Origin of the sequence: Pedobacter quisquiliarum, from assembly GCF_014642175.1 — a bacterium.
Taxonomy (GTDB): Bacteria; Bacteroidota; Bacteroidia; order Sphingobacteriales; family Sphingobacteriaceae; genus Pedobacter; species Pedobacter quisquiliarum.
In genome coordinates this window covers 115343-173013 of the sequence record NZ_BMIL01000003.1, presented here as the reverse complement: position 1 = coordinate 173013, position 57671 = coordinate 115343, and the positions used below count along the sequence as shown (strand labels likewise).

60 protein-coding genes (2 of these 60 running past the window's edge) are annotated in these 57671 nt (G+C 43.5%); 26 read left to right on the top strand and 34 right to left on the bottom strand.

The window, feature by feature from the left end:
- Positions 1–669: the beginning of a GH92 family glycosyl hydrolase gene (locus IEW69_RS05595; RefSeq protein ID WP_229663526.1), read on the bottom strand. It extends 1542 nt beyond the left edge of the window; only the first 669 of its 2211 coding nucleotides appear in the window; it begins with the start codon at positions 667–669; the stop codon falls past the left edge of the window.
- A gap of 87 nt (positions 670–756) precedes the next feature.
- On the opposite strand from IEW69_RS05595, the gene IEW69_RS05590 reads away from it, so the two are divergent.
- From IEW69_RS05590 to IEW69_RS05530, 13 genes are all read left to right on the top strand, one after another.
- Positions 757–1632 (top strand): lysophospholipid acyltransferase family protein, encoded by an 876-nt coding sequence (locus tag IEW69_RS05590; RefSeq protein WP_188625848.1) that lies wholly within the window; start codon positions 757–759, stop codon positions 1630–1632.
- 95 nt (positions 1633–1727) lie between these two features.
- Positions 1728–2486 (top strand): ROK family protein, encoded by a 759-nt coding sequence (locus tag IEW69_RS05585; protein ID WP_188625847.1) that lies wholly within the window; start codon positions 1728–1730, stop codon positions 2484–2486.
- A gap of 53 nt (positions 2487–2539) precedes the next feature.
- Positions 2540–3949 carry an NADP-dependent phosphogluconate dehydrogenase gene (gnd, locus tag IEW69_RS05580; protein WP_188625846.1) on the top strand — a complete coding sequence of 470 codons (1410 nt, stop codon included), beginning with the start codon at positions 2540–2542 and terminating at the stop codon, positions 3947–3949.
- Positions 3950–3958: 9 nt separating this feature from the next.
- Positions 3959–5470: a glucose-6-phosphate dehydrogenase gene (gene zwf, locus IEW69_RS05575; RefSeq protein ID WP_188625845.1), complete on the top strand. Its 1512-nt coding sequence runs from the start codon at positions 3959–3961 to the stop codon at positions 5468–5470.
- Positions 5471–6196 carry a 6-phosphogluconolactonase gene (gene pgl, locus IEW69_RS05570; RefSeq protein ID WP_188625844.1) on the top strand — a complete coding sequence of 242 codons (726 nt, stop codon included), beginning with the start codon at positions 5471–5473 and terminating at the stop codon, positions 6194–6196. It abuts the gene before it with no gap.
- A gap of 10 nt (positions 6197–6206) precedes the next feature.
- On the top strand, positions 6207–7331 hold the full coding sequence (locus tag IEW69_RS05565; RefSeq protein WP_188625843.1) for an NAD(P)/FAD-dependent oxidoreductase: 1125 nt from the start codon (positions 6207–6209) through the stop codon (positions 7329–7331).
- 4 nt (positions 7332–7335) lie between these two features.
- Positions 7336–8043 (top strand): methyltransferase domain-containing protein, encoded by a 708-nt coding sequence (locus IEW69_RS05560; RefSeq protein WP_229663525.1) that lies wholly within the window; start codon positions 7336–7338, stop codon positions 8041–8043.
- Between the two features lie 13 nt (positions 8044–8056).
- Positions 8057–9112, top strand: coding sequence for a type III polyketide synthase (locus IEW69_RS05555; protein WP_188625842.1), 1056 nt, complete (start codon positions 8057–8059; stop codon positions 9110–9112).
- Complete coding sequence (locus IEW69_RS05550; protein WP_188625841.1) at positions 9106–9900, top strand: SDR family oxidoreductase; 795 nt, start codon at positions 9106–9108, stop codon at positions 9898–9900. The genes IEW69_RS05555 and IEW69_RS05550 overlap by 7 nt, the downstream gene beginning before the upstream one ends.
- Positions 9901–9902: 2 nt before the next feature.
- The gene (locus IEW69_RS05545) at positions 9903–10349 is read left to right on the top strand and encodes a 3-hydroxyacyl-ACP dehydratase FabZ family protein (RefSeq protein WP_188625840.1); all 447 of its coding nucleotides are present in this window, start codon (positions 9903–9905) and stop codon (positions 10347–10349) included.
- Positions 10342–11622: a beta-ketoacyl-[acyl-carrier-protein] synthase family protein gene (locus tag IEW69_RS05540; RefSeq protein ID WP_188625839.1), complete on the top strand. Its 1281-nt coding sequence runs from the start codon at positions 10342–10344 to the stop codon at positions 11620–11622. The genes IEW69_RS05545 and IEW69_RS05540 overlap by 8 nt, the downstream gene beginning before the upstream one ends.
- Entirely contained in the window at positions 11609–11866 is a 258-nt protein-coding gene (locus IEW69_RS05535; RefSeq protein ID WP_229663524.1) for a phosphopantetheine-binding protein, read from the top strand. Before IEW69_RS05540 ends, IEW69_RS05535 begins: the two co-directional genes overlap by 14 nt.
- Positions 11863–12330: a 4'-phosphopantetheinyl transferase family protein gene (locus tag IEW69_RS05530; protein WP_188625838.1), complete on the top strand. Its 468-nt coding sequence runs from the start codon at positions 11863–11865 to the stop codon at positions 12328–12330. Before IEW69_RS05535 ends, IEW69_RS05530 begins: the two co-directional genes overlap by 4 nt.
- On the opposite strand, the gene IEW69_RS05525 is transcribed toward IEW69_RS05530, so the two are convergent.
- The 3 genes from IEW69_RS05525 to IEW69_RS05515 all read right to left on the bottom strand — a co-directional run bounded on the left by IEW69_RS05525 (position 12320) and on the right by IEW69_RS05515 (position 15935).
- The gene (locus tag IEW69_RS05525) at positions 12320–13207 is read right to left on the bottom strand and encodes a Ppx/GppA phosphatase family protein (protein ID WP_188625837.1); all 888 of its coding nucleotides are present in this window, start codon (positions 13205–13207) and stop codon (positions 12320–12322) included. The genes IEW69_RS05530 and IEW69_RS05525 overlap by 11 nt on opposite strands.
- A 2-nt stretch (positions 13208–13209) precedes the next feature.
- Complete coding sequence (ppk1, locus tag IEW69_RS05520) at positions 13210–15267, bottom strand: polyphosphate kinase 1 (RefSeq protein WP_188625836.1); 2058 nt, start codon at positions 15265–15267, stop codon at positions 13210–13212.
- Positions 15268–15362: 95 nt separating this feature from the next.
- Positions 15363–15935: a hypothetical protein gene (locus IEW69_RS05515; protein WP_188625835.1), complete on the bottom strand. Its 573-nt coding sequence runs from the start codon at positions 15933–15935 to the stop codon at positions 15363–15365.
- A 148-nt stretch (positions 15936–16083) separates the two neighbouring features.
- Here IEW69_RS05515 and IEW69_RS05510 point away from each other — a divergent pair, with 148 nt between their 5' ends.
- Both IEW69_RS05510 and IEW69_RS05505 read left to right on the top strand, forming a co-directional pair.
- The gene (locus IEW69_RS05510) at positions 16084–16575 is read left to right on the top strand and encodes a YajQ family cyclic di-GMP-binding protein (protein ID WP_188625834.1); all 492 of its coding nucleotides are present in this window, start codon (positions 16084–16086) and stop codon (positions 16573–16575) included.
- A 17-nt stretch (positions 16576–16592) separates the two neighbouring features.
- On the top strand, positions 16593–17051 hold the full coding sequence (locus IEW69_RS05505) for a GNAT family N-acetyltransferase (protein ID WP_188625833.1): 459 nt from the start codon (positions 16593–16595) through the stop codon (positions 17049–17051).
- On the opposite strand, the gene IEW69_RS05500 is transcribed toward IEW69_RS05505, so the two are convergent.
- On the bottom strand, positions 17048–18358 hold the full coding sequence (locus IEW69_RS05500) for a nicotinamide mononucleotide adenylyltransferase (RefSeq protein WP_188625832.1): 1311 nt from the start codon (positions 18356–18358) through the stop codon (positions 17048–17050). The two genes, IEW69_RS05505 and IEW69_RS05500, sit on opposite strands and share 4 nt — an antisense overlap.
- A 62-nt stretch (positions 18359–18420) precedes the next feature.
- Here IEW69_RS05500 and IEW69_RS05495 point away from each other — a divergent pair, with 62 nt between their 5' ends.
- From IEW69_RS05495 to IEW69_RS05485, 3 genes are read left to right on the top strand one after another with little or no spacing between them, the layout of a single operon-like run.
- A complete protein-coding gene (locus tag IEW69_RS05495) occupies positions 18421–20127 on the top strand; it encodes an ABC transporter ATP-binding protein (protein ID WP_188625831.1) in 1707 nt (568 codons plus the stop codon).
- 56 nt (positions 20128–20183) lie between these two features.
- Positions 20184–22316 (top strand): ribonuclease R, encoded by a 2133-nt coding sequence (gene rnr / locus IEW69_RS05490; protein WP_188625830.1) that lies wholly within the window; start codon positions 20184–20186, stop codon positions 22314–22316.
- Positions 22317–22346: 30 nt separating this feature from the next.
- Positions 22347–23312, top strand: coding sequence for a polyprenyl synthetase family protein (locus tag IEW69_RS05485; protein ID WP_188625829.1), 966 nt, complete (start codon positions 22347–22349; stop codon positions 23310–23312).
- Between the two features lie 64 nt (positions 23313–23376).
- Here IEW69_RS05485 and rpmA read toward each other — a convergent pair whose 3' ends face one another.
- The 4 genes from rpmA to IEW69_RS05465 form a co-directional block, all read right to left on the bottom strand.
- Positions 23377–23679: a 50S ribosomal protein L27 gene (gene rpmA / locus IEW69_RS05480; RefSeq protein ID WP_188625828.1), complete on the bottom strand. Its 303-nt coding sequence runs from the start codon at positions 23677–23679 to the stop codon at positions 23377–23379.
- 54 nt (positions 23680–23733) lie between these two features.
- Positions 23734–24045 carry a 50S ribosomal protein L21 gene (gene rplU, locus IEW69_RS05475; protein WP_188625827.1) on the bottom strand — a complete coding sequence of 104 codons (312 nt, stop codon included), beginning with the start codon at positions 24043–24045 and terminating at the stop codon, positions 23734–23736.
- Positions 24046–24124: 79 nt separating this feature from the next.
- Positions 24125–24637: a hypothetical protein gene (locus IEW69_RS05470; protein ID WP_188625826.1), complete on the bottom strand. Its 513-nt coding sequence runs from the start codon at positions 24635–24637 to the stop codon at positions 24125–24127.
- A 17-nt stretch (positions 24638–24654) separates the two neighbouring features.
- Entirely contained in the window at positions 24655–26004 is a 1350-nt protein-coding gene (locus IEW69_RS05465; RefSeq protein WP_229663523.1) for a dicarboxylate/amino acid:cation symporter, read from the bottom strand.
- 177 nt (positions 26005–26181) lie between these two features.
- Here IEW69_RS05465 and IEW69_RS05460 point away from each other — a divergent pair, with 177 nt between their 5' ends.
- Both IEW69_RS05460 and IEW69_RS05455 read left to right on the top strand, forming a co-directional pair.
- Positions 26182–26679, top strand: a complete 498-nt coding sequence (locus IEW69_RS05460) for an RNA polymerase sigma factor (protein ID WP_188625824.1) — start codon at positions 26182–26184, stop codon at positions 26677–26679.
- Entirely contained in the window at positions 26666–27259 is a 594-nt protein-coding gene (locus IEW69_RS05455; protein ID WP_188625823.1) for a hypothetical protein, read from the top strand. The genes IEW69_RS05460 and IEW69_RS05455 overlap by 14 nt, the downstream gene beginning before the upstream one ends.
- Here IEW69_RS05455 and IEW69_RS05450 read toward each other — a convergent pair.
- The 16 genes from IEW69_RS05450 to IEW69_RS05375 all read right to left on the bottom strand — a co-directional run bounded on the left by IEW69_RS05450 (position 27256) and on the right by IEW69_RS05375 (position 42990).
- A complete protein-coding gene (locus IEW69_RS05450; protein WP_188625822.1) occupies positions 27256–27885 on the bottom strand; it encodes a hypothetical protein in 630 nt (209 codons plus the stop codon). The two genes, IEW69_RS05455 and IEW69_RS05450, sit on opposite strands and share 4 nt — an antisense overlap.
- 49 nt (positions 27886–27934) lie before the next feature.
- The gene (trxB, locus tag IEW69_RS05445) at positions 27935–28897 is read right to left on the bottom strand and encodes a thioredoxin-disulfide reductase (protein WP_188625821.1); all 963 of its coding nucleotides are present in this window, start codon (positions 28895–28897) and stop codon (positions 27935–27937) included.
- A 90-nt stretch (positions 28898–28987) separates the two neighbouring features.
- The gene (locus IEW69_RS05440; protein WP_188625820.1) at positions 28988–29614 is read right to left on the bottom strand and encodes a toxin-antitoxin system YwqK family antitoxin; all 627 of its coding nucleotides are present in this window, start codon (positions 29612–29614) and stop codon (positions 28988–28990) included.
- 18 nt (positions 29615–29632) lie between these two features.
- Positions 29633–31261, bottom strand: coding sequence for an acyl-CoA carboxylase subunit beta (locus IEW69_RS05435; protein ID WP_188625819.1), 1629 nt, complete (start codon positions 31259–31261; stop codon positions 29633–29635).
- Positions 31262–31351: 90 nt separating this feature from the next.
- On the bottom strand, positions 31352–32341 hold the full coding sequence (mgrA, locus tag IEW69_RS05430) for an L-glyceraldehyde 3-phosphate reductase (protein WP_188625818.1): 990 nt from the start codon (positions 32339–32341) through the stop codon (positions 31352–31354).
- Between the two features lies 1 nt (position 32342).
- A complete protein-coding gene (locus IEW69_RS05425) occupies positions 32343–33992 on the bottom strand; it encodes a beta-N-acetylhexosaminidase (protein WP_188625817.1) in 1650 nt (549 codons plus the stop codon).
- A gap of 20 nt (positions 33993–34012) precedes the next feature.
- Entirely contained in the window at positions 34013–35146 is a 1134-nt protein-coding gene (locus IEW69_RS05420; protein WP_188625816.1) for a glutathionylspermidine synthase family protein, read from the bottom strand.
- Positions 35146–35484: a hypothetical protein gene (locus IEW69_RS05415; protein ID WP_188625815.1), complete on the bottom strand. Its 339-nt coding sequence runs from the start codon at positions 35482–35484 to the stop codon at positions 35146–35148. The genes IEW69_RS05420 and IEW69_RS05415 overlap by 1 nt, the downstream gene beginning before the upstream one ends.
- A gap of 1 nt (position 35485) precedes the next feature.
- The gene (locus tag IEW69_RS05410; protein ID WP_188625814.1) at positions 35486–35809 is read right to left on the bottom strand and encodes a hypothetical protein; all 324 of its coding nucleotides are present in this window, start codon (positions 35807–35809) and stop codon (positions 35486–35488) included.
- 64 nt (positions 35810–35873) lie between these two features.
- The gene (gene msrA / locus IEW69_RS05405; RefSeq protein ID WP_188625813.1) at positions 35874–36842 is read right to left on the bottom strand and encodes a peptide-methionine (S)-S-oxide reductase MsrA; all 969 of its coding nucleotides are present in this window, start codon (positions 36840–36842) and stop codon (positions 35874–35876) included.
- An 11-nt stretch (positions 36843–36853) separates the two neighbouring features.
- Complete coding sequence (locus IEW69_RS05400) at positions 36854–37624, bottom strand: DUF1269 domain-containing protein (RefSeq protein WP_188625812.1); 771 nt, start codon at positions 37622–37624, stop codon at positions 36854–36856.
- A gap of 78 nt (positions 37625–37702) precedes the next feature.
- Complete coding sequence (locus IEW69_RS05395) at positions 37703–38287, bottom strand: LOG family protein (RefSeq protein WP_188625811.1); 585 nt, start codon at positions 38285–38287, stop codon at positions 37703–37705.
- Positions 38288–38438: 151 nt separating this feature from the next.
- The gene (gene guaB, locus IEW69_RS05390) at positions 38439–39908 is read right to left on the bottom strand and encodes an IMP dehydrogenase (protein ID WP_188625810.1); all 1470 of its coding nucleotides are present in this window, start codon (positions 39906–39908) and stop codon (positions 38439–38441) included.
- 106 nt (positions 39909–40014) lie between these two features.
- Positions 40015–40470, bottom strand: coding sequence for a GNAT family N-acetyltransferase (locus IEW69_RS05385; protein ID WP_188625809.1), 456 nt, complete (start codon positions 40468–40470; stop codon positions 40015–40017).
- Between the two features lie 5 nt (positions 40471–40475).
- Positions 40476–41753 (bottom strand): M16 family metallopeptidase, encoded by a 1278-nt coding sequence (locus IEW69_RS05380; protein ID WP_188625808.1) that lies wholly within the window; start codon positions 41751–41753, stop codon positions 40476–40478.
- Positions 41746–42990 carry a M16 family metallopeptidase gene (locus IEW69_RS05375; RefSeq protein WP_188625807.1) on the bottom strand — a complete coding sequence of 415 codons (1245 nt, stop codon included), beginning with the start codon at positions 42988–42990 and terminating at the stop codon, positions 41746–41748. The genes IEW69_RS05380 and IEW69_RS05375 overlap by 8 nt, the downstream gene beginning before the upstream one ends.
- Before the next feature lie 99 nt (positions 42991–43089).
- Here IEW69_RS05375 and mqnC point away from each other — a divergent pair, with 99 nt between their 5' ends.
- The gene (mqnC, locus tag IEW69_RS05370) at positions 43090–44214 is read left to right on the top strand and encodes a cyclic dehypoxanthinyl futalosine synthase (RefSeq protein ID WP_188625806.1); all 1125 of its coding nucleotides are present in this window, start codon (positions 43090–43092) and stop codon (positions 44212–44214) included.
- Positions 44215–44297: 83 nt separating this feature from the next.
- Here mqnC and IEW69_RS05365 read toward each other — a convergent pair whose 3' ends face one another.
- A complete protein-coding gene (locus tag IEW69_RS05365) occupies positions 44298–45140 on the bottom strand; it encodes a ferritin-like domain-containing protein (protein WP_188625805.1) in 843 nt (280 codons plus the stop codon).
- Positions 45141–45151: 11 nt separating this feature from the next.
- Positions 45152–45883 (bottom strand): ferritin-like domain-containing protein, encoded by a 732-nt coding sequence (locus tag IEW69_RS05360; protein WP_188625804.1) that lies wholly within the window; start codon positions 45881–45883, stop codon positions 45152–45154.
- 141 nt (positions 45884–46024) lie between these two features.
- On the opposite strand from IEW69_RS05360, the gene IEW69_RS05355 reads away from it, so the two are divergent.
- The 4 genes from IEW69_RS05355 to IEW69_RS05340 all read left to right on the top strand — a co-directional run bounded on the left by IEW69_RS05355 (position 46025) and on the right by IEW69_RS05340 (position 51505).
- A complete protein-coding gene (locus IEW69_RS05355) occupies positions 46025–46798 on the top strand; it encodes a LytR/AlgR family response regulator transcription factor (protein WP_188625803.1) in 774 nt (257 codons plus the stop codon).
- 10 nt (positions 46799–46808) lie between these two features.
- Positions 46809–49739 carry a sensor histidine kinase gene (locus IEW69_RS05350; RefSeq protein ID WP_229663522.1) on the top strand — a complete coding sequence of 977 codons (2931 nt, stop codon included), beginning with the start codon at positions 46809–46811 and terminating at the stop codon, positions 49737–49739.
- Positions 49740–50120: 381 nt separating this feature from the next.
- Positions 50121–50315 carry a hypothetical protein gene (locus IEW69_RS05345; RefSeq protein ID WP_188626063.1) on the top strand — a complete coding sequence of 65 codons (195 nt, stop codon included), beginning with the start codon at positions 50121–50123 and terminating at the stop codon, positions 50313–50315.
- A gap of 71 nt (positions 50316–50386) precedes the next feature.
- Positions 50387–51505 (top strand): GNAT family N-acetyltransferase, encoded by a 1119-nt coding sequence (locus IEW69_RS05340; protein WP_188625802.1) that lies wholly within the window; start codon positions 50387–50389, stop codon positions 51503–51505.
- Here IEW69_RS05340 and IEW69_RS05335 read toward each other — a convergent pair.
- From IEW69_RS05335 to mce, 7 genes are all read right to left on the bottom strand, one after another.
- Complete coding sequence (locus IEW69_RS05335; protein WP_188625801.1) at positions 51502–51834, bottom strand: helix-turn-helix domain-containing protein; 333 nt, start codon at positions 51832–51834, stop codon at positions 51502–51504. The genes IEW69_RS05340 and IEW69_RS05335 overlap by 4 nt on opposite strands.
- A 29-nt stretch (positions 51835–51863) precedes the next feature.
- Positions 51864–53216, bottom strand: a complete 1353-nt coding sequence (locus tag IEW69_RS05330; protein ID WP_188625800.1) for a UDP-N-acetylmuramate--L-alanine ligase — start codon at positions 53214–53216, stop codon at positions 51864–51866.
- Positions 53217–53221: 5 nt separating this feature from the next.
- Positions 53222–54064 (bottom strand): 50S ribosomal protein L11 methyltransferase, encoded by an 843-nt coding sequence (prmA, locus tag IEW69_RS05325; RefSeq protein ID WP_188625799.1) that lies wholly within the window; start codon positions 54062–54064, stop codon positions 53222–53224.
- Positions 54064–54825 carry a triose-phosphate isomerase gene (gene tpiA / locus IEW69_RS05320; protein WP_188625798.1) on the bottom strand — a complete coding sequence of 254 codons (762 nt, stop codon included), beginning with the start codon at positions 54823–54825 and terminating at the stop codon, positions 54064–54066. Before tpiA ends, prmA begins: the two co-directional genes overlap by 1 nt.
- 49 nt (positions 54826–54874) lie before the next feature.
- Entirely contained in the window at positions 54875–56050 is a 1176-nt protein-coding gene (locus tag IEW69_RS05315) for a putative sugar nucleotidyl transferase (protein WP_188625797.1), read from the bottom strand.
- 71 nt (positions 56051–56121) lie between these two features.
- Positions 56122–56370 (bottom strand): type B 50S ribosomal protein L31, encoded by a 249-nt coding sequence (locus IEW69_RS05310; protein WP_188625796.1) that lies wholly within the window; start codon positions 56368–56370, stop codon positions 56122–56124.
- A gap of 100 nt (positions 56371–56470) precedes the next feature.
- Positions 56471–56869: a methylmalonyl-CoA epimerase gene (gene mce / locus IEW69_RS05305; RefSeq protein ID WP_188625795.1), complete on the bottom strand. Its 399-nt coding sequence runs from the start codon at positions 56867–56869 to the stop codon at positions 56471–56473.
- Between the two features lie 115 nt (positions 56870–56984).
- Here mce and IEW69_RS05300 point away from each other — a divergent pair, with 115 nt between their 5' ends.
- Positions 56985–57671: the 5' portion of an IscS subfamily cysteine desulfurase gene (locus IEW69_RS05300; protein WP_188625794.1), read on the top strand. It continues 525 nt past the right edge of the window; the window shows 687 of its 1212 coding nt (coding positions 1–687); its start codon is at positions 56985–56987; its stop codon lies off the right edge, out of view.

Here is a 57671-nt window from a genome sequence, read left to right as displayed (position 1 = left end):
TGATGCAACGAATTTTTCAAAGGGCTTCGAGAAGATCGCTGTAAAATAGATGCGCTGATCTCTTGCCCAGCCTCTTGAGAAACGATACCCCGCAATAGTGGTATCATTGATTTGCTTGATGTAAGTATCTGTGGCAAGATCCCAACCTATACCTTTACGCAGGTTTATTTTGATCTTAGCGGAAGTTGATGCGGGAAAAGTATAGCGGTGAAAGCCTACCCTTTCCGAAGCTGTCAGTTCTGCATGTATGTTACTCGGCGACATACGGACACCGTAGTACCCAGGCTTAACAACTTCCTTATCATGGGTATATAGCGCAAGCTTGTCGTCAACTGCCGGTAAAACAGAGATGTCGCCAAGGTCGCCGATGCCCGTACCGCTCAGGTGCGTATGAGAAAAGCCAACGATGGTAGAATCGGAATAATGGTAGCCAGAGCACCAATCCCAACCTTCCGAGCGGTTTGTTGGTCCAAGTTGTACGGCGCCAAAAGGGACGCTTGCGCCGAGGAATACGTGGCCGTGACCTCCGGTACCGATATATGGATCTACAAACTGGGTGAAGTTCCCGGGAACGGCTGGATTTGACGTTTTCTTAATTTGTGCGTTGGCATTGCTTGCAAGGCACAGGCCGAGCCCAAGAAGGCAAGGCATAATGTTCAAAAATTTCATTGGTTAATGGTTGAGCGGGCTAAATAAAGAATTTTATAGGAGAAAACCGGTATCAAAGCCTATTTTAGCGCCATAATCAACGACGGAATGGTAAAAAGAATGTTGTCGAAAACGGGTATATTTTTCTTAAACAGCTTGTCGTTGTTGCCTTTAAGTTTACTGTATCTTGTGGCTGACTTCGTTTACCTGCTCCTGTACCATGTTGTAAGGTATCGGCGAAAGGTGGTTTATGAGAATTTGCACAATGCATTTCCGGAGAAAGATGCAGAAGATATTCGCATCATCGCAAAGAAGTACTATAGACACCTCTCGAGCTTGATGGTAGAGATTATCAAGATGGCAACCATCTCCCCTGAGGAGTTAAAAGCAAGGTTTAAGTTTAAGAACCTTCATCTGATGAACAATTACCATGAGCAAGGCCGTAGTACCTTAATCTGTTCTGCGCATTATGGTAACTGGGAATGGGGTACGCTGGCCTTGGGTCTGAACACTACGGCAGTTGTTTACCCGATCTATAAACCGGTATCCAATGAAGCATTTGGCGAATGGTTTAAACAAATCCGGAGTCGTTTTGGCAATCAGTTAATCCCTATGCGGCAAACCCTGCGTGCCTTAAACGCCAGCAAAGATGTACCTACTATCTTTTGCTTTGGCAATGACCAGACTCCTTTGAAGGAGGAGTCTACCTACTGGCTGAACTTTCTGCATCAACCAACAGCCATCTTACTTGGCCTCGAAAAAATTGCCGTAAGAACAAACCGTCCTGTCTTCTATATGCGGGTCAGAATTCTGAAGCGTGGTTACTATGAAGTGGAATGCGTGCCCTTGTGTATGGAGCCCGCAGCTTCGAAGCCCTTTGAAATTACCAACCTACACGTGAACTATCTTGAACAAATTATTATAGATGAACCAGCCTACTGGTTATGGAGCCACAGACGCTGGAAACATAAACCTGAAGATTAGATTGATTTTACAAACATTACTATTTTGCATTTGTTCTTTAGCTATTAATTAAATACCCTTATAACTGAACTTTTTAAGTGTTTAAAACACCCAATATGTCAAGCAGCCAACAAAAGAATACCATAGAGAAAATTTTATCAATAGACATCGGGGGAAGCAGTATCAAGGCTTGCATGTTGAATATAGATGGGCAGGTGCTATCGGAATATACAAAACTTCCAACCCCGGAAGAATCAACACCTGAGGCTGTTTTAGAGGTAATAAAAATGCTCGCTGCAACCATGGGCCAATTTGATGCTATTTCTGTAGGGTTCCCTGGCTACGTACGGTTTGGTATCGTAGAAACCGCACCTAATCTGGCTAAGAAAAGCTGGAAGCACATCCCCTTTGCGCAATTAATAAGTGACACGTTTCAAAAACCAGTTCGCCTGATCAACGATGCAGATCAGCAGGGCTTGGGCGTGGTTGATGGCGAAGGCTTTGAAATCGTGATTACATTAGGTACTGGCATGGGTACCGCCCTGCTTTATGATGGACAGTTACTTCCGCACCTGGAGCTGGCGCATTTTCCCGTTTCAAAAGATAAAGATTACGATGATTATGTTGGAGACCGCGCTTTTGATAAGATTGGCAAAAAAGAGTGGAATGAGCGTGTACAACGCGTAATCGATATTTACAAGACTGTTTTCAACTATGATCGACTATATATCGGCGGTGGAAATGCTAAAGAATTAGATTTTGATCTGGATGATAATATCCGTCTGGTAAATAATCGGGTTGGCATAAAAGGAGGTGCAAAGCTTTGGGCTTCTGAAGATCAGTACCAGATACGCACCATATACCCAACAGCATAGATGTTAGATAGCGTTTGCGTTACAAAGCAGACATTTCATATAAAATAATTCAAATGAAAAAATACACCTTAGGAATGATCGGTCTGGGCACAATGGGCCGAAACTTATTGCTAAACATGGCCGATCATGGCTTTGACGTTACTGGTTATGACAAGGATCCGAAGATGCTTGCTAAATTAGAGGAAGACGGTAAAGAAAAGAACCTGAAAGGCCACGCCTCCCTGGAAGAATTTGTCCAAAGCCTTGAGTTGCCACGACGCATTGTTTTACTCGTACCAGCTGGCCCCATTGTAGATAGTGTGATCGCTGAATTGCAGCCACTTTTGGAAGCCGGTGACATGATCATCGATAGCGGGAACTCACATTTTACCGATACCAGCCGCCGAGCGGAAGATCTATCCAAAACGAATATCCACTTCTTTGGAATGGGTATATCTGGTGGTGAAGAAGGTGCACGTTTTGGACCGAGTATGATGCCGGGGGGTGATAAAGAGGCTTATAGTGCCATGAAGGAAATTCTTGAAGCTGTTTCCGCTAAAGTAAATGGCGAGCCCTGTGTAACTTACATTGGCCCGGGTGCCGCCGGACACTTTGTGAAAATGGTTCACAATGGTATTGAATACGCTATGATGCAGCTCCTTGCAGAGGGCTACGATATCATGAAAAATAGCCTCGGTTATAATAATGAGCAGATTGAGGAAACTTTCAAATCCTGGAATGCCGGTCGCATGAAATCTTTCTTGATGGAAGTAACCGCAGATGTATTCAAATTCAAAGATGAGAAAACCGGCAAGTTGCTGATCGACCTCATCAAGGATGAAGCTAAATCTAAAGGGACTGGGAAGTGGACCTCCCAGGTTTCTATGGACCTGTATTTACCAATTCCAACCATCAACGAAGCGGTAAGCACACGTGACCTGTCGAAGTTAAAAAAGCTCCGCGTTGCGTTGGCCAAGGCATTTGAAAAGCCTGAAGCTAAAATTGAAAATCCTGAGCAGTTTATAGTTGATCTTGAAAATGCAATGTACTTTGCTATGATTGTCTCTTATGCGCAGGGTCTCCATTTACTTACGCAAGCTTCTGAAAGTTACAAGTATGAACTGAAGCTGGATGAAATTGCGAAAATCTGGCGTGGCGGCTGCATCATCCGTGCAGAACTTCTGCAGGATATCTATGCAGCATATCAGGCAAAGCCAGAACTGGAACATTTATTTGAGGACAAAAATATTCAACAGAAAATAGCTGGTACCCTTAGTGGTATCCGCAACGTTTGCAGTACAGCAATTAACCATGGTATTGGCATACCTGCTTTTGCTTCTGCCCTGACTTACTTTGACTCCCTACGTACAGCGAACTTACCAAGCAACCTTACACAAGCGCAAAGAGATTTCTTTGGTGCACATACATTTGAGCGTACCGATGAAGAGGGAATTTTTCACGCAAACTGGAATGCCGAAAATTGATCAACCAATATGAAGACATCTATTAATGTAAAACCGACCATTGTTGTAATATTCGGTGGTACCGGTGATTTAAATATGCGAAAGCTCGCACCCGCGCTCTACAATCTGTATAGTGACCATTTCATGCCACAAGAATTTGCAATCATAGGCACCTCAAGGAAGAAACTTGAGGATGTCAAGTTTCGTGAAATGTTAAAAGAAGGTGTGAACAGCTTTTCCAGAAATGGCCAGGTTGAAGATGCAAAGTGGGATGTTTTCGCCGAACACGTTCGCTACACCCCTGTAGACGTATCAGCTCCGGAAACCTTTGCTGGTCTAAAAGAACTTATTGAACAATATAAAACAGATTTTGGCGAGCAGACACAGGTCCTTTATTACCTTGCTGTGGCACCAGATCTTTTCCCTCTGATTGCGGAATGCATTTCACGCTATGACCTGGCAGGTAATGAAGAAACCTGTAGAATTGTAATTGAGAAGCCATTCGGTAGGGACCTGGAAAGTGCCAGAGCACTAAATAAGCTGCTTACGGGGATTTTTACCGAGAAGCAGATTTACCGTATCGACCACTATCTAGGTAAAGAAACCGTGCAGAACATCATGGCTTTCCGCTTCGCGAACTCCTTGCTGGAGCCGCTTTGGAATAGAACATACATAGACCACGTTCAAATTTCGGTAACGGAACAACTTGGCGTAGGTGATCGCGGCGGTTATTACGATGGTGCGGGCGCTTTGCGCGACATGATTCAAAATCACATCCTGCAACTGCTCTGCCTGATTGGTATGGAAACACCGGTGAATTTTGATGCTGATGAAATTCGGAATAAGAAAGTAGATGTTTTAAAAGCTATGCGTCCATTTAATGCCGAAGCAATTCGTTTTGCAACTGTTCGCGGGCAATATACCAAGGGTTGGGTTGAAGGTAAAGAAGTACCTGGGTATCGCCATGAAAAAGATGTTGACCCAGAGTCTAACACCGAAACCTTTGCAGCCTTGAAATTCTTCGTAGACAACTGGCGCTGGCAGGGCATCCCCTTCTATGTGAGAACTGGTAAACGTCTATTTCAAACTTCTTCGGTGATATCGATTCAGTTTAAGGATGTTCCACACCATATCTTCCCTTCTGGCGTGTCGGAACATTGGCAGCAGAATAGATTAATCATCAGTATCCAACCAGAAATGAGCATTAGATTACAGGTTCAGGCAAAACGTCCGGGACTTGATATGGTGCTGAATCCTGTGGACATGGTTTTCGATTACAAAGGAACCTACAATACTTCCACACCAGAAGCATATGAAACTTTGTTGTTGGATGTAATGACTGGTGACCAGACGCAATTCATGCGTGCAGATCAGGTGGAAAGCGCCTGGGAGTTGTTAATGCCAGTAATTAATGCATGGGAAAACAAGAAGTCGCTAAGCTTCCCGAATTATACGGCAGATTCTTGGGGACCTGAGGATGCCGAGGCACTCATTGCTCGGGACGGTTTCCATTGGTTTACACTACCCCTAAATAAAGACTAAATGAATTTACTTATATATCATGGCAAAGATGAACTGCTGGAAGATTTAGCAACCTTCATTTTGAAAGTGGGCAATGAAGCCATTGCTGAAAACGGACGTTTCAACTTTGTACTTACCGGTGGCAGTTCACCGAAGACCTTATATCAGCAATTGGCCACCAAATACAAGGATGATCTGGATTGGCAGCAGGTGTATTTCTTTTTTGGAGATGAGCGTAATGTGAGTGCTACCGACAAGGACTACAATGGTCTGATGGCTGCAGAAAGTCTACTAAGGCCATTAAACATCCAGGAAGATCACATTTTCTATGTCAATACCAGCCTCAGTCCCGTTGAAGCAGCATCAGCTTACCAGAATGAAATAAACATGCATTTCAATGGTGGACTGCCAGCTTTTGACTTCATTTTATTGGGTATGGGTGATGATGCGCATACTGCTTCGCTCTTCCCGGAGACGGAGATCCTCGAAAGTTCTGAAGTTGGTGTAGAAGCCGTGTTCGTAGAAAAGTTAAATACGTACCGTATTAGCATGACTGCAGGCTTGATCAATCATGCAAAGAACATCGCATTTCTGGTTTTTGGTAAATCAAAAGCGGATGCTGTTAAGCAGGTTATTGAGTCTGAAGAAGAAGATACGACGCACTACCCAGCCCAGCTGATTAAGCCCTACAATGGTCATGTAACCTGGTTTCTGGACCAGGAAGCGGCCGCGAACTTAAATACCTGATCTAAGTTAAATGGAGCTCCGTACTGAGGTTTTAATCATTGGCGGGGGCCTTGCTGGACTATGCAGCGCGATCCATTTATCAAGAGCAGGTAAGCAGGTGGTTCTAATTGAAAAGAACACCTATCCGCAGCATAAAGTGTGCGGTGAATACATATCAAATGAAGTACTGCCCTATCTGCAATATCTTGACGCAGATCCGGCAGTACTTTCTCCAAGTCAAATTTCCAGGGTTCAAATCAGTAACATTAGCGGGAAGTCCTTTGAGGCTGAACTGCCACTGGGTGGCTTCGGCATCAGCAGGTACCGTCTTGATGAATATCTCTACCACCAGGCAATTCAAGCAGGATGTGTTGTTATTCATGACAAGGTTCAATCCCTGCAGTATATCCATGATCATTTTGAAGTTCAAACTTTAGAAAAGACTTTTCTGGCAAAGGTGGTGCTTGGTGCATACGGCAAACGAGCGCCGCTGGACCAGGGATTGCAAAGACCATTTATAAAGGTTAAATCGCCATGGCTGGCGGTCAAGGCGCATTATAGGGGTTCGCACCCCACCAATTTAGTTGCCTTACACAATTTTCCTGGTGGCTACTGTGGCGTATCTAAGGTTGAAGACGACGTCATAAACCTATGCTATCTGGTCAACTACGAATCTTTCAAACCGTATAGAAACATTAGTGAGCACCGTGAACAAGTGCTTTGCAGCAACCCGCACTTGAAACACATTCTCGAAGATAGTGACATGCTGTTTGAAGAGCCAATGAGCATCAGCCAGGTGTCTTTCGCACGTAAGGAAAAGGTACATGATCATGTCCTGATGATTGGTGATACTGCAGGCTTAATTCATCCGCTGTGTGGAAATGGTATGAGTATGGCCATTCATGCTGCCGGTATATGTGCCAACTTGGTCATCAAGTACCTGGAAGGGCATATTGGTTCCAGAAAACTTCTTGAGCAATCGTATGTTGAGCAGTGGAACAAACATTTCAAAGTCCGCATGGAAACGGGAAAGCTATTATCAGGCATTTTGTTAAAACCGACGCGTGCGGAATTCGTTATGAATGTACTGGTTAAATTTCCGGGGTTATTTCAGCCCATTGCCAGACGCACACATGGCGGCCCCTTATTACTTTAGAAACATGGTAGATACGACGTATAGAAGCAATGCACCAGAGATTATGGACGATTTTACCATGGAGGGTGAGATCCTGCGAGATGCATTGGACAAGATTGCCAGCATTAACAAACTTCTGGGCGGCAATAAAGTAACGTTGGATGGTGTTCGCAGCTTGTTAAAGGGTGTGGATAAAACTCGAACCATCAGTATTCTTGACGTGGGCTGTGGAAATGGCGACATGCTAAGGGCACTCGCGCAGTATGGAACAGCACATGGACTTGCGTTCTCGCTGCATGGCATAGATGCCAATGCTTTTACCATTAAACATGCTGAGGCGCTTTCCGCCGGATATGGAAATATCAGCTATCACTGTAAGGACATCTTTAAGGACGAGCTACCCTTAGCAAAGTTCGACATCATTCTGTGTACCCTTACGCTCCATCATTTCAAGGATCAGGAAGTACTTAGTCTGCTAAGCTCGTTCCATGCCCAATCTACATTGGGGATTGTAATCAATGATTTACATCGAAGCAAGCTCGCCTATTATCTCTTCACTGCGCTCTGTTATGCTTTCGGCTTAAATTATATGTCTAGAGAAGATGGGCTGGTCTCGATTCTGCGAGGGTTTAAAAGGGAAGATCTCGAGCAATATACCAGACAATTAAAATTCAGGAATGTCACCATTAAATGGAGATGGGCATTCCGATACCAATGGGTTATAAATTCTTAATGAGTGCTTCTTTATGAGCGTAAAAATTAAAGCTGTCAGCAAAGCGATACCAGCATATTCACGAACTACGGCAGAAATCATTCCCTTTCTGGACATCTGGCTAGATGGTCAGGAGGAGCGTTTTGTGCGTAAAGTGAAAAAGATTTTTGAGAATGCTGCAGTTGACAAAAGGTACTCGATTATGGCACCGGAGCATGTTTTCACAAGGACTTCGTTTGAAGAAAAGAACCGCATTTACATGCGGGAGAGTGTGAAGCTTGGGGCATCGTGTTTAAAAGATGCGCTGAAGAAAGCAGACTGGGCGCCGGAGGATTTGGATTTCCTGATTACGGTGAGTTGCACTGGCATCATGATTCCATCATTAGACGCATACCTGATTAACCTTTTGGAATTACGGCAGGATGTTGTGCGCTTACCGGTGACGGAAATGGGCTGTGCAGCGGGCGTATCCGGAATCATCTATGCGAAGAACTTCCTTAAGGCTAACCCTGGCAAACGTGCTGCCGTGATTGCAGTGGAAGCACCATCCGCAACATTTCAGCTCGACGATTTTTCCATGACGAACATTGTTAGCGCAGCAATCTTTGGAGATGGAGCAGCCTGCGTGTTGCTCTCGTCACACGATGAAGATCAGGGGCCTGAAGTAATTGCTGAAGACATGTATCACTTCTTTGATGCGGAGACCATGATGGGCTTTGACCTAACGAATGGTGGTTTGAAAATGGTGCTTGATGTTGCCGTACCCGATACAATTGAAAGCCACTTCCCTTCGATCATTCATCCTTTCCTCGCAAAGCAGGGCGTAGAAATTGGGCAGATTGAGCATTTGATCTTCCATCCGGGTGGAAAGAAGATTGTACAGCTTGTAGAGGGATTATTTGGTACCATGGGGAAAAATATAGATGATACAAAAGAAATTTTACGGATGTTTGGCAATATGTCAAGTGCCACGGTACTGTATGTTTTAGAGCGCTTCATGGAACCTGGGCGCGCTAAAGCGGGTGATCTGGGGCTTATGTTGAGCTTTGGACCTGGCTTCTCTGCACAAAGAATACTACTTAAATGGTAAAGGAATTTGAAGACACTGGTTATTGGACGCTTGTCTTAGGTGGCAGCAGCGGTTTGGGCTTGGCTTCTGCATTGAAGCTGGCTCGGCACGGCATGAACATTTGTGTTGTACATCGGAGTACCCGGGCAGAGCTCCCGGAGATAGAAGACGCCTTTGCTCAGATTCGCGCCCTAGGTGTCTCATTTCTCAGTTTTAATATTGATGTAACAAGGCCAGAAAGTTGTGCTACCGTAATCGACGCCCTTAAACAACAATTGAATTCAACCGGACGCATCAGATGCTTACTTCATAGTATTGCCAAAGGAAACCTCAAGCCGATGGTTGACGCCGATGCAAACCTGATGTCTCAGGACTTCTCGTTAACGATTGAGAACATGGCGACCAGCCTGGCGGCCTGGACACAAGCATTACACCGCGCTGGTGTATTTGCTGATGATGCCCGAATTCTCTCCTTTACCAGCGAAGGATCTTCCAGAGCGTGGAAGCATTATGCTGCCGTTTCTGCTGCAAAAGCAGCACTGGAGGCTATTACCAGGAGTATTGCTGTCGAGTATGCGCCATATGGTATTCGGGCAAACTGCATTCAGGCCGGGATTACAGATACAAGCTCTTTCCGGAAGATTCCTGGAAGTGATACGCTTGAAGCATTTACCTTAACAAGAAACCCTAATCATAGAATGACAACTCCCCAGGATGTGGCTAACGTCGTGTACCTGCTTTGTAAAGATGAAGCAGCCTGGATCAATGGCGTTGTACTACCTGTAGACGGTGGAGAACAAATAAGTTAATTATGAATAAAGAAGAAATTTTAAACCTGCTACCCTATTCTGCACCTTTTCACTTTGTTGACACGCTTGACCATGTTGATGAAAACGGCGCAAAGGGAAGCTTTACATTTAGTCCTGAACTGGACTTTTACAAAGGACACTTCAAGGATCATCCGGTAACACCCGGGGTTATTCTGACAGAAACAATGGCGCAAATTGGTTTGGTTTGCCTTGGTTTATACCTCTTGGCTAGCTCGGCGGAGCCTGCGAATGGGCACGTGATGCTTACCTCAACAGCAATCGACTTCATGAAACCTGTTTTCCCGGGGGAGCAGGTTTTTGTAAGCTCCGAAAAGATCTACTTCAGATTTAAGAAGTTGCATTGTAATGTCCAGATGACCAACCAGGCTGGAGAGGTGGTGTGTAAAGGTACATTGTCGGGTATGGTGACAAAAAAGCTTAATGGCTAGCAGGGTCGTCATAACGGGCATGGGGGTTGTAGCGCCAAACGGCGTGGGTCTATCCGATTTTCGTACGGCTGTAAGGGCGGGGAAATCGGGGATTCGCTTTGATCCTCAGTTGGAAAAGCTACAGTTTTCCTGCCACATTGCGGGAAAGCCGCAGCTGGATGAGGATCTGATTGCCCGTTATTTCAGTGCACTGGAGCTCCGCAATTTCAATAGCAGTGGCATTTTGTATGGCGTTATTGCCGGGATGGATGCCTGGCTAGATGCTGGATTAACCCCAAATACCACTGAAGAGCCATATTGGGACTACGGGATGATCTTCGGGGCAGGCACCTCTGGTATTGATCGGTTCCGGGAAGCTATTTACAAAATTGATGAGCAACAGACCCGCCGGCTGGGAAGTACTGTTGTTGTGCAAACAATGAACAGTGGCGTAAGTGCCTATCTTTCCGGAAAGCTGGGTCTGGGCAATCAAGTATATAGCAATTCCTCTGCATGCTGCACGGGCACGGAAAGCTTGCTGATGTGTTATGAACGCGTTAAATCCGGACAGGCAAGCATTATGCTTTCTGGTGCTACCAGTGACAGTGGTCCATACATCTGGGGTGGCTTTGATGCCATGAAAGTGTGTACTTTCAAAAACAACGACACGCCGGAGCAAGGCTCCCGACCTATGAGTGCGTCCGCGAGTGGATTTGTTCCAGCAAGTGGTGCAGGTGCATTCGTGGTAGAGTCGCTGGAACATGCGCAGGCACGAGGCGCAAGGATTTATGCGGAGATACTTGGCGGGCACAGTAATTCCGGCGGACAACGTGGTGCCGGTTCTATGACGGCACCCAACCCCGCTGCTGTACAACGTTGTATCACTTCCGCATTAGACAATGCCCAGCTTGGCGCAGCCGATGTTGACGTCATCAATGGACACCTTACCGCCACGGCCATGGATGGACTGGAGATTAGAAACTGGAGCAAAGCCCTGGGTCGATCTGGTAAAAACTTTCCATACATCAATTCGTTAAAGGGAATGGTTGGCCACTGCCTCAGTGCAGCAGGAAGCATCGAATGCGTAGCTGCTGTACTGGAACTCAGCGAAGGTTTTATCTTTCCAAATATTAACTGCGAGGATCTGCACCCGGAAGTATTGGAATGTATTGATCTGGACTGCGTCCCTCAGGAATTGATAGAACGGGAATTCAAGACTTTGATAAAAGCCAGCTTCGGCTTTGGTGATGTAAACGCATGTATCGTTTTTAAGAAATATCATGATGGACAATGAAGAACTTATAAGCCGCTTAAAACCTATTGTGGCTGTATATGCACAGGACAAGGTAGCCTTGGAAAGTATGAATCCTGAAACAGATTTTATTAAGGATTTAAAGATAAATTCTGCGAATCTGGTAGATGTGATTCTGGACGTAGAGGAAGCTTTTGACATCGAAATAGACAATCAGTCTATGGAGAAAATGCTTACTGTTCAAGCTTCAATCGACATCATTAAGCACAAAATAGGCCTGAAATGATAGGCAATGACGTTGTAGATCTTCAGCAAGCATTGTTGGACAGCAATTGGATGCGCCGCGGCTTTATAAACAAATTGTTTACTGCTCCGGAACAGCAATACATTCGATTGGCCAATAGATCTGCAGATATGGTCTGGCTGCTCTGGAGCATGAAAGAAGCTGCCTATAAGATTTACAACAAACATTCGGGCGTTCGAACCTTTGCCCCATTAAAGCTTAGCTGTTCAATCACCGGGTTGAGTGCTGATGCTTGCCAGGGTCAGGTACGTGTTGAAGCAGAATGTTATGCCACGATGACTACGATTTACCCAGGTGACTACATCCACAGTATTGCGGCAGGCTCCGCTGCGGCGCTGCCCCAGGTGCGGGTACAGGTGTTACCTAATCTGCCGAAAATAGATTATAAAGCAATGCAACCTACTTGTGTGAGTCATCATGGGCGGTACCTTGCCCTTATATTTTAGGCAGGTTTTCTTCCATCAATAAGTTTATGATTCCATCTACCATTCCAACCCTAGGTACATAGATCTGTTTAATGCCTGTCCATTTCATTAGGGTGAGATATATTTCAGAAGCAGGGATAATTACGTCGGCACGGTCTGCATTTAACTTAAATACACTGATCCGTTCTTTCATTGAATAACTATTCAAATCGTTATACAGGTGTTTCAGCTTCGTAAAAGACAATGGGTGCCCATCTTTTTCGTCAGACATCCTAAAGAGCTTGTTGATGTTCCCACCTGTTCCGATCGCAGCGAGGTTCTTGTAGTTTTTGGTATGAACCTTCACCCATTCCTTCATTTCCTCCCAGGTTTCAGGTTTGTCCTGGTTATCCAGAATCCGGATGGTACCAATATTGAAAGATTTTGATGCGACCATTTTCCTATTGATGAAAACGGTAAGCTCGGTACTTCCACCACCTACATCGATGTACAGGTAGCCCCTGTTTTCATCCAGCGTTTCCTCGATGTGATTCGCAGCAATGATGCTCGCTTCGCGATGTCCTTCGATAATTTCCAGGTTAATGTTCGCTTTACGTTTGATAAGTTTTACAATTTCCTTTCCGTTTTGTGCTTCGCGCATTGCTGAAGTTGCACAAGCGATATAGTGGGTAACCTGGTACACGTCCATTAGATTCTTAAAGGCAGTCATGGTTTTCACCACATCATCGATCTTCCTTTCAGAGATTTCCTGGTTTAAAAAAGCGTCATCACCCAATCGCAATGGTACACGAATAAGGGTGTTTTTCTTAAATTCATAACGTTGGTTTCCAAGGGTAATGTCGGCAATAAGCAAACGCACCGCATTGGAGCCAATATCTATAGCAGCGTATCTCAACATGATTATTGATGCTTGTTTTTCAAGTAATTGTATGTTTGCACCTGTGCTCTAACCTTAATGGCAGAGCGGTTTTTATGGTACTTATTGTTATTTAGTTTCGTGATGTCACGCGCCTTTACATTATCCTGAAGCTGGAAGTCGATGATGTCACGAATTTCTTTCCTGACGTCTCTATCGAGCACCGGAAATCCAACTTCTACCCGGTGCTCAAAGTTACGGGTCATTAAGTCTGCCGAGGACAGATACATTTCCTCATTACCCTGGTTACCATAAATGAAAACTCTGGCATGCTCCAGAAATTTATCTACGATACTGATAACCGAGATGTTCTCGCTGTAGCCTTTTACACCCGGAATCAGGCAACATATACCACGAACAATCATCTTTATCTTCACCCCAGCGTTACTGGCTTCATAGAGTTTTTCTACAATGCCTTCGTCGGCAAGACTGTTGACCTTAAAAATCAGGTAAGCAGGTTTTCCGGTTTTAGCGATGCGTATTTCCCGATCTATGAGCTGGTAGAATTTGGATCTGCTTTCCAGGGGTGAAACGATCAGGTGTTTGAAGCCCTTGGCAATGGTTTTCTTGTTTAAAGCTGTAAATAGTTTAAGCAAGTCCTTCGTGATTTCCTTCTTGGAGGTGAATATGCTGTGGTCACAGTAAATTCTTGCCGTTTTCTCGTTGAAGTTCCCTGTGGCCAGGTTGGCGTAATACACAGGCCTCCCCTTTTCCATTCTTTTAATCAGGCATATCTTGGAGTGCACTTTATAGTCGGTAAGCCCGTAATTAACGTTCACGCCTTCTTCAAGCAACCTCCCGGACCAGAAAATATTTGCCTGTTCATCAAAACGTGCTTTCAACTCAACCAGGCAATGCACTTTCTTCCCGTTCTTAGCCGCATTTATCAGGGCATTAATCACCTTGGAGTTTTCCGCCAGGCGATATAGGGTGATGTGAATCTCCGTTACTTTAGGGTCTATTGCCGCCTCTCGAAGGAACAGAATAATGTAGTCATACGACTGATATGGGAGATTTATCAGATAATCCCGCTCCGCCAGCTTGTTGATGATGCTTTCGGTAGGATGAAGCCCCTTAACCTTCAAGGGCGTTGCTGAAGGATATTCTAAAGCACTTGGCCCTACATTAGGGAATTTTATAAAGTCGCCAAAACGATGATACCGGTTTCCAGGTATGAGACCTTCAGCATCCAATTTCATCTTTGACACCAGAATTGATAACATGTCGAAAGGCATTGCGGTATCATATAGCAAGCGGATCAACTTGCCCTTCTTTCGTTTATCCAGGCTCGCTTTTAGCTCATCAATAAATTTATCGCTAACGCGTTTATCAATGTCTAGTTCTGCGTCTCTCGTAACCTGGATGGTATAGGCTTCCAGCTCATTGTAGCTGAAGATGTAGAAGATATCATTCAGACAGTACTTTATAATGTCTTCAACCAGAATAATGAACTTCAGGTCGTTTGTTTCTGGAAGCACCAAGAACCTGGGCAGGATGCTGGGGATTTGAATCAGCGCAAACTTCTCTGTCACCTTTGGGCCGGTCTTGATCATGCGCACAAAGAAGTATAAAGACCGGTCCTTAAGTTCAGGAAATGGTTGATCAAGATCAATAATGATGGGCACCAGGTTAGAAAGGATTTTCTCCTGAAAGTGATTTCTTACAAAATTGCCTCTGGAAACGTTTAACTGGGAATCGTTGAGTATGAAGATCCTGTTTTTTGCTAATCCATTTATAAGGGTCTCCTGAAATAGTTCCTCAAATTTACGCTCTTGCTTAACAACAATGTTTTTGATCTCATTGAGTACCTTCTTTGGATTGAAGCCTAAAAGCGCTTTGGCTCGCTCATTAAGATTGGATAATCGCGACATGGTCGCTACCCGGACGCGATAGAACTCTTCAAGATTGGAAGAAAATATGGATAGGAATTTTATTCGTTCAATCAGTGGTACAGTTTCATCGGCTGCCTCTTGTAATACACGTTCATTAAAATATAACCAACTAATTTCCCTATTTAAAAAAGGAACTTTCCTTTTATTCATATCACGCTTTTAAATCACTCAAGTATACCCTAGATAACAAAACTCCCTATTCTAATGTTAAAACAATATTAACTTTATGTTAGGTGGCGTAGTCGTTAGTTGATATGCTTTTTGTCGTCTGCTGCAGGTTTAGCCTTCTTTGGAGCCGACCTGGTACTTTTCACCGGTTTGACAACTGGTTCAGGCGTATGCTCCTCTTTGGTTGATTCTACATCTTCAGGTTGCTCAATAAAAGGATCTACGTTCACCTTTACGCTGGTTACTGTTGCTTTCGGCTTAGCAGCCACTTTCTTCAACACGGATTCAGCCCTTTTCGGGGTACCGGCTGCTTTGCTTTTACGCTTAGCTGCCGTGTCTATGGTGGGTGTTGGTTCAGGACTTACCGACGGCAATGCTTCAGCACTGGCTTCATCAGGCTTACTAATGGAGGCCTTCTTTGCCTGCTTTTTTGCCCCTTTCACCTCTTCTTGCTTACCAGACTTCACACGCTTTGATATCTTCTTGGCAACAAACTTACTCACGAGAATAAGGTCTTCACCAATCTGCTCTGCATCATGCCCCAAGCTTTTTACGGCTTCAAACAACTTTGCTGCGAGGCTTTGTTCTAACGCTTTCTTTTCTGTCTTCTTGGCTACTTTCCTGGAATTATCTTGTTTTTTTGCTTTCATAATGATGAAGGAATGTTTGGGGATCTTGGGTTTGAGACTGTATTAAATTAAACTGGTGCATTTAATACTCAAGTTATTTTTCGTTGCTTTGTAATACAACAAAGAATTTTACTAAATCTAATATTATTTTCATTTAAAAGCTATAATCATGCCCAGTTTCGATATTGTAAGTAAAGTAGACGGCCAGACTTTTGATAACGCAATGAACAATGCGAAAAAGGAAATCTTGAATCGTTATGACTTCAGTGCTTCAAAGAGTACCATTGACCACGATAAAAAAACGAATGTGATTACCATCGTAACCGAAGATGATATGAAGCTTAAGGCCATTCAGGACACGATCATATCTAAAATGATCAAACAGAATCTTGATGCTGCAAGTCTTGACTTTGGTAAAGAACAATATGCATCAGGAAATATGATCCGTAAGGAGATCACCATTAAGGAAGGTTTAGACAAGGAAATTGCAAAGAAGATTGTTGCTAAAATTAAGAGCAGTGGTCTTAAAGTTCAAGGCTCTATTATGGATGATCAGGTTCGCGTGCAAGGCAAGAATATTGATGACCTGCAGGCCGTTATTGCGTTATGCAGGCAGGAAGATTTCGGTCAGCCCCTACAATTCATTAACATGCGAAACTAACCAGCAGATTAAAGGACATGGAGATCGCAGAAGACGGATTTATATTTTCAGATGATGTCAATAAACTTGACGCACTGGCGATTCATGATTACCTATCAAATGGGTCGTATTGGGCAGCCGGAATTCCACTGGACACCGTAAAACGCGCTATGGAACATTCCCTATGTTTCGGAATTCACAAAGACACCGTGCAAGTTGGCTTTGCACGGTGGATTACTGATCGGGCAACTTTCGGTTACCTCGCGGATGTCTACGTACTACCTGAATACCAAGGCAAAGGCCTTATGAGAAAGCTCATGTCGCTGATGTTATTTCACAAAGACCTTCAAGGTTTAAGGCGGTACATGTTATCCACCAGCGATGCACATGGCCTTTATGAAAAATTCGGCTTTAAAGCCATAGACAAACCTGAAAACTTCATGGCTGTCGTTAATCGTGACATTTACAATATTGATCCGAATAGCAGCGCGACCTAGGCCGTGCGTACATCCTCATCACTGTAATCTTTAATATCGGTTATGTAGCCATTGATGATCAGGAAGTCAAATAAGGGTTTTGCATCTGGCGTAACCGGCATATTCGCACTGGTGATTACTTTGCTGGTCTTCTTTTCAAGGAACGGGTAAGCAAAGAGCTTCACATTTTTGCTAAACATGTCACTCACATAACTCAATAACATACTCGTATAGTTCTCGCCGAAATTATTGGAGTTGAATACAAATTTCAGGTTATTGATGTTTGTTGAGATACCTACGCTCTTAGGCTTGCAACGGTCAAGATATTTCGCAAGTTTGTTGTGTCTGGCAAAGTTCGACACTATGACCATATTTCCAGTTTTGCACATCTCCTCAGCCCGCGCGGCAATGGCCTGCAGGTCGATCTCGGTGTTAGCAGCCTCTGGCGTTAACACATTGGATAACAGCACCTCAATTAACACACTCAGGTTTTCCTCACATACATTTTCGGTACGTTTAAACTGGTCCACAGCCTTATTTAACATGCTGAAGTTTGGTAGCGACTTTTGCGCATATTTGGTGCGCAGGATCATAATGTCTTTTTTATAAAGAAGATCTTTAGGAAGTACTGGACTTCCAGCGGCGTCAAAAATAGCGGCGCTTGAAAAATCCTTTACAATCAGGTAGAGATTCAGAAGCATATTATTGATGCCCTTGAAAGCAGGTCCCTTAACCGAAATCAGGTCGATTTCTACAGATCCTATAGTAAGGTTATCTGCAAGAGATTCGATCATGGTTTTAGGATCCTGATTGTAGAAGTAAGCTGCGTAAACCAGATTAACACCAATGATCCCAAGTACATTTTGCTGCAATGCAGCATCGGTGTCAAGCAAACGGACGTGGAAAAATATTTCGTTTGCCTCACCACCAGGTTGAGACTGGAATTGAATACCTACCCAGCCATGCGGATCATTCGACTTGTTATAATTTAAGGTGGTAACGGTATTGGCGAATGCGAAGAAGGTTCTTGAATCGTATTTTGCACCCAGCAAGCGCTGTTGCAACAATCCAAATTCATACTGCAGCATTTTTCTCAAGCGCGACTGGCTTACATACCTGCCTGAGGTTTCTGCGCCATAAATGGCGTCACTGAATGTCATGTCGTATGCCGACATGGTTTTAGCTACAGTTCCGGAAGCGGCACCTGCGGTAAAAAAATTTCTTGCAACTTCTTGTCCGGCTCCGATTTCTGCAAATGTTCCGTAAATATTAGGATTTAAATTAATCTTTAAGGCTTTGCGTTTAGTATCCAGAATCTCTCTCTCCATGGCACAAAATTAACAGAAACTAACGAATTAGTGACCATTATATTTTCTATATTGGGAAACTGATGGTAAACGTAGAGAATCTAAACGTACAGTTTCTGAATCAGGAAGATAGATCCCTGGTCAGCGCTGTTAAGAACGTAAATTTAAAAATCAGAAAGGGCAAAGTCCTCGGTATTGTTGGGGAATCGGGCTCTGGAAAGTCGGTAACCTCCTTTTCTATCATGCGACTGTTGGATGAATCTATAGCCAAAATCACTGGTAAGATTGCCTTTAATGGGGTTAACCTGCTGGATCTATCGTCCAATGAGATGAGTGAATACCGGGGCAACAAAATCTCCATGATTTTTCAGGAACCTATGACCTCGCTAAATCCGGTATTTACCTGCGGTAATCAGGTCCAAGAGGCTATTTTACTTCACCAGAAAACCACTAAGGAACAGGCTAAAGCGCGTACTATTGCCCTATTCCGCGAGGTGCAGCTCCCCAGACCGGAGCATATTTACGATAGCTACCCACATCAGCTATCAGGAGGTCAGAAACAAAGGGTCATGATCGCAATGGCCTTAAGCTGTAACCCAGATCTGCTGATTGCAGATGAACCGACCACCGCACTGGACGTGACCGTTCAAAAGATGATTTTGGAATTGCTGCTTCGAATTAAAGAAGAGCGGCAAATGGCAATGATTTTTATTTCCCACGACCTTGCGGTAATACATGACATTGCAGATGACGTGGCCGTCATGTACAAGGGCGACATTCTAGAACAAGGCACCGCGGCAATCATTTTTAGTAACCCACAACATCCATATACAAAAGGTCTGCTTGCATGCAGGCCAAATCCGGAAAAGGTTGCGAAGAAGTTGCCGATTGTTGCAGATTTCTTGAATACTGATAAGGCAACGGACCCATTTAAACTGGAGCAGTATTCTCATGCTGAGATCAGGTCCAGAAGAACACACTTATATAGCCAGAAGCCAATTCTAGAAGTCAAGAACTTAAATACATGGTTTCCGGTGAAGCATGGTATGTTTGGCAAAACCAAAGAATATGTCAAAGCTGTGCGTGACATTTCGTTCGATGTCTATCCGGGTGAAACTTTAGGACTTGTAGGGGAATCTGGATGTGGCAAAACGACGCTCGGCCGGAGCATCTTAAGGCTCGTCGAACCCACATCGGGACAGCTGCTGTTCGAAAATAGAGATTTGCGATCGCTTAATAAAGCGGCGCTGCGGAGCGCAAGAAGGGATATCCAGATCATATTTCAGGATCCCTACTCTGCTCTAAACCCCAAAGTGACAGTTGGTCAGGCCATATTAGAGCCGCTCGAGGTACATCAACTACATGGCAGCTACAATGCCCGGAAGCGTATTGTTCTAGAACTGCTAGAGCGGGTAGATCTAAAGCCTGAGCACTTTAACCGTTATCCACACGAATTTTCAGGCGGGCAGCGTCAGCGCATTGTTATTGCACGGGCGCTTGCATTGCAACCTAAATTCATCATTTGTGATGAATCTGTATCTGCCCTGGATGTGTCTGTGCAAGCGCAGGTACTAAATCTTTTGAAGGAGCTGCAGCAGGATTTCGGCCTTAGCTATATCTTTATCTCACACGATCTTGCTGTGGTAAAACACATTTCCGACAGAATGATTGTTATGAATAAAGGAAAGATTGAAGAAGCGGGATTTCCAGAAGAAATATACCATAACCCAAAAGCACTATACACCCGCAACCTTATCGCCGCTATACCCGGCACAAGGTCAAATTTGTAGTGTTTGGACATGTAAATCATAACAAAGTGTTACCTTCGGGTAATACACACACTACTATGGCAAAAAAGAAATCACACCAGTTAAAACAAGTTTTAACTCAACTGATTAGCGATGTTTTTACCAAAAACAAGAATGAAGCCCTGAACTACAAACAGGTTTCTGCTAAACTGAACTTAGTTGATATCGAATCGAAAGAAACAATCCTCGAAATATTAGAAGAACACGCCCTCAAAGGAATTTTTGAGGAACCTCAAAAGGGTAAATTCCGACTTAAGGAATTGAAGACATTTATCATCGGCAAGGTAGATATGACCGCCGATGGTGCAGCATTTATAATTCCTGACGACGATCTGGAAAAGGATGTTTTTGTCTCCGCCAGAAAGCTCCATACGGCGCTGCATGGTGACAAGGTGAAAGTTTACATCTACGCTAAAAAAAGCGGTCGTAAGAACGAAGGTGAAGTTGTTGAAATCATAGAACGCTACAAGACCGATTTCATCGGGGTCATCAAGATCTCAGAACGTTTTGCATTTGTCATGGTTGACGATCGTAAAATGCTCCACGACATCTTTGTGCCCCTTACCGATCTTAATGAGGCCAAAAACGGACAGAAGGTTCAGGTGGCCATTACAGACTGGCCGGAAGGTGCGAAGAACCCGATCGGTAAAATCACCAATATTCTTGGTGAACAAGGTGAGAACGATACCGAAATGAATTCAATCCTTGCGCAATTCGGATTTCCACTCAGCTTCCCGGAAGAGGTGGAGAATGAGGCAAATGCAATCCCCGAGACCGTAACTGAAGCGGAGATCAAAGGGCGCAAAGATTTCAGAGACACCGTTACATTTACAATCGACCCTGCGGATGCTAAAGATTTCGATGATGCGATATCATTTAAAAAGCTTGACAATGGCAACTTTGAGGTCGGAATACACATTGCCGACGTTTCTCACTATGTAACGCCAGGATCCGCATTAGATAAAGAGGCTTATTCCAGAGCAACATCGGTATACCTGGTTGATCGGGTGATCCCCATGCTTCCGGAACGCCTGAGCAACGGCGTTTGCTCGCTCCGTCCGAATGAAGACAAACTTTGTTTTGGAGCCGTGTTTGAATTGGACAATGAAGCCAACGTGGTAGCAGAGTGGTTTGGAAGAACCGTAATCCATTCAAACAGACGCTTTAGCTACGAAGAGGCACAGGAGGTTCTTGAAAACAAGGCTGGCGATTATGCCGAGGAGCTTTTGAAGCTGAATGAACTTGCCTACATCCTTCGCGATAGAAAGTTTAAAAATGGTGCAATAAGCTTTGAAAGTACCGAAGTTAAATTCCAGCTTGATGAGAAAGGCAAGCCTGTTGGCGTTTACGTTAAAGAACGAAAAGACGCCCATAAGCTTATTGAGGATTATATGTTGTTGGCCAACCGTAAAGTAGCAGAGTTTGCTGCGAAAAAAGGTAAAGGCAAACAGAAGTACACTTTTGTATACCGTTCTCACGACTCCCCTAATTTGGAGAATCTCGGCAACTTCGCTTTGTTCGCAGCCCGCTTTGGTTATAAGATCAACATGAAGTCGGATAAGGAAATTGCAAAGTCGCTAAATTATCTAATGGAAGATGTGGAAGGTAAAAAAGAACAAAATGTACTGACACAACTTGCAATACGCTCCATGGCCAAGGCGGTTTATACAACAAAGAAGACCAGTCACTACGGCTTAGCCTTTGATCATTACACGCACTTCACCTCGCCAATCAGACGATATCCTGATGTAATGGTGCACAGGCTTCTTGCGGCATACTTAAATAAGGAAAAATCCGCCAACGAAAATGAATACGAAGAAGCATCCTCTCATTCCTCTGCCATGGAGAAACGTGCGGCTGATGCAGAGCGTGCTTCAATCAAATACAAACAAGTTGAATATCTGGAGGAAAATGTTGGTAAACTATTCACAGGCATCATCTCTGGTGTTACGGAATGGGGCATGTACGTTGAACTTAATGAGAATAAGTGTGAGGGTATGATTCGCCTGAGGGACATAGCAGACGATTTCTATGTTCTTGATGAAAAGAACTACTGCATTATTGGTCAACGCAAGAAGAAGGTATATCAGCTAGGCGATGAAGTTAAAGTTAAGGTTAAGAAGGTAGACTTGTCCAAGCGACAAATTGATTTCTCCCTGGTACAAGATTAATATAAGATGCTAATAAATACTAAAGAACAAATGTATACAGTCTTCGAACTGCAACAACTCATTGAACAAGCAATTCCCAAAATTGAATATCCTAGCCACCCTAAGAATTTATATGCACCCTTAACGTACATCATGAATCTGGGTGGTAAACGTCTTCGACCTGCCCTGGTATTAATTACAACAGATATGTTTAAGGGTGACATCATGGAGGCTATGCCAGCAGCACTTGCCATTGAAACGTTCCACAATTTTACCCTTATACATGATGATATTATGGATAACGCCCCTTTAAGAAGAGGTAAGTTAACCGTACATGAAAAGTGGGGCACCAATAACGCAATACTCAGTGGCGATGTGATGATGGTTGAAGCAAATAAGCAGCTTGCTCAGGTAGATAGTAGTATTCTGAAAGATGTACTAAATACATTTAATGCCACTGCGCAGGGTGTTTGCGAAGGGCAACAGCTGGATATGGAGTTTGAGACCAGGGATAATGTGAGTATCACGGAATATATTGACATGATACGCCTTAAAACGGCAGTTTTGGTTGGTGGAGCCATGAAGCTCGGTGCAATTATCGCGAAAGCCAGCCCCGAGCATGCAACGCACATTTACGACTTTGGCGAGAACCTTGGTATTGCTTTTCAGCTTCAGGATGATATTCTTGACGTATACGGAGACCCGGAGAAATTCGGTAAACAAGTTGGTGGAGATATCAAGTCGAACAAGAAGACCTTTCTCCTGTTGTCATTGCAGCAAAGGCTCTCCAGTGAAGATCAACTGGTGCTTGAGGATCAGTTCACCAATGAGACTGCCTCTAAGGTGCAGAACGTTACCAACCTGTACAATCAGTATCAGATAAAGGAACTTGCCACTGCGGAAATGCAGCACTACCTGGCCAAAGCCTTTGATGCACTAGATCAAATTGATATTCCTGAGATTCAGAAAGCACAATTGGTTCAGCTGGCGAATGAACTTATGAACCGGGAACGCTAAATTCCCGGACATAAAAAAAGGTCATCGTAAATACGATGACCTTTTTTTATGTCTTGAATAGTAATTATTCAGCAGTCTCAGCTACTACGTTTGCAGCAACTTCGTTCTCAACGTCTAAAGGAAGAATAGAAACATAAGATTTGTTATCACGTTTCTTTTTGAATACAACCTCTCCGTCTACTAAAGCGAATAGCGTATGATCTTTACCAATACCTACTCCTTTATCAGGATGATGTTTTGTACCACGCTGACGTACTAAAACGTTACCAGCGATAGCTACTTGTCCACCAAATACCTTGATACCAAGGCGCTTGCTATGCGATTCACGTCCGTTTCTGGAACTACCGGCTCCTTTTTTATGTGCCATTTTACTTATATTTTAAAGATTAGAAACCTAACCTTTTAATTTAACAAATATTAATTACAAACTGATATTTTCAATCTGGATCTTGGTGAAGTACTGACGGTGGCCGTTTTTCTTCTTGTAACCTTTTCTACGTTTCTTTTTGAAAACGATAACCTTATCACCTTTTAAATGAGACACGATTTTAGCTGATACGATTGCGCCACTAAGTGCAGGAGCTCCTACAGAAATGTTACCACCATCTTCAACCAACAATACATTGTCAAATTCAATACTAGCGCCTTCATCTCCCTGCAAACGGTGTACAAAAAGATGCTGGTCTTTTGCAACTTTGAATTGCTGCCCTGCTATATTTACTATTGCGTACATTGTTTAATAATTATTATTTTAAATTGTTTTATTTATTGAGGTGCAAATATAGAACTATTTTCTCTAAATCCATAAGAGATTACTTTTTCTTTCCATATCTGTCATCCGCTGCGTTAATTGTTTGTTCAACAAGCGTTTTCATTTGTACCGCTAAATCACGCAGCTTAGGTGTTTCGCTATAGTCGCTTAAGTAAACCACTTTCTTCGTCACACGCTTGTACTTAAATTCAAGCTCATACCGCAATATCTTCGGACTGATGGTATCTGCAGCGTTGTTAGCGATAAGATCCGGGAAGTTCCAGAACCCGATCTCAGTTGCTTTTCTATGCAAATAGATGATGTCATCCTTACGGAGTTTGACATTCGTTTTAACCAATGAATCCTTGGCATTCAAATACTGGTACTCACCAGTTGCAGAATCGTAGGAATTGTCTAACGTTTTACCTACACCCCACTTGTAGTTTAAGGAAACGAACTCCGCCGATTTAAACGGCGCATTTTTAAGCATTGGCGTATAGTAGACTACGCAGTAGATTAAAAACGGGATGATTACTGTTACCAGAATAAAGATTTTTCTTGCCCTGTTACTCATAGAAATTTATAATTAGTTTAGTCATTAGCTTCCGTCAATTCACCCTCCCACTTACTTACCACAGCAGTAGCTAAGCTGTTACCAATTACGTTTGTAGCAGATCTTCCCATGTCCAATAGTGGATCTATACCAATCAATAAGGCGATGCCTGCCTCAGGAATATTGAACGTTGCAATTGTACCTGCAATAACCACAAGAGAGGCTCTAGGTACACCGGCAATCCCTTTACTTGTTAGCATCAGAATTAACAACATTGTAATCTGCTGCTCAAAGGATAGGTTGATACCGTATGATTGTGCAATGAACAAAGATGCAAATGTCATGTATAACATCGACCCATCCAAATTGAATGAGTAGCCCAATGGAAGCACAAAACTTACAATCTTATCCTTACAGCCGAACCGTTCAAGTTGTAACATGGTTTTTGGATACGCCGCTTCACTACTTGCTGTACTGAAAGCCAATAGAACAGGTTCCTTCATTCTACTCATCAGATTAAACACACGTTTTTTCAGGATGATATAGCCAATAAAGATCAGCAGCACCCACAGTAGCAGCATGCTGGAGTAGAATTCACCAACAAAAATCGCATACGTAGAGAGCACACCCAAGCCCTGTTTGGCAACAATTGCAGCCATAGCCCCGAACACTGCAAAAGGTGCAAAGTTCATCACGTAACCGGTAATTTTTAGAATAACATGCGCTACGGAATCAAAGAAGCTGATCACAATCTGGCCCTTCTCTCCTATTGCTGCTGTTGCTACACCGAAGAATAACGAGAAAACGACAATCTGAAGAATTTCATTCGTCGCCATAGACTCTACAAAGCTCTTTGGAACAATGTGGGAGATGAAATCCTTCATAGATAATGCAACCCCTTTTACACCAGTATCAATGTTGCTTGGAGGCAGTGGCAGGTTCATCGCCTCACCAGGCTTGAAAATGTTCACCATAATCATCCCCAGCAACAAAGAAAGGAAAGAGGCACTGATGAACCATAACATGGTTTTACCACCAATACGTCCAACGGCGCTGATATCGCCAACCTTGGCTACGCCAACAACAAGCGTGGTAAACACGAGTGGCCCCACAATCATCTTGATCAAGCGGAGGAAAATGTCACTAAGCAAGGTAAGTGGCTCAAGTGCTTTCTCACGCGTTTTTTCAGTCGCCTGACTGCTTGTTATTACTTGTTCCTTCTCAAGCTGTAAGTTTTTAAACTGGACGGAGCTGCTATCTTTAACTTTCAGTAACTGACCGTCAATTTCTTTAACCTTTAATTCTGCAGCATATATAGTTTCATTGTAAGCATTGAAAGACTTAACATTGAGGTAATAACCTAATGCTACCCCTAATATCAACGCCAAAAAAATGAAAAAAGTTAGTCTGTTCTGTTTCGACATCCAGTATAATTTAAGCTCGTAAAATTCCGTAAAACTACAATAATTATGTTATTCTTGAAATTTAGTTTACGGCCTACAAAAATGAATAAACTTGTAACAACAGCGTTGTCTGGCGGTCTAAAAACAAAATATTTAGCCTAAGTGGGACAAAAGGATCAGCTATTTAAACAGATTTTCGATACCAATTCGAAAAAGATATTCCATCTCTGCTATGGCTACACTGGGGATGCCGACGCGGCAAACGATTTGCTACAGGAGACCTTCCTTAAGGTCTGGCAAAATCTGGATAAATTCAAGAACAAATCCTTGATATCTACCTGGATATACAGAATAGCGGTCAACACCTGTCTTACCTATCTAAGATCCGAAAAGCGTCAGGCAAAAGATGAACTTACCGACAACATCATCGAGTCGAGAGCAGAGGAATACTCGGAAAAGAACGAGCAAATAGCACTTTTATATAAATCGATATCTAAGCTCGAGGAAAATGACCGACTCATTATCACCATGGTCTTGGATGAACTACCTTATGCCGAAATTGCAGAAATCTCTGGTATCTCAGAAGGCAATCTTCGGGTCAAAATACATCGTATAAAACAACGTCTCACCGAAATATACAATCAGCATGCAAGAATTTGATCATATACAATCCATTTGGGATACGCATAAGGTTGAAGTGAAAATTTCATCAGATGAGATGCTCAAACAGGCTAAAAAGGAAGTCAACGGTATAAGGTTGAAGTCGCTTCTGAACCTGGCGGGGATGGCTTTGTCTTTTATAGCCATCACATCGATATGGACTTTCTATGACGTGCAGTCCTGGACTACGCATGCCGGACTAACCATCATCATCACCTCTATCGGCGTTTATACCTTCCTTATGTATCAGGGGCATAAACTAATCGCCAACAACGATTTCACCATTCATCCAAAGGCCTTTTTGGAAAGTTTGAAGTTATACCAGATCAATAGATTCAGCCTATATAATAAGTTGTACTGGATCTACACCATCGCTTTAAGCATCGGACTTACCCTGTGTTTCTTTGAAATGCTCGAACGCTTAGAAGTATGGATTCAATACTCCCTGGTACTATTCAGCTTGGGATGGGTAATCTTTTGCTCTTCGTTGGTTCGTAAGGTCGCTATGAAACGAGAAAAGGAGCGCATAGCACTCCTGATTGAAAAGTTCGAACGTCTCAGCACCCAATTTAAAGACTAAGGCGTAGTTTCAACCTCGAGTTCGGATGTGGAGAACTGATTACCACGAAGGCTATAGCGCACGACTTTAATGGCGCCTGCTTTCTCGGTAGTATCTTGTGGGTTTACCACTGGGAAAGAACGGAACAACTCCCCTTCTTTGATGAAGTACTTATCGTCGCCACCATAAAGTTTCTTAAGTTTCGATGGAAGTCCAGGAAAATTGATCTTCTGGAAGTTACCCCTTGAGTATTCGAAAACATTCAGATCGGCTTTCTTGCCTTCACTTTTCAGCTCAACATATATCTCCGGATTTCCATCATTATCAAGATCCATATTCCAGGCATCACGAATGATTCCTTCACGTTCAACTGCAAAAGACTTATAATTATTTTTAAGGGAGTCGGACATTAAGATCAGGTAGCCGCCCAGACTGTCGACCCCTTTGCCCCAACTTACGACTTCAAAGCCGAAGCCCGGCGTTACAGCAAGCTCCTTATAGAAGGGAAAAGGAGCTGATGTTTGTTTTACAACCTTGGTGTCCGTGGATGGTTGCTTAACTTCAGCTTGCTCATTTGTACAAGAAAATAATGAAAATAACCCGTAGAATAATGCGGATTGAAGCAGTATTGATTTTGAATAATTCATTTGCTTAGATTGCTTTTAACCCAAGCAATCTAAGCAAAAAATAAATATATTAAATACTAACCTTCACTTCATCCTCTTTAGCAGCAAGATAGCGCTCTGCGTCTAAAGCAGCCATACAGCCTGAACCCGCAGCGGTAACCGCCTGACGGTAATAGTGATCCTGAACATCACCACATGCAAAAACACCTTCTACATTGGTTTTCGTTGTTCCAGGTATAGTTTTCAGATAACCGGTTTCATCCATCTCTAACCAGCCTTTGAAGATTTCAGTATTAGGCTTGTGGCCAATGGCAACAAAGAAGCCTTCAACCTCCAGGTCGGTTTCCTCACCGGTTTGATTGTTTATCGTGCGAAGACCTGTAACGTTCTTTCCGTTTCCAAGCACTTCTTTCGCTTCCGTATTGTAAATCACCTCTATGTTTGCGGTATTCAATACACGGTGAACCATCGCTTTTGAAGCTCTAAACTCATCACGACGAACCAACATGTAAACTTTTTTACAAAGCTTGGCCAAATAAGTTGCCTCTTCTGCGGCAGTATCGCCAGCGCCTACAATAGCAACATCCTGTCCCTTAAAAAAGAAGCCATCACATACCGCACAAGCAGACACACCAAATCCATTGTACTGCTGCTCGCTTGGAAGACCCAGCCATTTGGCAGTAGCACCGGTAGAAATAATCACCGTGTCGGCAGTAATGGTTTTTACTTCATCCACAACCACTTTGTGGGGAAGCGATGAAAAGTCTACCGAACTCACATATCCAAACCGGATATCCGTTCCGAAGCGTTCGGCTTGTTTGCGGAGGTCTTCCATCATTTCAGGACCTGTAACGCCATTTGGATAGCCTGGGAAGTTATCTACTTCTGTGGTTTGCGTAAGTTGTCCCCCCGCTTCCATTCCAGTATACAAAACTGGTTTGAGATCAGCACGCGAAGCATATATTGCAGCGGTGTACCCTGCCGGCCCTGATCCGATAATCAAGCATTGAACGTGTTCTATTTCTTGAGACATAGTATTTATTTTAAAACGCAAAATTACGCTTTCGCATCAGCATGTACAAGTATGCGGTTGCAGCCATGGTAATTTGATAAAGTGATTATATTACTTGTTTGCAGCCGCTCGTTCTGTTTCCAGCTGCTTCTTCGACTTCCTTGAGGTAGACACAATTTTGTCATTCTTAAACTGGTAAACAACACGGCCACCTTTGGTTACCCAGGTGCCTTCTTTTTTGTTATTTACAAAGTTACCCAAGATTTCAAGATTTCCTTTATAATCGAAATTCCGGTATTCACCTTCCATAAGGTTCCGTCTGTAGTGCATAACGTCCTTAATACTACCATTTTGATAATAGGTAATCCAGCGACCTTCACGTAAACCGTCCCTGAAGGTGCCCCGGAGGTTGATAAAGCGCTCTTTTCCGTTTGGTGGAATGACGTAGTTTCCCATAGGTGAAAGCACTTCAACCCAGTCATAATAAACAAAGTCACCATGAGGAACCTTGAATATATCGTCCTTGTAAGAGCCAGTCATCATCAAATACCCCTCTGCGTCAAACTTCTTAACCGTATAAACAGAGTCGCCCGTTACCCGGCCGATTAATGCATAAGAATAGGCTTCGGTGGAGTCTGTGACAATCTCGTCGTCTTCATTAAAGTACACTGTTTTCACTTGCGCCTGAACGGCCGCATAGCTCATCATTATAACCAGCAGTAAAAAAATCTTTTTCATGTAATGTTCAGTAAGCTACTAAGTTTGGATGATCCCTACATTAAAGGCCTTTTTAATAGGCGACTGATTAGCTGCTTCAATGCCCATTGAAATTACCTCTCTTGTTTCCAGCGGGTCAATAATGCCGTCTACCCACAGCCTCGAAGCCGCATAAAATGGCGTAGTCTGACTATTGTAGCGATCTGTGGTCTCCCGCAATAATTCAGCCTCTTTCTCTGGCGTAATTGTTTCGCCCTTGGCTTTTAACGAAGCGACTTGAATTTGTAATAATGTTTTTGCCGCCTGAGCGCCACCCATCACCGCAATCTTAGCACTTGGCCAGGCATAAATTAGCCTCGGGTCGTATGCTTTTCCGCACATGGCATAATTGCCAGCACCATATGAATTCCCAATAATGATGGTAAACTTAGGCACCACGGAGTTTGCAACTGCATTAACCATTTTTGCTCCATCCTTAATAATTCCAGCATGTTCCGACCTGCTACCAACCATAAAGCCAGTAACATCTTGTAAGAAGACCAGCGGAATCTTCTTTTGATTGCAGTTCATGATAAACCTTGCTGCTTTATCAGCACTGTCTGAGTAGATTACCCCTCCAAACTGCATTTCTCCTTTCTTAGATTTTACTACTTTACGTTGATTGGCAACGATGCCCACTGCCCAGCCATCAATCCGGCCAAGCCCGCATACAATGCTTTGTCCATACAACTGCTTGTATTCTTCAAACTCTGAGTCATCAACTAGACGATGGATAATATCCAGCATCTCGTAAGGCTTCTCCCTGTTTTCAGGAAGAATTCCATAAAGCTCTTTTGGATCAGCTTTCGGCATCGCAGGCTTAATGCGATCAAAGCCCGCATGCTCCGGTGCACCTAACATGCTCATGATCTTCTTGATACTATCTAAACAGGCCTGATCATTCGGGTGCTTGTAGTCGGTAACACCTGAGATCTCACAGTGCGTTGTGGCACCACCCAATGTTTCATTATCTATGTCCTCACCAATTGCCGATTTTACCAGGTAAGAACCTGCAAGGAAAACAGAACCCGTGCCTTCAACAATCATGGCTTCATCACTCATGATGGGCAGATAAGCACCCCCTGCTACACAAGAACCCATAATCGCTGAAATCTGAACAATGCCCTCAGCAGACATCATCGCATTGTTTCTGAACATGCGCCCGAAGTGTTCCTTATCAGGGAAAATTTCATCCTGCATAGGCAAATACACACCAGCACTGTCTACCAGGTAGATAACCGGAAGGCGATTTTCCATCGCAATTTCCTGTGCACGCAAGTTTTTCTTTGCGGTCATCGGGAACCAGGCACCAGCCTTTACAGTAGCATCATTCGCAACAATCATGCACTGTCGGCCAGAAACATACCCGATGCCACAGACCACGCCTGCAGATGGACAACCACCTTGGGCTTCGTACATGCCTTCAGCTGCAAAAGCACCAATTTCTAAAAAGTCACTATTGTCATCGATGAGGTAATCTATGCGTTCGCGAGCCAGCAGCTTGCCTTTCTCCTTCTGCTTGGCTGCACTTTTCTCCCCGCCGCCTTTGTATATTTGTTTCAACCTGCTTTTAACATGAAATGCAAGTTGCTTGTTGATATCTTCGTTCTTATTGAATTCTATGTTCATTTAGGCAAGGTATGGCTTAATTACATCAAACTATAGTCTGATTTGGGTTTTGGTATAGCCCTTAATTATATCGGCAGGGCTATGTATACCTTAGCGGAGTATTTCTTCTATGCGGACCAATTCTTCCGGAGTGAAATCAAGCCGCTCCAGGCATTTCAGCGAATCCGCCAGCTGCTCCGGCCTACTCGCACCGACCAACACGGAAGTCACACGCGGATCTTTTAACAACCATGATAAAGCCATCTGCGCTAAAGATTGTCCTCTTGATGAGGCAATATCATTCAACTTTCTTACTTGCTGCACTTTATCAGCCGTAATCTCATTTGTTTGTAGATGTCCGCTAGCTTTTGCCGCTCTTGAATCGTCCGGAATGTTGTTCAGGTACTTGTCCGTCAGAAGACCCTGTGCAAGTGGCGAAAATGGAATACAGCCCACACCCCGCTCCTCCAGCAAGTTCAACAATCCGCCTTCTACCCAGCGTTCCATCATGGAATACTTCGGTTGATGTATCAAGCATGGCGTACCCAGATCATTTAAAATGTCGAATGCCCGGGCGGCAAGATCTGCAGGATAGTTTGAGATGCCCACATATAACGCCTTGCCTTGTCGCACAAATAAATCAAGTGCACCCATTGTTTCTTCTAGTGGCGTCTCCGGATCCGGACGATGATGGTAAAAGATATCAACATAGTCCAAGCCCATCCGCTTCAGACTCTGGTCTAAACTCGCCGTGAGGTATTTCTTAGATCCAAAATCACCGTAAGGCCCTGCCCACATGTCGTATCCGGCTTTCGTGGAAATAATTAGCTCGTCGCGATAAGGTAGGAAGTCTTGCTTTAAGAGCTTTCCAAAATTACTTTCCGCAGTACCATATGGTGGACCGTAATTATTCGCTAAATCGAAATGTGTAATGCCGCTGTCGAATGCCAGTTGAAGGATCTTTCTATAATTTTCGGGGACATCTACGTCCCCGAAATTATGCCATAATCCCAATGAAATTAAAGGCAACTTAATTCCACTCTTACCGCATCTGCGGTACTCCATTTGTTTATATCTGTCTGGTGATGCCGTGTAAGTCATATTATTTTGTGCTTGACGCTTCTTCAGTCTTTGGGTTCCACTCTTCAGTGCTATAGTTTATTTTCCACAAGTCATAACGTTTAAGCTGGCGCTTCAATCTTGGCTGAAAATTATCCCAATCCTTATGCTCCTTTTTGCTCCAAAGCACTTCGCTCAATGCAGTCATGCGTGGGAAAATCATGTACTCTAGTTTTTTAGCGTTTTTAACATATTCTGTCCATAGATTCGCTTGCGCGCCTAAAACATATTTGTGCTCATCTGCAGCCAATTCACCTGGTATAGGCTCGTAGTTGTAAACCTTTTTAAGGGGAATATAACCACCGATGGTTACAGAATCTTCTTTCTTGGTCTGTGAATAATCAAAATAAACGTAAGTAGTTGGGGTCATGATCACATCGTGCTTCTGTTTTGCTGCTTCAATTCCACCCTTTTCACCTCTCCAGCTCATTACGGTTGCATTTGGAGCCAATCCGCCTTCCAGGATTTCATCCCACCCGATGATTTTCTTGCCTTTAGCGTTGATGTATTTTTCCATCCTTTGTATGAAATAGCTTTGCAATTCATGCTCATCTTTAAGGCCTTTTTCTTTGATCAGCTGCTGACAGAATGCTGAACGCTTCCAGTTTTCTTTTGGACTCTCATCACCACCGATATGTATGTAGGGCGCTGGAAACAATGCCACTACTTCATCAATAACGTCTTCAAGAAATTTAAAGGTCTTCTCTGAAGGACTGAAAACGTCTTCAAACACACCCCAGGTCTGCTGAACCTGCTTACCAGTCGTCGGACCAGCCCATACTGTTTTTGGAGGGAACTTGGTAGACTCTTCTGGGAAAGTGCTCAATTCCGGATAAGCTGCAATTGCCGCAGAGGCGTGACCAGGCATTTCAATTTCTGGTATAATGGTTACATATCTGGTCTGCGCATAACGCACAACCTCTTTTACCTCTTCCTGCGTGTAAAAACCGCCGTATTTTTGATTGTCATTGCCAGTGCCCGGGAAACGACCAATAATGGTCCCGTTTCTATAGCCACCAACGCTAGTTAATTTTGGATATTTCTTGATTTCAATGCGCCAGCCCTGATCTTCTGTCAAATGCCAATGAAAATAATTCATTTTATGCATCGCGATATAGTCGATGTATTTCTTGATGTAAGAAACAGGGAAGAAGTGTCTTCCAACATCCAGGTGCATGCCGCGGTAGCCAAATCTAGGCTCATCCTTTACTTGTACTAAAGGAATGGACAAAGCGCTAGCTTTCTCTACCGGCAGGAGCTGTATAAGCGTTTGAACGCCGTAGAAAACACCTTCAGGGTTTGCACCTGTTATTTCTACACCAGTCTTGGATGATCCGAACTTATATGCACCCAAAGTGTTGGACATCCCTTTATTGACACTGAGCGAAATGGCGTTTGGTGTCGCAACTTTGCTTGTCGCCAGTTGAAATCCGTAAATATCACGAAGAAATTCATTCAAGAATGTCGCGGAAGTTTGCGCCTGGGCATCCTTAACAATCAGTTTTGTTTTCGAATTGATGACAAATGTGCCTTGCTGAGTGGTCATTTCTGCAGGCATTGGAATGATCTCCACCTGCGCCTTAGCGACGATAAAGCTTCCCATTAACAGGAGCATACCTATTGCTTTTTTCATGTTCATATTTGGTTTGTTTTTTAGTTTTTGATTAGATGTGGTATAAAGTTCGAAGTATTTTCAGTTATCACGCCGCTGCTTTCCCGTATTCCGATGCCCGCGGCCTCCTGCCCGATTACCCAGGAACCGATTACAGCAGTCTTTCCGGTGTATTTTGGGACGTCAAAATGAGCCTGGCAGATGAAACCCTCAGCACCATATTCCCCTTTGGTCTGCGCCTCCACATAGCCGTTGCGAATGATCTGGATGTTGGCACCCTCGCGACTTAATATTGGTTTTCGCACATAGTTCGTTAAAGTATTTTCCGCCTCTGTATAAGCTTCGAGCAAATACGGGGACTCCGGAAATAACTCCCACAGAATTGGAAGAATCGCTTTATTCGACAAGATCATTTTCCATGCGGGCTCAATCCAACGTATATCTGTCTTCAGGAGCAGCTTCTCGAAGAAAGGCTCCTCAACCATCCACTCCCATGGATATAGTTTGAAAATGTTACGAATGGTCTGGTCTTCCATGTCTACAAATGTACCGCTGGCATCATCCCAACCAATATCATCCATGAAAATCAACCTGGTATCAAGTCCAGCCTGAATGGCACAATCGCGCAGGTATTCCACCGTTGTCAGATCCTCCAGTGATCCCTTGATACAGGCAAAGTGCAGCGGACCATCATGAAGATAAGGCTGCAGGTGCTTCCAGTAAGCGATTAACTGTTCATGAATTAAATTAAACTGGTCAGCGCTTTTCTCATAATCCTGCAGCCAGAACCATTGTACAATCCCGGCTTCAAACAATGATGTTGGGGTATCTGCATTGAACTCAAACAGCTTGATTTCCGATCCATTATAACCAAGATCAAAGCGTCCGTAAATGGAGGGCTCATCTGCTTCCCAGCTGTGTTCAATGTACTTAATTGCTTGCTCAGGTATAGAAAACAGCGGATATAACTTATGGTCAATTACATGTTGAACAGCAATCAAACACATGCGCCACAACTCCTTTGTGGCTTTTTCAAGTTCGGCGATCTCCGCGCTGCTCAGCTGATAATACGCGTCTTCCTTCCAATAAGGAACATCATCGGTATGAAAGCCGAAGCCAAGTTGCTCAACAGCAGCTTGCCAGTTATTTCTAGCCGTTATGGATACACGCTTCATCAGGCACCAACCTTGAAAGACCGGGAACCTCCGAAGCCACCACGAAGGGCTTTGCTCTTCGCTGCTGAACTGCCGATGTTTGAACTCCTGCTTAATGCACCTGAATAGTAGCCCGCATGCCTGAAGCCATTTGCGCCAAACATCCCGTATGGCCTGAATGCATAGTACCAAAGGAATAAAGGTAAATATGAACCTTGAGTATGCGTGTAAGAAGCTGTTGAATCCGAGCGCATATAAACTTCATTACTGTCCCAATTGGGTTCAGTTGGTTCCGACTTATTGCATGCAGCTAACGCGGATGTGATCAAAACAAGCGTCACATATTTAGATTTCTTCATGCTACTTCACCGTAATAAATATTTTGTAATTTTTCTGAATCGTTGCTGTCGTGTCATCACCGGAACTGGTTTTAACAACTTCAGTCGAAGTACCTAAGGCAGGTACCGTATCTAAATCAATAACGGTTTTTTCCTGTTGGCCTTTTACCCAGAAAATCTTTTCCGTTTTCATGACATCACGTGCGGAGTCAAGATGGTTTATTTCGACCTTCATCTCCACAGCACCATCCTTGTCGACCTCTTTTACTTTATCTTCATCATTCTGCTGTTGACAGCTCAGTAAAACAAGCGCTGACAACAAGGAGAACCACAATCCATTTTTCATTGATATTGATTATTTGGCCTAAAATAATGATTTTCCCAGCCAAATAATCAACATCTATAGCCCTTTATTTCCTTGATGTGGCGAATAACATCCTGAACTTTGCCAGTTTCGGATCAATGACCGCCTGACAATAGCCCTCCTCAGGATGCTTCAAATAAAAGTCCTGGTGTTCTGATTCCGCAAGGTAAAATGCTTCAAGCTGCTTGATCTCCGTAACAATTGGGCGGTCAAATATGGCCTGCATTTCAGCAAGTACCTTTTCGGCACTGCGCCTTTGATCATTGTTACTTACCAGTATAATACTTCTGTACTGCGTCCCCACATCTGCACCCTGCTGGTTGGGCGTTGTCGGATTATGCGTGCTTAAATGGATTCTTAACAGATCTTCATAGGTTATTTCTGCCGGATTAAAAGTCACCTGCACCACTTCCGCGTGGCCGGTTCTCCCTGAACAAACTTCCCGGTATGTGGGATTTGCAATTGCACCACCACTAAAGCCACTTTCAACGGTTTCAACGCCCTTCAGTTCCTTAAAAATGGCTTCTGTACACCAGAAGCACCCACCCCCCAGAACAGCTTTCTCAAATGGTGTTTCTATTTTATTCAAGGAGAGCGCATTCATGCAATACCTTAATCCACTTGGAGGCGGACCATCTGGGAACACGTGACCCAGGTGGGCATCACAGGTACTACATAGCGCCTCAATGCGGCGCATACCGTAACTTCTATCATTTTCATAGGCGATAGCACCCGGTTCAATAGGCTGTGTAAAAGATGGCCAGCCGGTGCCGGAATCGAACTTCTCGCGCCCGTCGAACAACAGGGTGCCACAACAGGCACAAGCGTATAGACCGGGCTCGAATGAGCTGCACATCGCTGCGCTATATGCACGTTCCGTACCCTTCAGCCGGGTTACCTCATAAACCTCCGGGCTTAATACTGCACGCCATTCCTCAGGCGTTTTCACAACCCTTTGTCTGGCTACAGGGTTGCCATGGTTTACAAACTTGAGGACATCTATATATTTTAACATCAGTCGGATCTTTAGTATTCAGACCGGTTCTTTTTCAACGCTTCCAACCTGGCCCTTTGTGCAGCAGCGCGGTGGCGCAGCCTTTCCTTCATCTCCTCATCCTGCTCAAGTTCTTCCGTATGATGATCTATCCAGGCTTGATATTGCTGTTCCTGATGATCAACATTGATGTTTAACTTACGTTGCAAGTTCTCACGTTTTGTTCTTAACTCCTGTAAGGTGTTGTTCCAATCCGCCTTTGTTGCGCCATCGGCCTCGAGATATTTCGTTTCTGCTGCTTTGATGTCCTCTCCAACTTTAGTGAGTTCAGAGTGCGCCGGAACATACACCTGTTCGTCCAGATTGTATCTGCTTAGATCACTTGTAAGCGAAAGCATTGCTGTATTCAAAGGCACTTCCCAGTCCTCCCAAATATGCGCAACCAGTACCGACCGGCCATTAGGTACATTCGCCGCGACAGCATCCAGGTAGTCCGAAACATTTTCAGCACGCAGGGTTTCAGAAGCAGATCCGGCGATCATCCCGCCGGCAACACCGACCAATAATCCTAGTGGTCCGGCGAGCAGCCCGATTAATCCACCAAGCACCCCACCACCAAGCGTACCAGATCCGGCATCGCTATCTTTAGCCGACCGAATGGAAGTTTTCCCCTCCGCATCTTTTGTCAGTATATAGGTTTCCCCAACAGAAATATCCTTATTATTGCCAAGTTGCTGAATGGCTTGTAAGCCTTTGAAAGCCTCAACTTCTGAGTTGAATACGGCTTGAATCATCTTTTCCATGGTATTAACAATTGTTTTAATAATACATTAAATACAATTTTTACGGAAGTAAGTTTTCGAGGCCACCACTTTGTATGCCTAGGTTAGGTTCCTATCCTTGAACCACACCTCATCAGGTGTTGCAGAAAAATGCATCATTTTCTCCAGCAGTTCCAGCGGATCCTGCTCATTAAACACCAGATCACGGTTTGTCTTTTTCAGGTAGCGTTGCGCTACCATAACGTCCATCTGCGCGAACAGGTGATCATAGTACCCACCTAAATTTAACACGCCAATAGCCTTGTTGTGAAGGCCAAGCTGAAGCCAGGTTAGTACTTCAAAGAACTCTTCCAGCGTTCCAAAGCCGCCCGGAAGGATCATAAAGCCATCAGCAAGGTCAGCCATCCGCTGCTTACGCTCGTGCATATTGGTCGTAACAACCATCTCGGTTAAACCCTTATGTCCCACTTCTTTGTCCATCAGAAACTGAGGAATGATGCCCATCACTTCACCGCCATGCCTTAGCATGCCGTCTGCAATCAAGCCCATAACCCCAACACTACCACCACCATAAATCAGGCGAATGCCACGACTTGCCATCTCTGCCGTTAGCTTCTCGACAGCCGCCTTAAGTAAGGGATCACCATTAAAGTTGGCACCACAGTAAACACAAATTGATTTCATAAATTTTTCACTTAATAACGAATATAGCTATTGGAAAGCTTCTCAGAAAAGAAGTTCCTTGCAGAAACAAAAAAGCCCCATGTGGCAATTGCCATATTGGGGCTTCATATACTTATATATTAGCGTGGCCCTGTGGGCGACCGTATAGTTACTATCGTGAGTAATTCGGTGCTTCTTTAGTAATGGAAACATCATGTGGGTGACTTTCACGCATACCGGCAGCAGTGATACGAACAAATTTAGCATTTTGAAGTGCCTCAATCGTTGCGGCACCGCAGTAATGCATGCCGGCACGTAATCCACCGATGTATTGATAGATCACCTCACCCAGGGTTCCTTTATAGGGTACACGCCCTACGATGCCTTCCGGAACAAGTTTCGTTACCACATCTTCCTCATCCTGAAAATAACGGTCCTTAGATCCTTGTTGCATGGCTTCTACAGAACCCATACCACGGTAAGACTTAAATTTACGTCCTTCATAGATGATGGTCTCACCTGGTGATTCCTCAACACCAGCAAACAATGAGCCTGCCATGATGGTACTTGCACCAGCAGCAATTGCCTTCACAATATCACCGGTTTGCTTAATACCACCATCTGCAATTACAGGAATACCAGTTCCTTTAAGCGCTTGCGCGCATTCGTAAACGGCATAAAGTTGAGGTACACCAACACCTGCAATGATACGGGTCGTACAGATTGAGCCTGGACCAATTCCGACTTTAACGGCATCAGCACCTGCTTCAGCCAAAGCCCGCGCAGCATCAGCCGTTGCAATATTCCCGGCAATTACCTGAAGATCAGGAAAACGTTTCTTGATGGCAACAACCATGTCGATTACGCCTTTTGAATGCCCATGCGCAGTATCAACTGTAACGACATCCACACCGGCTTGCACCAATGCAGCAACGCGGTCAATGTTGTCAGCTGCAACACCAACTGCCGCACCAACCCGAAGTCGGCCATGCTCATCTTTGCATGCTTTAGGGAAATTCTTGAATTTCTGGATGTCTTTGAAGGTAATTAACCCAGCCAGACGCCCCTCCTTATCAACAACCGGCAGTTTTTCTATTTTATAATCCTGAAGAATTTCTTCAGCTTGAAATAAAGTTGTACCCTCCGCTGCAGTGATCAGGTTTTCCTTTGTCATCACCTCAGAGATGGGACGCTGCATGTTTTTCTGAAATCTTAGATCACGATTAGTGATGATCCCAACCAACTTGCGGTCCGCATCAATAACCGGTATACCACCAATTCTATATTTATTCATGATCTGAAAAGCATCAGCAACTTTAGCATCCTTGCTCAAAGTTACCGGATCCTGGATCATGCCGCTTTCCGACCGCTTCACTTTGCGAACCTCGTCAGCCTGACGCTCAATGCTCATGTTCTTATGAAGCATGCCAATGCCACCTGCTTGTGCAATTGCGATAGCGAGATTAGATTCCGTCACCGTGTCCATGGCAGCAGAAACAACAGGAACGTTAAGGCGTATTTTCTTAGTTAAATATGTTTGCGTGTCCACGTCACGTGGAAGCACTTCGGAATATGCGGGTACCAACAACACGTCGTCGTAAGTCAGTCCTTCTGCAATAAATTTTTGGGGGTCGAGTTGCATAGCAAATAATTTAGGAGTTATTATTTGCCGGGCAAAACTACATTAATATTAGAGAATACACAAGGGCGCAAGCTATATACCTGGTCTTTTAACCTGAAACTGACAATTATTCAGTTTCAGGCTCTGTATGTTGACGCAATTGTTTCGGACCTTGAGGCCAGATAAATGCAGTCGTTTGCTTTTTCCAGCCCAGGCTCGTGTAAAAGTCGCCCTTGCCAGGTGCTGCTGTCAAAGTCACAAAGTGATAGTTTTCAAGTTTTTCATTGATTTTAGTAACCAGACTTTTGCCTAGTCCCAAACCCTGATAGGCAGGGTCAACAATAATGTCACCAAGTTGAGCGTAATAACGACCATCATCAATGGTTCTCCCGAAGGCAATGATCTGCTCCTCATAGTAAACGAAAAGCGTAATGCTGCTGTTACTAAAAGCAAGTTTGATCTCCTCTTCAACACGGGTGCGCCAGTTAACGTTATAGAACATCGAACAGATGTGCGTCCAGTCTATATTGTCAAGGTTTGGATTAAAAGTAAAGACAAGTTTATCTTTATCTAAGTGCGGCATATATATTAAATTTGTTTACCAACAACTACACTGGTGAAATGTTCCAATTTTAGATAGTTATTTGCCAGGGTAATAATTTCATCCGGTGTTATTGTCTTTACTATGTTTATGTAACGATCATAGTAACCGTAATCCAGCTTCGAGAAATATAGATTTTTAAACTTGTCAGCGTGAGAAAAGGCATTCTCAAGGCTACCCAACATGGCACCTAACATATAGTTACGAACCAGATCGAGTTCTTGTGTTTCCACAAGCTGGTTTTTAAGCAGTTCAATTTCAAGCGTAATCTCGTTGATGGCGTCATTACAAACTTCTGCACCAACCTCAGTCGCAATGAAGAAATACCCGGCATCACGTAAAGAAACGACAGCGGAACCGATGCCATAGGTATACCCTTTATCCTCACGAATGTTTGCCATCAGCCTGGAGCCAAAATAACCACCAAGTAAGGTATTTAGCACCTGAAATCCCGGAAAGTCTGGGTGGCTGCGATTAATCGCCAACCGTCCCATGCGAATTGCCGATTGCACCGCATCCGGACGATCTATAAAAATGTGCTTTCTGTCATTGAGTTTGAAGTTGAAAACATTCAACTTCGATGGTGTCGATTCTCCCCAGCTGCCTCCGAAATTCAAATTCAGTTGTTTGAAGGCATCATCGTCAAATTTACCTGCGGCGAAAATCGTGCAGTTCTCACGCTTATAAGCCGATTTAAAATATTCAAGTAAATCCTGACGTTGGATAGCGTCATAGTGCGATGGCTCGATATCAGAACCGTAGCTTGTGTCACCGAATATCTCATTGGCAAAATGCTTACGGGCAAGGTAGTCGTTCTTTTGCATGTTCACCTGAAGCGATTGCTTCTGATTTTGCACAAAGATGGCAAGCTCCTGTTGCGGAAAGATGCTCTCCGTGATGATGGATTTCAAAATCGGCAAAACAGCCGCAAGATGTTTATTTAGCGTATAAACACGGACACTGCTTTGGTCCGCGCCATATTCTGTTTGTAGAAAAGCACCATAGTAGTCAACCTGTTCAGCAATTTCCTTAGCGCTGAGCGTTGGCGTACCATTGTTAATCAGCTGGTTCACCGCTATCGCTTGAAGGGGCTTATTTGCATCGAAATTGACGTTTTCAAAAATAAATTCTATTCTTACAAGTGGTTGTTGCCCGGCATTAATGGTGAAAACTGGAATACCGTTATCTAACTGCTGGTGTACTGGAGCGAGAAAGTTTATATCATTAACCTGTCTGAATTCAGGTGTTAGCGTTCTATTAAGCATCTTTTTTGATCAAATAATACAATGTGGAACATTTGTCTGGATGGAAAGTTGCCTGTGCCGCTTCCTGAATCTTCTCCGGCGTTACAGCCAGGTACTTGTCAATCTCTGCGTTCAGCCAATCTGCATCTCCCAATAGTTCATAATAAGCAAGGTTCATCGCTTTGTCAAGCAGGCTGAGCTCTGCAAAGACCATAATGGATTCTGACTTATTTTTCACCTTGGTGATTTCTTCATCCGTAACCCGCGTCGTTTTAATGAATTCCAGTTCCTTCCAAACTGCCGCTTCTGCTTCCTGTACTGTAACGCCTTCGATCAACTTGCCTTCAATCACAAACAAACCTTCATCCATGCTACTGGTGATGTAAGCGTGTATGTCGCTAAAAAGCTGCTGTTCCTTTAAGAGGCTGTTGTACAAACGCGATGACTGCCCTTGCGATAATACATCCGACATTAAGTCGAAGGTTTGATAAGCAGGATCTCGTCGAGCCGGCATTTTAAATGCCATGTATATCGCATTTAAAGGCACATCAGCGTAAACGATTTCCTTCCTTGGAGCGCTTTGTTCAGGCTCTACGGGAAGGTTTCTCACATACTTATTACCTGAAGGTATCGGTGCAAACCATTTCTCCGCAAGCTGTCGCACCTCTTCTGTTTTCACATTACCCCCAACAACCATAATGGCATTGCTTGGATTGTAGTGTTTATTGAAAAATGCTTTCACATCCTCCATCCTGGCATGTTCAATCTGCGCCAGATCCTGGCCGATGGTTGCCCATTTGTAAGGGTGAACCTGGTAAGCTAAAGGCCGAAGTTTCAACCATACGTCACCATAAGGCTGATTCAAGTAGCGTTGTTTAAACTCCTCACATACTACATTACGCTGCGTTTCCAGACTCTTCTCTGAAAAGGCCAGACTAAGCATCCGGTCGCTTTCCAACCAGAAGGCAGTTTCGAGGTTTGTTGCAGGTAAGGTGATGTAATAGTTCGTGATGTCGTTACTGGTGAAAGCATTGTTTTCTCCACCTACCCTTTGCAGGGGCTCATCGTAACTCGGAATATTAATAGAACCTCCAAACATGAGGTGTTCGAATAAATGGGCGAACCCGGTTTTCCCAGGCTCTTCGTCTCTGGCGCCTACATCATAAAGAATGTTTAGCACGGCCATTGGTGTTGTATCATCTTCATGAACCAAAACCCGAAGGCCATTGGATAATGTAAAACGGTTAAAATCTACCATAAAATATAAAAAAGTTCCGGCAAATATAGCTATTCGCGACAGGGGAAATGTGATATTCTTGTGAAATAATAATCTCATAGGTAATGGTATATTTGTCCTATGAATACTGCCAATTTACTGGAACGGGCCTTGAATTTTGACTTCTTATCACAAGAAGAAGGTGTCTTTCTATATCATCATGCGGGTACAGCTGAACTCGCCTATGTTGCCAACGAACTGCGTAAAAAACAAGTTCCTAGCGGGAAGGTCACCTGGCAAATCGACCGGAATGTAAATACCACAAACGTGTGCATTGCGAACTGTAAGTTCTGTAACTTTTTCAGACGCCCCGGTCATGAGGATAGCTACATTACGGATATCGAAACCTACAAGCAAAAGATTGAAGAAACCTTTAGATTAGGCGGTGATCAATTGCTCCTGCAAGGTGGGCACCATCCGGATCTGGGCCTCGGTTTTTATGCCGATTTGTTTAAGAAACTAAAGGAACTTTATCCGGATCTAAAGCTACATGCTTTAGGCCCCCCAGAGATCGCACACGTGGCGAAGCTCGAAGGCATGACGCATACAGAAGTGCTGAGCGCCTTGAAGGCGGCAGGCATGGATTCTCTTCCTGGTGCAGGTGCAGAAATTCTGAACGACCGTGTCCGCAGGTTGATTTCCAAAGGCAAGTGTGGTGGACAAGAATGGTTGGACGTGATGCGGGCAGCGCATCAGCTGGACATTACCACGTCGGCCACCATGATGTTCGGGCATGTGGAAACCATCGAGGAGCGCTTTGAGCATCTGGTATGGATTAGAGAGGTACAGTCCGAAAAACCTGCAGATGCCAATGGCTTTCTGGCTTTCATACCATGGCCATTTCAAGACGATGGCACGTTACTTAAACGCCTTCGCGGCATAAGCAACAACGTGTCTGGTGACGAATATATTCGGATGCTGGCATTAAGTCGTATCATGCTGCCGAACATTAAGAACATTCAGGCAAGCTGGCTTACTGTAGGTAAGTCCGTAGCGCAGATGTGTCTGCATTCAGGTGCCAATGATTTCGGCTCAATTATGATTGAGGAGAATGTGGTATCCGCAGCGGGTGCGCCACACCGTTTTACGGCAAAAGGTATTCAGGAAGCCATCATGGAAGCTGGATTTATCCCGCAGCTACGTGGTCAGAAATATAACTATCGTGAACTACCAAAAGAAATGGAAGAACAGGTAATAACTTACTAGGACAACAAGTAAACTTCCTTTTCTTAATGATATAAAAAAACGGCGGCCGAGAAATCGACCGCCGTTTTCGTTTCTTGCTAAAATTAAATGTTCACTTTAAATTGCCCTAAAACAGTTCTTAGTGCAGCTACAGTGATAGGTTCATCGAAAGCTTCAGAAGCTCTCGCCGAATCAACAGCTGAGTTACCATTGATACCTGTGATGGTATTTCCCGCCTGTTGTACGTTTTCTTCACCAGCATAAGCACCTTGACCTAAGCGGCCATCTGTTTCGTCATTTAAAGATATCCAGGGCTGTAAAGTTCCTGATTGTCCCCTGCTGATGCGCATCAACCTGATTTTGGTCGAGTGACGTGCTTCTACAGCATGCATGCCCAAAGCAGCAGACAGATATGGACTGCCTAATAAATCTCCGGCAACACCCTTAGTGGCGCGCAAGCCAGTATCTTCAAGGCCTTGTGCAATCTGAAGAAAACTACGGAAGTTTTTAAAAGGTTCAGAGAACTCCTTGTTTCCTGTATAATCGTATGAGCCCACGCCTACAGGTGTACCACCTGCAGCTTTGATCGTATCCTGTAAGAATTTAACATGGCCCAATTCATGATCCCTGATGATTCCAATTGCTGCTTTATCTGCGGCTGCAGTTGATCCGCTACCAAAAGCAGCTTCACTAAAACCTCTTGTATAGAATGCTGCTGAAAAGTGCTCAATTGCAAGACCAATGTTTAGCGCATTTATAATCGCAGGACTAGCAGTCTGTCCGTAAGCCTTTTTGAACATGGTTCCCACAGCAAGTGGTACAGAAGCAGCAGCAACTTTTTTACCGAAGCTAAAGAAGTCCTTCATTGCGGCTCTGCGTGGGCTGATGCGTTCATAGATCTCGCCGTCAACCTTTTCGATTTCATTAAGTATATTTAAAAAATTCATTGTCGTTCTGTTTAAGCTGTTGGTAAATTACTAGCGTTGATTTCAGTAGTGATGTATTTTTTAACACGGGATAACACATCTGCTGGCTTAAGCGGCTGCTCCTGCCCATTAGATCCTACAACACCGGCTGTAAAGTCGTTTGGTTTAATCGTTTCGCGGATGTATGCCGCATGTCGGGCTTCTACAGAAACGATCTTCGCAGCAACTGTTAAGAAGTCTTTAGACTTTAACAGTGGTGCTACACCGTTATATGCCGCTACACCGATATCTTCCATTTCTTTAGCAGCCTCCAATACAGATGAACGGTCAGCGAAATTTACCTTACTAAAATCGAAGGCCAGATTTCCGATCTTACCATCACCCAGAACATTTCTCAATAGCTCACGGTGCGCAATTTCATGCAGCTGAATGTCGATCAGGTACTCCTTTTCAGTCGCATTTATACCCGACCATGGAGATTCCACAACTTTCGTATAGAATGCAGCTTCCAGCTGTTCAAGCGCATACGCAAAATTTAACAGCCCCGTATCACCCGATCCAAGATTAACTTTGTCTTCTCCAGGTACAATGGGGTCCGTCGGACCAACGTAATCTTTATCTTTGCTACAGCCGGCAGCCATTAATGCTACCCCTACTGCGCTCGCGCCCGCAAACTGGAGGAAGGAACGCCGAGGCAAGGTTGAACTTGAAATACGCTCAGTTTGCTGAGCAGTATCTTGATCTTCTTGTATTATATTCTTCATGGGAATGTAGATTGATTAATTTGCAATTTAGATTAACTACGAATGTTTATGAACTTTTTCGTGGCATTGAGAAAGAAATTGTGTAGTAGTTTCACACTGCTACACAGCTGATTTCTAGTATATTAACACAAACGAATTCGAATGACTAGCACAATTAATGCCATAATCGTTGATGATGAGGAATTTGCAAGATCCTCCCTGTATTTTTTGCTTCAGGAAAATTGTAAAGTGGTGCATATCACCGGAATAGCAAAGTCAGTCGCTGAAGCAAAAACGCTCCTTCAAAAAGATCAGGTACATTTAATTTTTCTTGACATCGCAATGCCTGGTCAGAATGGTTTCGAGCTAATTAGTGCCGCTGAGCAGCATAAAGCACATGTGGTATTCACAACTGCATATGACCAGTATGCACTGAAAGCTATTAAAGCCAACGCACTAGACTATCTTTTAAAACCAATTGATATTGATGAACTTAAAGAAACGGTAGACAAAGCTGTAAAATACATTTCGCTACAGCAGCATGACCCAGTTGCGAACAGCAGACTTTCGAACTTTAAGCAAGACTTAGCGCATAAAAATGTTCGCAAAATTAGTTTACCGAACGGCCAGGGATACACGCTAATTGATTTGAGTCAAATCGTACACATTGAAGCAGACAGCAACTACTCTGTATTCTATTTACATGATGATGAGAAGATTACCGTTTCCAAAGTGCTGAAAGAGTACGAAGAAATCCTGCCCGAAGGCGAGTTCGTACGGGTTCATAAGTCCAGCATCGTAAATTTACACTACCTTCAGGAATATAATTCCAGGAATGGCCTGGAACTTACCCTAAAAAATGGACAGCGCATCGCGGTTTCCAGAAGAAGGGCAAGCGACTTCCTGGAAAGGGTGAGAAATTATACACAGCTCTAAATTGCGCCTGGTGCTTAAAATAAAGATTCTTTTTACTTCCATTCTACTCCTGCTCTTTTCAACGCAGCTGCTCATCGCGCAGACGAGCTACATCGAACATTACGACATTAAAGACGGACTACCCAGTAACACCTGCTTTTTCAGTATTCAGGATAGCCAAGGCTACATCTGGATAGGTACCGACGCAGGCGTAAGTAGATTCGACGGAAAGTACTTCCGGAATTTCAGTATTGATGATGGTTTGCCCGACAATCAGATTCTACAGATCAAGGAGGATCGTTTGGGCAGGATCTGGTTCCTCAGTTTCAGTGGGAAGCTAAGCTATTTTAAAAAGGGCAAAATATTTAATAAATCAAATTCCGACTTACTTCGAAAGCTGAATATTACGGAAATCATAATATCCTTTTTTGAAGACGATGAGGGTAGGTTGTGGTTCGGCAGTAACAAAAACATCTTGTACATGTACGATGGCGACAAGCTTTTGCGCTTTAGTTCCAGGGATATGAACATGCAGTTTATTAATGCCTCAGTGTACCAGGATGCACAGCAGAACATCTGGATCATAAACGAGCATGCTGTGATGCGCTATAAAAACGGCAGTTTTTATCCTGCAACGCACATCCCTAATACGCTATCGCACAAGACAATAGATATCAAGACCGGAGGCAAACTGCTGCTGCTTGATGCAACCGGTTTGAGATCAATTGATAATGGTATAAGTACAATTGAGCTCCATATTCCTAAAGCCATGCTCAACACTAAGCTTGGCTTCATTCATGCCAGCGCCACGGAATTATGGCTCAGCAACAACGAAGGCGTAACCGTGTATCAGAAAGGATCGCCTGCAAAACAGTACCTGCACAACATACCAACCAGCCAGGTAATTAAGGATAGATCCGATAACATGTGGTTCACCACGTCAAATGGGATTTACATGCTCCCCCGTGAGGAAAATCGAACTTACATAATCGGGCAGGCAGAAGGACTATCCAGCAATTATATAAAAAGTATTTCCAAAGATAAGCATAGACGATTATGGTTAGGGATGGATAAGGGCGTCATAAACGTCCTGGAGAAAAACGCTGTTTCCATTCGTGAACTCAGGCTGGAGACTATCGGTGCTAAAGGGAATATTAAGCAGCTGCATATTGATAGCCTAAATCAGTCGATGTACTTCAGCACCGATTTCAGTATTGGACGTATTAACGACATCTATGGCGTACAAAAACCGGAGTTGCTGCAAGAAGTCACCAATTCAGTTATCGCCGTTAAAAATTTTAGCCTCAGTTCTAGGAATGAGCTGGCGATTGCGTCTGCCTCAGGCGTTTTCTCTATCAAAAATCCCTTACAAAACTTTCAGTTCCATGCCTTGAAGCTGAGCAAAGGCCAAAACTTCTATGCTGGCCGGGCTTATGCTGTTCACTTCAACCAGGAAGGTGCACTCTGGTACTCAAACATTGACGGCTTAAACGCCATCGGAGCGCCTGGCCTTATTACAGCTGCGGATAGAGCATACTTCAGCGAAAAACGCATTAATGACATTAACACATTAGAGAATGGCATGCTTGTAATCGCGACGGACGGGTACGGACTTGCCTATATTCAGGACGGAAAAATCATCAAGAAGATCACCGTCAACGATGGCCTTGCCGACAACATTTGCAAAAAGCTCTTTGTGGATGGTAATCACCTCTGGGTTATTACGAACAATGGTATTAACAACATCTGTATAGACGGGCCGGAAATTGAGATTCAAAGTTTTGAATATACAAACGCCCTGTTAAAGAACGATGTTAACGACCTTTACATCGGCAAAACAACAGCCTACTTTGCAACAAATAATGGCTTAGTCTATTTTCCTAAGAAGGGCTTCACGAAGAAGAATAAAGCCCCTAAGGTCATCGTGTCCGCCATCTTAAACAACAACAGTAACCTGGAGGTTGCCGACACCCTCCAGGCTTTGAACCCATCAAAAAACAACATTACTTTTATCTTTAGCGCGATAGACTTTCAAAAACAGGATTTACTATACCGGTTCAGACTCAAACCAGAAGACACCTGGACAGAAACCCGAAACCGTCGCCTGGAATTCTCCTCTTTATCACCAGGCAATTACACTTTCGAAATCAGTACCAGATCCAACAGCACAGACTGGAGTGATCCGACAAGAATAAAGTTCAAGCTGGAGGAACATTTCTGGCAAAGAAACTGGTTCATTTTTGTGCTGTTAATAGCCGCGAGTTTCACTTTCTACAAGATTGCCGTAATTATCACCAAATGGCAGAAAAACCAGGAACAAAAACAACTTGTGCTGAAACATAAAATCCTCATCCTGGAGCAGCGTGCCCTTCTGGCGATGATGAACCCACACTTTATTTTTAATGTGATGAACTCTGTGCAACATTACATCAATACAAAGGATACGTCCTCTGCCAACAAGATATTAACAGGCTTTGCGAGATTGATTCGTAAGAATCTTGAAATATGTACCAAAAGCTTCATCTCCCTGGAGGAAGAGCTTGAATATTTAAACCTTTACCTCGGACTGGAGAAAAAACGTTTTGGAGGTAAATTAAATTATACCATAGAGATCGATCCGAATATTGATAAAGAAGAGATTTTAATCCCTTCTATGCTGCTCCAGCCCTACATAGAAAATGCAATCTGGCATGGCATCATGCCTAAGGAGGAAGGTGGCCACATCAACATCACCATGGAGGTTGTAGATCAGGAACAGTTGCTCATCAACATTGTTGATGACGGGATTGGTATTGAGAATTCCCAGAAATTAAAGAATACCGATCACACGAGTAAGGGAATGAGTCTCACACAGGAACGTGTACAATTGTTGAATCAAACTGAAGACATATTTATACAAATCCACATCAGACAACGGGGTGAAACCGGCACAATGGTAACAATACAGATCCCGATTCGATAAATATTACCGTTTACTCAGGATAGACTACCACTAACTCAAATAATCTGGTGGGTTCTTAAGTTTGTACTAAACTTGTATCAGAAATTAAACAAACATGGTTTGTTAAAGCGCGTTCTTATAGAATTGGTCAAAGATATGTTCACCTAACCTAAAAACAATATCTCAATTCAGGGTTTCATTTGTGTGTTAAAAGTGGTAAAGCCAAAATCTTTACCACTTTTTTTTTTGCCCTGAAATCCCAAGTGTAATTTTCACACATCTTTTAAATTTCAGCTTGTAAGATTTATTTATTTTTTAATTTTGCAGGGTACAACCAATACACCCCAAAAAAACATTTTGTATCTTAATTAAAGAGTTAACCAGCTATTTTATTTGATTTGTATGATAACGACTAAGAAATCCGCTAAGAGAAGTTCTGTTGATAATACCGGCTTTGAAGATGAGAATTTACAGGGGATTCAAACCATCAGCTTTAGCAAAATGTCTCCTTTCGATGATGAAGACGACTTTGATTTGCCTTTGGATGATTTGGACACCTTAGATACTTTTGATTCTGACGACGACGATGATTATTAACTGGTAAAAAAAACTTAATATTGAAGCATCCTAAACAGGATGCTTTTTAATTTATGGCCCATTCAACAAGCATGCAGATCATAGAAGTAAATAATAAAAGTACACGTACCGCTTTTCTGAACGTTCCACACCTGATCTATAAAAACGATGAAAACTGGATCTGTCCTTTAGACCAGGATGTCGAACAAATCTTTGATCCTAAGAAAAACCCCTTCTTCAGTCATGGTGTTTGTACCAGATGGATTCTAAAGGATGATCAAGGCCAGATCGTCGGACGTGTTGCCGCCTTCATCAATTTTAAGAAAGCGCAGCAATACGAGGTACCTACCGGTGGAATGGGGTTTTTCGAATGTATCGATGATGCTGAAGCAGCTACATTGCTTTTCTCTACTGCAGAAGAATGGTTGAAAGCGCAGGACATGAAGGCGATGGAAGGACCAATTAACTTCGGGGAGAATGACTCTTTCTGGGGCTTGCTTGTTGAAGGTTTTACAGCACCCTCTTACGGGATGAACTACAATCCACCCTATTACCACCAACTCTTCAAAGCTTATGGCTTTGAGACTGCTTATGAGCAAATTACCAATCACCTTGATATCACAAAACCATTTCCCGAGCGCTTCACCAAAATTGCAAACTGGGTAGCCAATAAGCCAGGCTATACCTTTGAACATTTCTCTAAGAAGAACTCCGAAAAGTATGTAAGCGACCTGATGGAGATCTACAATGATGCCTGGAAAGACTTCAAGAACTTTGTACCGATCAAAAAAGAAACGCTGATGGAGTCCTTTAAGAAGATGGAGACCATAATGGATGAAAAACTGATCTGGTTTGCCTATGTAAATGGAGAACCAGCCTCCTTTTTAGTGACCATTCCAGATGCAAATCAAATGATCAAAGGTTTTAATGGTAAGCTTGGATTACTGCAGATGTTAATATTCGCATATCGACGCTGGAAAGGTGTTTCCAGGATGCGCGCGATAGTAATGGGTACGAAAACGGCCTATCAGAAACATGGACTTGAATCAGCGCTGTTTATTACATTAGGCAAGTATGTGCTGCCGCTGAATCAATATGAGGAACTGGAAATGTCCTGGGTAGGTGATTTTAATGATAAGATGCTGGCCATTCATGAAGCAACGGGTGCCGCTTTTGGTAAGCGGCACATGACATTGCGTAAGGATTTTTAGCTTTCGCCTCTTATTTCTTCGTAAAGATCAATAACCTTCTTTTGAAGCTTGATGATCTCTTCCTCCCGTGCAGACAATCTTTCTTTGAGGCTGTTAATTTCTTCAAAGTTTACCGACTGTGGGTTTTCTCCTTCTTTAGAAATGATGTCCATTGTAGACACCTCAAAAAGGTTTGCTATTTGTTCTAATCTGGAGATATTTATATCTGTGATGCCCGTTTCAATTTTGGAAAATGCAGGTATGGAAATCTTCAAGCGTTTAGCGACTTCCCCCTGGCTCCATCCATTTTTCTGTCGTAGCTGTCGAATATTTTTACCGATAATGTTCATGATAGTTTTTTAACTGTGTGTTTCTTCCCCTAGGCCTTCAACTCGCGTGCCAGTTTAATAAGATCTAAACCGCTGAAATTTCCTGAACTCATAAGCAATAAGTTCGTGTTAGTAAAATTCATTGCTAAAAGATGGCTTTCCAGGGCCGTTCTGTCGTTAAAGAAGATTAAATTATCATCTTTAAAAGCCCCCTGAACATCCATCTCCGTGAACGGTGTAATTTTTTTGTGTTTAAATGTAATTTCATCGATATACACGATTGCCTGATCTGCCTTCGTCATCGTATTTTCATATTGCATTAAAAAGGCTTTATTCAAGCTACTGAATGTATGCAACTCTATACAAGCAACTAACTTCCTGTCAGGAAACTGAGACTTCACGGCAGTAATTGTCGCTTCAAGCTTCGATGGCGAGTGTGCGAAATCCTTGTACACATTTGAAGTAGCCGTTTGACCAATCAGCTCCAGGCGTTTTGCAGCACCTTTGAATGAAGCGATCGCCTCGTCAAATTGCTGTTCAGAAATATCCAGGCTTGCGCAAACGTGCTTTGCAGCACTCAAATTCATCAGGTTGTGGTTACCAAAAACGTTCAGTGGTGTTCCACCTGGCAGCAACCGTGTTATGCCATCCTGCACGTCATGTGCCGGAATCTGATAAGGAATCTTCTCAATTGAAGCCGCTGATGCCTCCACAACCTTCCTCACCTCCGCATCTAGCTCACAGTAAATTAACTTACCGCCTGGCTGTATGGTATTGATGAAAGTGTCGAACTGCTCAATGTAATTTTCGAAGGTTGGAAATACATTAATGTGATCCCATGCAATCCCGCTAATGACGGCAACGTTGGCCTTATAAAGATGGAACTTCGGTCTCCGGTCAATCGGCGAAGCCAGGTACTCGTCGCCTTCAATGATGATTACCAGAGCCTCATTTGTTAGCTTCACCATCGTGTCAAAACCTGCTAACTGCGCACCAACCAGATAGTCGAAATCACGATTGTAGAAGTTTAGTACATGAAGGATCATGGAGGTGATGGTGGTTTTACCATGACTACCACCAATAACAACCCTTAACTTATCCTTGGTTTGTTCATAGATGTATTCCGGATAAGAATAAACCTTCACGCCAAGTTCCTGTGCCTTCAACAACTCTGGGTTATCGGGGAAAGCGTGCATGCCTAGAATCACAGCATCGAGCGCTGTGCTGATCCGATCAGCATCCCAACCCATAACCTCCGGCAATAAGCCGAAGCGTGCAAGTCTGCTGCTGGATGGTTCAAAAACCGCATCATCAGAGCCGGTGATTTGAAAGCCCTTTTTATGTAGTGCGATAGCCAGGTTGTGCATAGCACTACCGCCTATCGCAATGAAATGTATACGCATAAACGTTATTTTTTTAAAAAACGGGCAGCAACCCAGTCATTAATCTTTTTGTGGTCCTGGTATTCGATACCCACGGCAGCGGAGGCGGTTTTGATCATCTCTAAATCCGGAGATTCATAAAATCCGCTATACACGATCGATCCACCTGCCTTTAGGACGGCTGCATACCGGTCTATCTGATCTAACAGAATGTTCCTGTTGATGTTGGCAAGAATCACGTCGAACTCGGTATCCGGAATAACTTCTTTTCCCCCACAAATAATCCCGATGCCATCAATGTTATTCAAAGCCGCGTTTTCAACGGTACTTTCATAACAAACCTGATCGTAGTCGATCGCAGTAAGCGCTGTTGCACCTTTCTTCGCCGCTAAGAAGGCCAGGATTCCCGTTCCGCAACCCATATCTAACACTTTCTTACCTTCAAGATCCATGGTCAAGATGTATTCCATCATCATGGTTGTGGTTTGATGATGCCCCGTACCAAATGCCATCTTCGGATCAATTACGATCTCAAAGGGATACTCCGGTCTTGGCGCATGGAAAGTTGCCCGTACGTAACACTGATCGCTGATTATTAGAGGCTCGAAATTTTTCTCCCACTCCTCGTTCCAGTTCTGCCCCGCAATTTCCGCGACCTCGTAGCTGTATTCCAGCGTGTCACCAATGGCATCAGTCAACAGATTTTTTAAAGCAGATTCCTGAAATTGATCGCCTTCAATAAATGCTGAAAAGCCCTTCGCGGTATCTTCGAAAGTGTTAAAGCCGATATCAGCAAGATCACTGATGAGTAGATCTTGCTGATACGCTTCTATACTTTGGAACGTAAAAGTTACTTGTATATACTGCATTAGGAATTAAATGCTTTAACAATATCTGTAAAATCACGGGATTTCAAGGATGCACCGCCAATCAGGCCGCCATCGATGTCGGGCTGTGCGAACAACTCCGCAGCATTTTTCGGATTGCAGCTACCACCATAAAGGATGCTGATGCCTTCTGCAACTTCTGCGCCGAACTTTGCAGCGATCTCTGCTCTGATGAATGCATGAACTTCCTGTGCCTGATCTGAAGATGCCGTAAGGCCGGTTCCAATCGCCCATACTGGTTCATAGGCAATAACAACTTTAGCAAAGTCTGCTGCAGGTAAATCGAAAATGCCATTTGTCAGTTGCGATTTGATCACCTCAAAGTAATCACCGTTATTACGCTCATCCAGCGTCTCGCCAATGCAGAAGATTGGAATAAGATCATGCGCTAAAGCAGCTTTAGTCTTTTCTGCTAAAAGCAGGTCGTTTTCAGCACAATATTGTCTGCGTTCAGAGTGACCGATGATCACATAACTGCAACCTACAGACTTAACCATCTTTGCAGAGATCTCTCCGGTAAAGGCACCAGATTCATTCTGATGGCAATTCTGCGCACCGATATGAACCGTTGTACCACCTAATTTGGCAAGGCTATTCAGGTGAATATATGGCGCACAGATAATGGCTTGCTGATCGCCCTTTTTTTCATCGCGAACCATGTTGACGATTTCCGAAAACAACGAAAGGCCTTCAGAATAGTCCATATTCATCTTCCAGTTCCCAGCTACAATTTTTTTCCTCATGATATTGGTTTTTATAAGTTTAGGTTAAGCAGTGCCGAAGGCATTGCAGTTATTTAAAGTTTCTGTTGACAGCTGTTAATTCAAATACTTCTTTTAAGATGTTCTTCTCTGTTTCATCCAGGACCATGTTCCTTCTTTCGAATACTTTGGCAGCGGTTTCAAACATCTTATTGAGTGTGTACACCTCATAACCATGCGAGCCGCCCCATGAAAAGTCCGGAATGAAGTTCCGCGGGAAGCCTGCACCGAAAATATTGGCGCTCACACCTGCGACCGTGCCGGTGTTGAACATCGTATTAATTGCACATTTCGCATGGTCAGCCATGATGAGCCCACAAAATTGCAGCCCGGTTTTACGGAAGCTCTCTTTCTGGTAGTCCCACAAGCGTACTTCTGCATAATTATTCTTCAGGTTACTGTTGTTGGAGTCTGCACCAATGTTGCACCACTCCCCCAATACAGAATTCCCAAGGTAACCTTCATGTCCTTTTGAGGAATGTCCCCAGATAACGGCATTGTTGATTTCACCAGCTACGCGGCAGTAAGGTCCAATGGTTGTTTGTCCGTAAATCTTCGCACCCATCTTCACCTGAGAGTCGTGGCCAAGTACAAATGATCCCCTAATGTTAGCGCCTTCCCATACCTGCGCGTTCTTGCCAAGATAGATAGGTCCGGCTTTAGTGTTAAAGGTTGAACATTCTGCCTCAACACCCGCCTCAACAAATATATCCTGACCGATTACAGTGTTTGTGGAGCTAAGCGCGGCGGAAGTCCTCCCAGCGGTCAACAGTTTGAAATCCTTACGGATTTCGGCATCATTGAATTTGAATATATCTTCGGGATGAACAATACGTATGAAGGCTGCTTCATAGGCTACCGGTCGTCCTTGCGGCTGTACCGGATCGAAGTGCATACCTGGCTCCAGTCTTGCTGCGAGCAAAAGGTCATCCTTCATCAGGACATCCCCGATTTGCAATGCACTTATAACATCAACCAGTTGCTCATCAGGACATACAGAGCCGTTGATGTAAAATTCGACGTTTGATTTAGACTGATATTTGGTGGAGAGATAAGCCTGCGTGATAAACCCTGCATCTGCATGCAGGTATTTGGACCACTTTTCGGCTATTGTTAATATACCCAGCCTGAGATCGGCAACGGGCCTGGTAAAGGTCAATGGACGGAGCGAATTCCATACACCATCATCAAATAAATTGATTGTCATAAGCAACAAAAATAAAAAAAGTCCCGGTGCGAGATGCATCGGGACTTAAAATAAAAGTCTTTATTTTTGAATTACTTCTTAGCGTAACGGGTTTTGAATTTATCGATACGACCAGCAGTATCAACAAGTTTCATTTTACCAGTGTAGAAAGGGTGTGAAGTATGAGAAATCTCCAATTTGTATAATGGATATTCATTTCCATCTTCCCAAGTAGTCGTTTCTTTGGTATCTACACAAGATTTAGTTAAAAAAGAATAATCGTTAGACATATCTTTAAATACTACGAACCTATAGTTTGATGGATGCAGATCTTTTTTCATGATATTATATTTTTTATACTTAGTTGTCGCTTATTTTTAAGGTTGCAAATATCCTAATTTTATTAAACATATACAAGCAACAACGAAGATAATTTCCATTTTATATTTGTTGGCACAATTCAATCAACACCCCATTGGTATCTTTGGGGTGCACAAAACACACCAACTTTTGGTCTGCACCCTTCTTAGGCGCCTCATTCAACAACACAAAGCCTTCTGCCTTCAACCTGGCCATTTCTGAAACAATGTCATCCACATCAAAAGCAATATGATGTATGCCCTCCCCTTTCTTCGCCAGAAACTTCGCAATCGGACTGTCGGGCCCGGTTGCTTCCAAAAGTTCAATCTTGTTTTCCCCAACTTTAAAGAAAGAAGTATTTACCTGTTCACTCTGCACAAGCTCCTGTTTATAGCTAGGCGTACCAAGAATTTTTTCGTAAACAAGGTTGGCGCTTTCGATGTTTTTAACTGCAATACCGATGTGTTCTATTTTATTCATCTTTTAAGGTTATCCAATTGTAAAAATAAGGGAATAATTACTATACAAAAGTCGACAAATATACGCTGGCGATCTTTTTTCTTATCTTTGTGTATAAAACAAGACCCAATATTTTATGGAACTTCCTATTTATCTAGATAATAATGCAACGACTCCCCTTGATCCAAGGGTGTTAGAAGCGATGCTCCCATATTTCACCAACAAGTTCGGTAACGCGGCGAGCCGTAATCATGCTTTTGGCTGGGTTGCTGAAGAAGGTGTAGACTATGCACGTGAGCAGGTGGCTAAGCTAATTGGCTGTACTGAAAAGGAAATCATTTTTACCTCTGGTGCGACGGAAGCAGATAACCTTGGTATTAAAGGTGTATTCGAGATGTACCAGGACAAAGGTAACCACATCATCACTGCAACTACAGAACATAAAGCAGTTTTAGATACCTGCAAACACCTGGAGAAGCTTGGCGCAAGGGTTACTTACCTGAACGTTAAAGAAGATGGCTTAATCGATCTTCAGGAGCTTGAAGCGGCAATGACCGAACAAACCATTCTGGTAACCATCATGTATGGTAACAATGAAATCGGCGTTGTACAACCAATTAAAGAAATCTCTGCTATTGCACATAAATATGGTGCCCTTTTCATGACAGACGGTACTCAGGCTGTTGGTAAAATCCCTGTTGACGTAAATGCTGACGGTATTGACCTAATGGCTTTCACGGCACACAAGATGTACGGTCCTAAAGGTGTTGGCGTGCTTTATGTCCGTCGTAAAAACCCAAGGGTTAAAGTTACTGCACAGATC

What these genes read in the sequence shown, in the direction of transcription:
- IEW69_RS05590 (WP_188625848.1), top strand. Translation starts at nt 757, where the DNA reads ATGGTAAAAAGAATGTTGTCGAAAACGGGTATATTTTTCTTAAACAGC.
- IEW69_RS05585 (WP_188625847.1), top strand. Translation starts at nt 1,728, where the DNA reads ATGTCAAGCAGCCAACAAAAGAATACCATAGAGAAAATTTTATCAATA.
- gnd (WP_188625846.1), top strand. Translation starts at nt 2,540, where the DNA reads ATGAAAAAATACACCTTAGGAATGATCGGTCTGGGCACAATGGGCCGA.
- zwf (WP_188625845.1), top strand. Translation starts at nt 3,959, where the DNA reads ATGAAGACATCTATTAATGTAAAACCGACCATTGTTGTAATATTCGGT.
- pgl (WP_188625844.1), top strand. Translation starts at nt 5,471, where the DNA reads ATGAATTTACTTATATATCATGGCAAAGATGAACTGCTGGAAGATTTA.
- IEW69_RS05565 (WP_188625843.1), top strand. Translation starts at nt 6,207, where the DNA reads ATGGAGCTCCGTACTGAGGTTTTAATCATTGGCGGGGGCCTTGCTGGA.
- IEW69_RS05560 (WP_229663525.1), top strand. Translation starts at nt 7,336, where the DNA reads ATGGTAGATACGACGTATAGAAGCAATGCACCAGAGATTATGGACGAT.
- IEW69_RS05555 (WP_188625842.1), top strand. Translation starts at nt 8,057, where the DNA reads ATGAGCGTAAAAATTAAAGCTGTCAGCAAAGCGATACCAGCATATTCA.
- IEW69_RS05550 (WP_188625841.1), top strand. Translation starts at nt 9,106, where the DNA reads ATGGTAAAGGAATTTGAAGACACTGGTTATTGGACGCTTGTCTTAGGT.
- IEW69_RS05545 (WP_188625840.1), top strand. Translation starts at nt 9,903, where the DNA reads ATGAATAAAGAAGAAATTTTAAACCTGCTACCCTATTCTGCACCTTTT.
- IEW69_RS05540 (WP_188625839.1), top strand. Translation starts at nt 10,342, where the DNA reads ATGGCTAGCAGGGTCGTCATAACGGGCATGGGGGTTGTAGCGCCAAAC.
- IEW69_RS05535 (WP_229663524.1), top strand. Translation starts at nt 11,609, where the DNA reads ATGATGGACAATGAAGAACTTATAAGCCGCTTAAAACCTATTGTGGCT.
- IEW69_RS05530 (WP_188625838.1), top strand. Translation starts at nt 11,863, where the DNA reads ATGATAGGCAATGACGTTGTAGATCTTCAGCAAGCATTGTTGGACAGC.
- IEW69_RS05525 (WP_188625837.1), bottom strand. Translation starts at nt 13,207, where the DNA reads ATGTTGAGATACGCTGCTATAGATATTGGCTCCAATGCGGTGCGTTTG.
- ppk1 (WP_188625836.1), bottom strand. Translation starts at nt 15,267, where the DNA reads ATGAATAAAAGGAAAGTTCCTTTTTTAAATAGGGAAATTAGTTGGTTA.
- IEW69_RS05515 (WP_188625835.1), bottom strand. Translation starts at nt 15,935, where the DNA reads ATGAAAGCAAAAAAACAAGATAATTCCAGGAAAGTAGCCAAGAAGACA.
- IEW69_RS05510 (WP_188625834.1), top strand. Translation starts at nt 16,084, where the DNA reads ATGCCCAGTTTCGATATTGTAAGTAAAGTAGACGGCCAGACTTTTGAT.
- IEW69_RS05505 (WP_188625833.1), top strand. Translation starts at nt 16,593, where the DNA reads ATGGAGATCGCAGAAGACGGATTTATATTTTCAGATGATGTCAATAAA.
- IEW69_RS05500 (WP_188625832.1), bottom strand. Translation starts at nt 18,358, where the DNA reads ATGGAGAGAGAGATTCTGGATACTAAACGCAAAGCCTTAAAGATTAAT.
- IEW69_RS05495 (WP_188625831.1), top strand. Translation starts at nt 18,421, where the DNA reads ATGGTAAACGTAGAGAATCTAAACGTACAGTTTCTGAATCAGGAAGAT.
- rnr (WP_188625830.1), top strand. Translation starts at nt 20,184, where the DNA reads ATGGCAAAAAAGAAATCACACCAGTTAAAACAAGTTTTAACTCAACTG.
- IEW69_RS05485 (WP_188625829.1), top strand. Translation starts at nt 22,347, where the DNA reads ATGTATACAGTCTTCGAACTGCAACAACTCATTGAACAAGCAATTCCC.
- rpmA (WP_188625828.1), bottom strand. Translation starts at nt 23,679, where the DNA reads ATGGCACATAAAAAAGGAGCCGGTAGTTCCAGAAACGGACGTGAATCG.
- rplU (WP_188625827.1), bottom strand. Translation starts at nt 24,045, where the DNA reads ATGTACGCAATAGTAAATATAGCAGGGCAGCAATTCAAAGTTGCAAAA.
- IEW69_RS05470 (WP_188625826.1), bottom strand. Translation starts at nt 24,637, where the DNA reads ATGAGTAACAGGGCAAGAAAAATCTTTATTCTGGTAACAGTAATCATC.
- IEW69_RS05455 (WP_188625823.1), top strand. Translation starts at nt 26,666, where the DNA reads ATGCAAGAATTTGATCATATACAATCCATTTGGGATACGCATAAGGTT.
- IEW69_RS05450 (WP_188625822.1), bottom strand. Translation starts at nt 27,885, where the DNA reads ATGAATTATTCAAAATCAATACTGCTTCAATCCGCATTATTCTACGGG.
- trxB (WP_188625821.1), bottom strand. Translation starts at nt 28,897, where the DNA reads ATGTCTCAAGAAATAGAACACGTTCAATGCTTGATTATCGGATCAGGG.
- IEW69_RS05440 (WP_188625820.1), bottom strand. Translation starts at nt 29,614, where the DNA reads ATGAAAAAGATTTTTTTACTGCTGGTTATAATGATGAGCTATGCGGCC.
- IEW69_RS05435 (WP_188625819.1), bottom strand. Translation starts at nt 31,261, where the DNA reads ATGAACATAGAATTCAATAAGAACGAAGATATCAACAAGCAACTTGCA.
- mgrA (WP_188625818.1), bottom strand. Translation starts at nt 32,341, where the DNA reads ATGACTTACACGGCATCACCAGACAGATATAAACAAATGGAGTACCGC.
- IEW69_RS05425 (WP_188625817.1), bottom strand. Translation starts at nt 33,992, where the DNA reads ATGAAAAAAGCAATAGGTATGCTCCTGTTAATGGGAAGCTTTATCGTC.
- IEW69_RS05420 (WP_188625816.1), bottom strand. Translation starts at nt 35,146, where the DNA reads ATGAAGCGTGTATCCATAACGGCTAGAAATAACTGGCAAGCTGCTGTT.
- IEW69_RS05415 (WP_188625815.1), bottom strand. Translation starts at nt 35,484, where the DNA reads ATGAAGAAATCTAAATATGTGACGCTTGTTTTGATCACATCCGCGTTA.
- IEW69_RS05410 (WP_188625814.1), bottom strand. Translation starts at nt 35,809, where the DNA reads ATGAAAAATGGATTGTGGTTCTCCTTGTTGTCAGCGCTTGTTTTACTG.
- msrA (WP_188625813.1), bottom strand. Translation starts at nt 36,842, where the DNA reads ATGTTAAAATATATAGATGTCCTCAAGTTTGTAAACCATGGCAACCCT.
- IEW69_RS05400 (WP_188625812.1), bottom strand. Translation starts at nt 37,624, where the DNA reads ATGGAAAAGATGATTCAAGCCGTATTCAACTCAGAAGTTGAGGCTTTC.
- IEW69_RS05395 (WP_188625811.1), bottom strand. Translation starts at nt 38,287, where the DNA reads ATGAAATCAATTTGTGTTTACTGTGGTGCCAACTTTAATGGTGATCCC.
- guaB (WP_188625810.1), bottom strand. Translation starts at nt 39,908, where the DNA reads ATGCAACTCGACCCCCAAAAATTTATTGCAGAAGGACTGACTTACGAC.
- IEW69_RS05385 (WP_188625809.1), bottom strand. Translation starts at nt 40,470, where the DNA reads ATGCCGCACTTAGATAAAGATAAACTTGTCTTTACTTTTAATCCAAAC.
- IEW69_RS05380 (WP_188625808.1), bottom strand. Translation starts at nt 41,753, where the DNA reads ATGCTTAATAGAACGCTAACACCTGAATTCAGACAGGTTAATGATATA.
- IEW69_RS05375 (WP_188625807.1), bottom strand. Translation starts at nt 42,990, where the DNA reads ATGGTAGATTTTAACCGTTTTACATTATCCAATGGCCTTCGGGTTTTG.
- mqnC (WP_188625806.1), top strand. Translation starts at nt 43,090, where the DNA reads ATGAATACTGCCAATTTACTGGAACGGGCCTTGAATTTTGACTTCTTA.
- IEW69_RS05365 (WP_188625805.1), bottom strand. Translation starts at nt 45,140, where the DNA reads ATGAATTTTTTAAATATACTTAATGAAATCGAAAAGGTTGACGGCGAG.
- IEW69_RS05360 (WP_188625804.1), bottom strand. Translation starts at nt 45,883, where the DNA reads ATGAAGAATATAATACAAGAAGATCAAGATACTGCTCAGCAAACTGAG.
- IEW69_RS05355 (WP_188625803.1), top strand. Translation starts at nt 46,025, where the DNA reads ATGACTAGCACAATTAATGCCATAATCGTTGATGATGAGGAATTTGCA.
- IEW69_RS05345 (WP_188626063.1), top strand. Translation starts at nt 50,121, where the DNA reads ATGATAACGACTAAGAAATCCGCTAAGAGAAGTTCTGTTGATAATACC.
- IEW69_RS05340 (WP_188625802.1), top strand. Translation starts at nt 50,387, where the DNA reads ATGCAGATCATAGAAGTAAATAATAAAAGTACACGTACCGCTTTTCTG.
- IEW69_RS05335 (WP_188625801.1), bottom strand. Translation starts at nt 51,834, where the DNA reads ATGAACATTATCGGTAAAAATATTCGACAGCTACGACAGAAAAATGGA.
- IEW69_RS05330 (WP_188625800.1), bottom strand. Translation starts at nt 53,216, where the DNA reads ATGCGTATACATTTCATTGCGATAGGCGGTAGTGCTATGCACAACCTG.
- prmA (WP_188625799.1), bottom strand. Translation starts at nt 54,064, where the DNA reads ATGCAGTATATACAAGTAACTTTTACGTTCCAAAGTATAGAAGCGTAT.
- tpiA (WP_188625798.1), bottom strand. Translation starts at nt 54,825, where the DNA reads ATGAGGAAAAAAATTGTAGCTGGGAACTGGAAGATGAATATGGACTAT.
- IEW69_RS05315 (WP_188625797.1), bottom strand. Translation starts at nt 56,050, where the DNA reads ATGACAATCAATTTATTTGATGATGGTGTATGGAATTCGCTCCGTCCA.
- IEW69_RS05310 (WP_188625796.1), bottom strand. Translation starts at nt 56,370, where the DNA reads ATGAAAAAAGATCTGCATCCATCAAACTATAGGTTCGTAGTATTTAAA.
- mce (WP_188625795.1), bottom strand. Translation starts at nt 56,869, where the DNA reads ATGAATAAAATAGAACACATCGGTATTGCAGTTAAAAACATCGAAAGC.